Consider the following 53,401-nt stretch of genomic DNA (forward strand, 5'->3'; position numbering starts at 1 on the left):
GATTGGCCGCGATCCGGCCGTAGCATTTCACGGGAGGGGCAGCATGACATCGCAGATCGTATCGGCCTTCGGGGCGGTCATTGCCGGCGTGTTTGGCTGTGCGCTTTATTACTGGCTTTCCGACAAGCTGCTGCAGATCGCGCTTCCAGTGCGCTCGGGCGATGTGCAGCGGATTTCGGCCAATCTCAAGCGTCACGCAGCGATCCGGCCCTGGCTGTTCCTCGGCCCCGCTCTACTGCTGATGATCGTCTACCTCGTCTATCCCGTCATCGCGACCTTCATCCTTTCCTTCTATGACCGGTCGGGCGGTAATTTCGTCGGGCTTTCCAATTACTGGTGGGCCGCGACCGACGCGCAGTTTCGCCAGTCGATCTTCAACAACATCCTCTGGCTCGCGGTCGTGCCCGCCGCCTGCACCTTCTTCGGTCTCGTCATCGCGGTACTCACCGATCGCATCTGGTGGGGCAATATCGCCAAAAGCCTGATCTTCATGCCGATGGCGATCTCCTTCGTCGGCGCCTCCGTCATCTGGAAATTCATCTACGAATATCGCGGCGCCGACGGCACACAGATCGGCCTCCTCAACGCCATAGTGCAGTATTTCGGCGGCGATCCGCAGGTCTGGATCGCCATGCCGATCTGGAACAATTTCTTCCTGATGGTGATCCTGATCTGGATCCAGACGGGGTTTGCTATGGTCATCCTGTCGGCAGCCCTTCGCGGCATTCCCGAAGAAACGATCGAGGCGGCCGTCATCGATGGTGCCAATGGCTGGCAGATCTTCTGGAAAATCATGGTGCCGCAGATCTGGGGCACGATCGCCGTCGTCTGGACGACGATCACCATTCTCGTCCTCAAGGTGTTCGATATCGTGCTCACCATGACCAACGGTCAGTGGAACACGATGGTGCTGGCCAACCTGATGTTCGACTGGATGTTCCGCGGCGGGGGTGACTCAGGCCGCAGCGCCGTCATCGCGCTCGTCATCATGGCCGCGGTGACGCCGATCATGATCTGGAACATCCGCCAGGCCAGCGAAGACCGGGGAGGGCACTGATATGAACGCAGCGATCAATCTCCGCCGTATCGGCTTGCCCCGCCTCATCGTGCATTTCTCGGTTCTGGTCATCTGCATCCTCTGGCTCATCCCGACGATCGGCATCCTCGTCACGTCCCTGCGTGACCCCGGCCAGATCGCCTCCTCCGGCTGGTGGACTTCGTTCAGCGGCGCTGCCGAAACCAGTGCGGCACGATTGGGAGACCCGTCGACGGCAAGGCAGGACGGCCCGAACTATGTGATTTCCGGTTCGGTCTTCGATGGCACCGAGGGCGGAAATCCGGCAGGCGTCGTCCGTGCCTTCGGCACCAAGGTCGCCGCCCCTACGGAATTCACAGCCGGTGAGGCCGCCGATATCGGTGACGGCGAAAGGCTGACCGTCAACGAGGACGGTACCTACGTCTACTCGAAGAACGCGCCATTTGACGACAAACGCGGCAAACGCGTCTATCTCTCCGTCGCGCAACCGCCGTCCTTCACACTCGATAACTACCGCACGGTGCTGACCTCTCAGGGCATCGGTCAGGCCTTCATCAATTCGCTGACGGTTGCCATTCCGGCCACCATCATCCCGATCCTGATCTCGGCCTTTGCGGCCTATGCCCTGTCATGGATGCATTTTCCCGGTCGCGCGATCATCATCGCCGTCGTCGTCGGCCTGATCGTCGTGCCGCTGCAGATGTCGCTGATCCCGCTTCTGAAAATGTATAACGAGATCGGCGCCTTCTTCGGCATCGCGTCACGCAGCTATGTCGGCATCTGGCTGGCGCATGCGGCCTTCGGCATGCCGCTCGCCATCTATCTCTTGCGCAACTACATCGCCGGTCTGCCGAAAGAGGTGATCGAATCCGCCCGTGTCGATGGCGCCAGCGATTTCGAGATCTTTGTCCGCATCGTGCTGCCTCTGTCTTTCCCGGCGCTGGCATCCTTCTCCATCTTCCAGTTCCTCTGGACCTGGAACGACCTTCTCGTCGCCATGGTTTTCCTCGGTACCGGCAAGGACCAACTGGTGCTGACCGGCGCGCTCAATGCGCTGCTCGGCTCCATGGGCGGAAAGTGGGAAATCCTCACCGCATCCGCCTTCATCACCATCATCGTCCCGATTATCGTCTTTTTTGCCCTGCAGCGATACCTCGTCCGCGGCCTCCTCGCGGGCTCAGTCAAGGGCGGCTGATCCATTCGAACGAACAAGGATATTGAATGAGCATTTCCGCAGCAGCAGTCGCGACGCCTGACAACGGTTCTGATCAGGACTGGTGGCGTGGCGCTGTCATTTACCAGATCTACCCGCGCTCCTTTCAGGATTCCAACGGGGACGGCATCGGCGACTTGAAAGGCATTACCGCCCGCCTGCCGCATATCGCAGCGCTCGGCGCGGATGCCGTGTGGATTTCGCCCTTCTTCCCGTCGCCGATGAAGGATTTCGGCTACGACGTCTCGAATTATATCGATGTCGATCCGATGTTCGGCACGCTGTCCGATTTCGATGGCCTGATCGCGGAGGCCCATCGACTTGGCATTAAGGTCATGATCGACCTCGTGATGTCGCATTCCTCCGATCAGCATCCCTGGTTCATCGAAAGCCGGTCCTCCAGGTTTAACCCGAAGGCCGACTGGTATGTCTGGGCCGATGCCAAACCGGATGGCTCGCCGCCCAACAACTGGCTGTCGATCTTCGGCGGGTCCGCTTGGCACTGGGACCCGACACGCATGCAATATTACATGCACAACTTCCTCACCTCCCAGCCGGACCTGAACCTGCATAATGCCGAGGTGCAGGATGCGCTTCTCGATCTCACCCGCTTCTGGCTGAAGCGCGGCGTCGATGGTTTTCGCCTCGACACGATCAACTTCTATTTCCACGACAAGGAATTGCGCGACAACCCGGCGCTTGACCCTTCACGCCGTAACGCCGCCACGGCCCCGGCGGTAAACCCCTATAATTTCCAGGAGCATCTCTACGACAAGAGCCGCCCGGAAAACATCGACTTCCTCAAGCGTTTCCGCGCCGTGCTGAACGAGTTCCCGGCGATTGCCGCGGTCGGCGAGGTGGGCGACAGCCAGCGCGGGCTCGAAATCGTCGGCGAATACACATCCGGCGGCGACAAGATGCATATGTGCTACGCCTTCGAATTCCTGGCGCCCGATGCCCTGACGCCCGCGCGCGTGCAGGAAACTCAGCATGCCTTTGCCGCGGCGGCACCCGAAGGCTGGGTCTGCTGGGCCTTCTCCAACCACGACGTGGTGCGCCATGTCAGCCGCTGGGGCCAGGAGGTTCTTGATCGCGACGGCTACGCAAAAATGCTCTCCGCCATCCTTCTGTCGCAGCGCGGCTCGGTCTGCATCTATCAGGGCGAGGAATTGGGCCTGACGGAAGCCGATATCGCCTATGCCGACCTTCAGGACCCCTACGGCATTCAGTTCTGGCCGGAATTCAAGGGCCGCGACGGCTGCCGCACGCCGATGCCCTGGGATGCGCAGGCGCTGCAGGCCGGTTTTTCGACGGCAGAACGCACATGGCTGCCCATCCCGGTCGAACATCAGTTGAAGGCCGTCAGCGCCCAATATGGCGATCCGGCTTCGGTGCTCGAACAGTATCGCCGTTTCCTCGCCTTCAGAAAGGCAAATCCGGCCCTGTCGAAGGGCGAGATCTCGTTCCTGCCCACCGAGGAGCCGCTGCTTGCCTATGAAAGGCAATATGGCAACGAGACGATCCTGTGCATGTTCAACATGAGCCCTAATTCCTTGTCCGCAACCTTGCCGAACGGAAATTGGGAACTGCTGGAAGGGCATGGGTTCGAGGCGTCGCTGGAAGGCCGCACCATCGAACTGCCAGCCTGGGGCGGGTTCTTCGCCCGGCAGGTTTAAGAAAGAGAAATAGGGGAGGAGGGAAGATCATGACCGGCGTAACGCTCAAGGAAATCCGAAAATCCTATGGTCAGGTCAAGGTGCTGCACGGCATCGATCTGGAAATAGACCAGGGTGAGTTCATCGTCTTCGTCGGTCCGTCCGGCTGCGGAAAATCGACCCTGCTTCGAATGATCGCCGGGCTCGAAACCGTCACCTCCGGCGAAATGTCGATCGATGGCGAGGTGGTCAACGAAGTGCCCCCCTCGCGTCGCGGCATCGCCATGGTCTTCCAGTCTTATGCGCTCTATCCGCATATGACCGTCTACGACAACATGGCTTTCGGCATGCGGATCGCCCGCGAAAGCAAAACCGAGATCGACCGCCGTGTCCGCGCGGCGGCCGATACTCTCCAGCTCACGCCCTATCTCGAACGTCTGCCCAAGGCGCTTTCCGGCGGCCAGCGTCAGCGTGTCGCGATCGGTCGCGCCATCTGCCGCAATCCCAAGGTCTTCCTCTTCGACGAGCCTCTGTCCAACCTCGATGCGGCGCTGCGTGTTGCGACCCGCATCGAAATTGCCAAGCTCAAGGAAAAGCTGGCCGACACGACGATGATCTACGTCACCCACGATCAGGTGGAGGCGATGACGCTGGCCGACCGTATCGTCGTGCTGTCGGCGGGCAAGATCGAACAGGTCGGGCCGCCGCTCGAACTCTACGAGCGCCCGGCCAATCTTTTCGTCGCGCGTTTCATCGGCTCTCCGGCGATGAACATCCTGCCTGTCACGGTCAGTGAATCTGCCGCCAAGGCGACGGTCACGCTCAAGGGCGGCAGGGCCGTCAGCGTGCCGATCGCCGTGCCGCCTACTGACAAGGGCAAGCCTGCAAGCCTCGGTGTGCGTCCTGAAGATCTCGAGATTTCGACCAGTGACGATTATCTTCTTGAAGGTCGTGTCCTGCTGGTGGAAGCGCTCGGTGAAGTGACCTTGCTTTATCTCGAAGCGGGCAGCGGCGAAGAACCGGTCATCGTTAAATTGCCCGGCACATCGGACGTGTCCAAGGGCGATATCGTCCGCCTCAAGACCACGGCTGAAAAACTGCATCTGTTTAATGCCGAAGGCAGGACATATAGGGCCTGACCGGTAAGACTGAGTTCACCACATTTCACGAACCGGACTATCTGCCTGTGCACAAATGGGACGCGCCAACCGCTTGTTAAACTTCACGGCCTAGGCTTGATCCGCAAGTATAGGAGTATAGTCGTGGGTGCGGCGCCAATTAACAAAAACCATTATCTGAACAAGGAAGAGTCTTTTATGTATGACCGCGAACAGCGGTTCAAGATGGAAGACACGATGAATGCGGGTCGCATCGAATATACCGAAAAGGCCGTTCTCAACATGGCGCAGCGCCGCTGCGACGTCGTGCAGATCTCCCAGAGCGGCGCAGTCCTGAGCCTGCTGACCCAATATAATCTTCCTCAGCAATTCTATCTCGATATCCCGGATGCCCGCATCAACAAGGTCGGCTGTGTCCTTATGCGCGTCAACATGAACAACACGGCAGATGTTCGCTTCCTGCGCCTGCTGACCGACAAGGAACTGAACCGTATCTTTGTCTTCTCGACCCATCCGAGGCATCGCGACCACAAGATGGATATCCGGACCTGGTGACAGGCGGATAGGCAACAAAAAAGGCGGCCACTGAGCCGCCTTTTTGCTGTTTGATGCACTGCCTCAGGCAAATACGCTCGCGCCTTGGTCTGCCCGGCCGACATTGCGGCGGAAGGCGGAGAAGAGTTCGCGGCCCATCCCGAATTCGTTCTCGGAAAGATCGGCTTCTGCCGGTATGCGCGCATCGAATTCCGCAGCATCGACCAGCACTTCCAGCGTGCCCGAAACCGCGTCGAGGCGGATCATGTCGCCATCGCGGATCTTTGCGATTGCGCCGCCATCGGAGGCTTCCGGCGTCATGTGGATCGCTGCCGGTACCTTGCCGGATGCGCCAGACATGCGCCCGTCGGTGACCAGCGCCACCTTGAAGCCGCGGTCCTGCAGCACGCCGAGCGGCGGCGTCAGGCGGTGAAGTTCCGGCATGCCGTTCGCCTTCGGTCCCTGGAACCGGACGACGGCGATGAAGTCACGGTTCAACTCGCCGCGCTTGAATGCGTCCTGCAGTCCATGCTGGTCATGGAAGATGACAGCCGGTGCTTCGATGATGTGACGTTCCGGCTTGACGGCGGAAATCTTGATGACACCATGGCCGATATTGCCGGACAGCATCTTCAAACCGCCGGTCTTCTGGAACGGCTGATCGACCGTCGTCAGTACCTTCGGATCGCCGCTGACTTCAGGCACGCTTTCGCGCGTCACCTGTCCGTCGGCGCCAAGCTTGGCTTCCACCGTATAGGCTTCCAACCCGTGGCCGAAGACGGTGCGCACGTCGTCATGCACATAACCTTCTCGCAGCAACTGCTTGATCAGGAAACCCATGCCGCCGGCGGCATGGAAGTGGTTCACGTCGGCAAGCCCGTTCGGATAGACGCGGGCGAGAAGCGGCACGGCGTCCGAAAGCTCGGAAATATCCTGCCAGGTCAGATGAATGCCGGCAGCCCGCGCCATGGCGACCAGATGCATCGTGTGGTTGGTCGAACCGCCCGTCGCATGCAGGCCGACAACGCCGTTGACGATCGAGCGCTCGTCGATCATTTCGCCAGCCGGCGTGAATTCGTTGCCCATGGCGGTAATAGCCAGCGCGCGCTTGGCGGCCTCACGGGTCAGCGCTTCGCGCAGCGGCGTGCCGGGATTGACGAAGGATGCGCCGGGCATGTGGAAGCCCATGATCTCCATCAGCATCTGGTTGGAATTGGCCGTGCCGTAGAAGGTGCAGGTGCCCGGGCCATGATAGGACTTGGATTCGGCCTCCAGAAGTTCGGCACGACCGACCTTGCCTTCAGCATAAAGCTGACGGATACGCGACTTCTCGTCGTTGGGCAGGCCCGACGTCATTGGACCGGCGGGAATGAACACGGCCGGCAGGTGGCCGAAGGAAAGGGCGGCGATGACGAGGCCGGGCACGATCTTGTCGCAGATGCCGAGATAGACGGAGGCATCGAACATGTTGTGTGAGAGGCCGATCCCGGCAGACATCGCAATTGCGTCGCGCGAAAACAGTGACAGTTCCATGCCCGGCTGGCCCTGCGTGACGCCGTCGCACATGGCAGGCACTGCACCCGCTACCTGCGCAATGCCGCCTGCTTCCCGCGCAGCGTCACGGATGATCTGCGGAAACGTCTCGTAAGGCTGATGCGCCGAGAGCATGTCGTTATAGGCGGTGATGATGCCGAGGTTCGGAACGACGTCTCCGGAGAGCGCGTCCTTCTCGGCGGGGGAACAGACGGCAAATCCATGAGCCAGGTTCCCGCAGGAGAGGACGGCCCGGTGAGGCCCCTTGGCGACCGCCCGTTGCAATCGGTCGAGATAGGCCTCTCGATGCGGTTTGGATCGTTCGATGATCCTTGCCGTGATCGCCTGAATGCTGGAATGCGCCGCCATGTCAAAACCTCCTTCGGTCAATCCCGGCTTGGGAGAGGCCGAAGCCACCGGGATCCACAGGTATCTTAGAACTGTCGGTGTCCGTCGACTTTGATCGGACACCGTGAAGAGCGCCTCAGGGCGCCCAGTAGATTTCGAGCGGAGAGGCCGCTCTGTTGAGCACGGCGCGGATCGGCATGTCCGTTTCGTCCGAACCGGCCTGAGCCTTCGTCAGCACGTCTTTCTTTTCCTGGCCCTCGATATGCAGCACCAGCAGGCGCGCATCGGAAAGAGCCGAGAAGGTGAAGGTCAGTCGTTCTTCGCCTGCACCTTCCGCCGCCATGGTCATCACTCCGCGGGGCGTCGAAAGATCGAGCGCCCTGGCGAGGTGATTGCCCCGCGGAAAGAACGACGCAGTATGGCCGTCGCCGCCCATGCCGAGGATCGCGACATCGAACGGCTTGCCGATCGACGACGTTTCCTGTGTGGCGATTTCCGCGGCAGCGTCTATCGAGGCTGCCTGGTGGTAAAGGGGAATGAAGGTCGCAGCCGCAGCCTTGTCCTTCAACAAATGCGTCGCGACCAGAAGATGGTTTGAGCGCGGGTTGTCGGCCGGCACGAAACGCTCATCAACCAGCGTCACGGTGACCTTCGACCAGTCGATATCCTTGCCCGAAAGCGCCTCGAAGAAACGTTTTGGCGTCGACCCGCCGGAAACGGCGATGGACGCCGTTCCCTTGGTCGAAATTGCTGCGACAAGCTGCTTGGCAATCTTGTCGGCTAGCGCTGCGGCGAGATCCGCTCCATTGGCAAACTCGTGAAAAGTCGATGCCATGGTCTTCAGCCTTCGTGCCAGGTGCGGCCGTCACGCTCGATCAGGGCGATAGCCTGGCTCGGACCCCAGGTGCCGGCGGTGTAACCCTGCGCAACCTGTCCGGTCTCTTCCCAGCCCTTGAGGATCGGATCGACCCATTCCCACGCCGCTTCCACTTCGTCGCGGCGCATGAACAGCGTCTGGTTGGCGCGGATCGTGTCCATCAGCAGGCGCTCGTAAGCGTCCGGGCTGCGGGCATTGAAGGCTTCCGCAAAGCTCATGTCGAGCGAGACATTGCGCAAGCGCATGCCGCCCGGGCCCGGGTCCTTGATCATCAGCGACTGCTTGACGCCTTCATCAGGCTGCAGGCGGATGATTAGCTGGTTGGCCGAAATGCGACCCGCTGCCGTGTCGAAGATGTTGTGCGGCACCGGCTTGAAGGTGATGACGATTTCCGACATCCGCTCCGTCAGGCGCTTGCCCGTGCGAATGTAGAAGGGAACGCCTGCCCAGCGCCAGTTGCCGATCTCGGCCTTGATGGCGACGAAAGTCTCGGTGTTGGAAACGCCGCCTTCCAGCTCTTCGAGGTAACCCTTGACCGGGCCGCCAGCCGAAGCGCCGGCGCGGTACTGGCCGCGCACTGTCATCACTTCGCAATTGTCCGCCGTGATCGGCTTCAGCGCCCGCAGCACCTTCAGCTTTTCGTCACGCACCGCTTCGGAATTCATCGACGACGGGGTTTCCATCGCGACAAGGCAAAGCAGCTGCATGATGTGGTTCTGCACCATGTCGCGCAGCGCGCCAGCCGTATCGTAATAACCGGCGCGGCCTTCCAGACCCACGGCTTCCGCCACGGTGATCTGCACATGGTCGATGTAGTTGGCGTTCCACAGCGGCTCATAGAGCGCGTTGGCAAAACGCAGCGCCATCAGGTTCTGAACTGTCTCTTTGCCCAGATAATGGTCGATACGGTAGATCTGTTCTTCCTTGAACACCTTGCCGATCGTGTCGTTCAGTTCCAGCGCCGAGGCGAGGTCACGGCCGATCGGCTTCTCGACGACGATGCGCGTCTGCTTGGTGATCAGCTTGTGATCGCGGATCTTTTCCGAGATCGCGCCGAAAATTGCCGGGGCGACGGCCAGGTAGAAGGCGCGGATGCGATCCTTGCCGGTGCCTTCATCGAGGATCTTCTTCAGCTTGTCCCAGCCCTGATCGGACTTGGCGTCGACGGGAACGTAGAAAATGCGTTCGCAGAAGGTCTTGACCTGGGCTTCGTCATATTCGCCCTTCTTCAGATGCTCTTTGAGCGCATCCTCGGCGAACTTGCGGTATTCCTCGTTGGAAAGCGCGCTGCGGGACGCACCGATGATGCGCGTCGGCTCCGTGAACTGGCCTTCGATCTGCCGGTGATACAGCGCCGGAAGAAGCTTGCGCTCTGCAAGGTCGCCGGTCGCGCCGAAGACGATGCAATCGAATGGTTCCACTGGAATGATCTGGCTGCTCATCGCTCAACTTTCGTCGTATGTGGTTGGGGTGTGTCTTATGCTAATCGATTTAAAAAGGCTAGTCCGAATGTCGGCCTCAAATGCGGTCTCTTAGCGCAAACCAGGTTAATGCAAGGAAAAGCAGTGGTTTACGCATCGCATGTCCTCCGGGAAATGCTGGAATTTTGAGATCGGCAAGCACGTCAAGCTCACTCTTTCGCCCGGCGACCATTTCAGCATAAAGCTTGCCACAATAATTTGACAGCATCACGCCATGGCCGGAATATCCGCCGATGGAGGTAACACCCGGCATGACCTCGCGCACGAAGGGCCGGCGCGGCAGGGTGATCCCGACATTGCCGCCCCATGCATGGGTTATCCGCACGTTCTTCAAGGCCGGATAGGTGGTGACGATCTGCTGGCGTATCGCTTCTGCCGTATCGCTCGGATCTTTGGAACTATACACCTCGCGGCCGCCGAACAGCAGCCGGTTGTCCTTCGACTTGCGGAAATAGCGCACCACGAAGCGGCTGTCGCAGACTGCTTCCATGCCTGGAATGACATGCGGAAAGGCGTCGAGCGGCTCGGTCGCCGCGATGAATGAACCGATCGGCATCACATGCGCTGACGTGACCGGTTCCAGATCGCCGATATAGGCATTGGTGGCGATCAGTACCCGGTCGGATGTCAGCGTGCCTTTCGGCGTCTCGACCTTGATCTTGCCACCCTCGCGGCGGATCGCCGTCGCCTTGGTATTCTCGTAAATGCCGGCGCCTGCCGCCTTGGCCACCTTCGCCAGACCGATCAGGAATTTCAGCGGATGGATATGGCCGGTGCCGGTATCGCGCACGCCGCAATAATAATCCTTGGTGCCAACGCGCTCTTCCGTCTCCGCCTTGTCCATGAAAGTGACGTGCGGATAATTGTAGCGTTCTGCGGCGATCTCCGCATTAGCGCGATACTCGCGGTCATGTCCCGGTTTGTGTGACACGTTCAGTTGGCCCGGCATGTAGTCCATGTCTATGCCATGCATTGTCGCAAAATCGTGGAGATGCCGCTTGGCGTTTTCTGCCATGTCGAACAGAAGTTTGGAGCGCTCAAAGCCAAGCTCCTTCTCGGCATCCTCCGGCCACCAGCGCTGCCCGGTGCCGAGCTGCCCGCCATTGCGGCCTGAGCCGCCATCGCCAAAATGCCCGCCCTCGATCAGCGCCACCGAAACGCCGCTGACCGCAAGACTGCAGGCCGCCTGCAATCCGGTGTAACCACCTCCGATGATCGTCACGTCGACCGTCTGCGAGCCGTCGAGCGTCGGATAGGTGGGGCGTTCCTCGACGCTCGCCTGATACCAGGAAAGACCCGGCGCGATCGGGCTCTGCCATGTATCCATGCGGCTCACCTTATACGTTGAGAAGCAGGAACTCGCGCTCCCACGGGCTGATCACCTGCATGAATGTCTCGAACTCGCCGCGCTTGACGCCGGCATAGATGCCGATGAATTCCTTGCTGAACACCTCTGCCAGAGCTGGCTCCTCCTCCAGCAGCGAGACGGCCTTCAGGAGATCGCGCGGCAGGTCGATCGCACCTTCGTTGGCGGATTCGTCGGTCGGCGGCGTCGGGTCGATCTTGTTCATGATGCCGAGCAATCCGCAGCCGAGCGAAGCGGCAAGGGCGAGATAGGGATTGGCATCCGAACTCGGCAACCGGTTTTCGACACGTCGCGCGACCGGATCCGACACCGGCACGCGGAAAGCCGTCGTGCGGTTGTCGTAACCCCAGGCGGTGTTGACCGGTGCGGCCATGTCCGGCGTCAGGCGGCGGTAGGAATTCACGTAAGGCGCCATCATCACCAGCGCCTTCGGAATATAGGTCTGCATCCCGCCGATGAACTGGAAGAACTCTTTCGACGGCTTGCCGTCCTTCTGCGAAAAGACGTTCTTGCCCGTGTCGATATCGACGACCGACTGATGGATATGCATGGCCGAACCCGCCTGGCCCTGCATCGGCTTGGCCATGAAGGTGGCGTAGATGCCGTGTTTCAGCGCCGCTTCGCGGATCGTCCGCTTGAACATGAAGACCTGGTCGGCCAGTTCCACCGGATCGCCATGGCGAAGGTTGATCTCGAGCTGCGCCGGTCCTTCTTCATGGATCAGCGTATCGATCTCCAGTCCCTGCTTTTCGGAGAAGTGGTAGATGTCGTCGATCAATTCGTCGAATTCGTTGATGCCGGCAATCGAATAGCCCTGACCACCGAGAATGGCACGCCCCGAGCGGCCCTTCGGCGGATGCAGCGGATAATCCGGGTCATCGTTCTTGGCGACCAGATAGAATTCGATTTCGGGTGCCACCACCGGTTTCCATCCGCGCTCGTTGTAGAGCCTGACGACGTTTTTCAGCACGTTGCGCGGCGTATAGGCGACGGCCGTCCCTTCGGTATTGACGATATCGCAGATCACCTGCGCCGTCGGGTCGGTTTCCCAAGGAACGACGGAAAGGGTGGAGAGATCCGGAAGGAGCTTGAGATCGCTGTCGCGCGGCTCGTAACGGAAACTTTCAGTCTCTTCCGGGTACTCGCCGGAAATCGTGTGCCGGTAGAGGGCGGATGGCAGCGCCAGCGATGTGTTGGAGGTGAATTTCGACGACGGCATCATCTTGCCGCGCGGCACGCCGGCAAGGTCGGGCGTGATGCATTCGATATCCTCGATCCCGCGCGCGCGCAGCCATGCTGCGGCCTCCTGCCAGTCCGCCACGCCGCGAAGCGAGGTCAGCGTTGGTTGGGCGACGGCGGCCTTTGCGACCGTACCGACTTCAGCTGCAGCAGGATTGGCTTTCTTTGTTGGCATGACACACCGGGTAAGGTTGATCGAATGTTCCCATCATAGCCACCGATCGCCAATTGGCGAGGGGGAGGCGTTGACTTTGGGTGAACTATGGCGAACAGCGAAGGCGGCAACCACCAAGCAGCCCGAGGGAGTGATGATTGGCCCGTAAATTCGATGTGGTGATTTTGGGCGCAGGCGCGGCCGGCATGATGTGCGCCATCCGCGCCGGTGCGCGTGGCCGTTCCGTTCTGGTTCTCGACCATGCCAAGGCGCCGGGCGAAAAGATCCGCATCTCCGGCGGTGGCCGCTGCAACTTCACAAATATTCATGCGAGCCCGAAGAACTACCTCTCTTCCAATCCGCATTTCGTCAAATCCGCGCTCGCCCGCTATTCGGCGCAGGATTTCATCGATCTGGTGAACCGTCACGGCATCGCCTTCCACGAAAAGACGTTGGGTCAGCTTTTTTGCGATGACAGCGCCAAGGATATTATCCGCATGCTGCTCTCCGAGATGGAGAAAGCCGGCGCAAAGCTCGAACTGCAGAGCGGCGTCACCTCGGTCGAAAAATCCGCCGATGGTTTTCGGATTGGCACGTCCTCCAGCGAGACGATCGAGGCCCGCTCCGTCGTCGTCGCTACTGGTGGCAAGTCGATCCCGAAAATGGGCGCGACCGGTCTCGCCTATGACATCGCAAAACAGTTCGGCCTTAAGCTCGTCGAAACCCGCCCCGGTCTCGTGCCCCTGACGCTCGATCCGGGTCTTCTCGAAAAGCTTGCGCCGCTTTCGGGCATCGCCGCGCCTGCCGAAATCCGTCACGGCAAGACCGCTTTCCGCGAGGCACTGCTTTTCACTCACCGCGGCCTCAGCGGGCCCGCGATCCTGCAGATCTCATCCTATTGGCGAGAAGGTGACGAAATCGCCCTTGTCATAGAGCCGGACCGCAGGATTGCCGATGACCTGAAGGCCGCCCGAAAGGCAAATGGCAAGCAACTGGTGCAGACGGCGCTTTCCGAAATCCTGCCCAAGCGGCTGGCGCAGTTCTTTGCGGAAAAGCATCCGGCGGCAATGAAGCTTGCCGACTGTTCCGACAAGGTGTTCGAAGCGGTGGCAGCCTCTATCCAGGACTGGCGTATCCGCCCGGCCGGCTCCGAAGGTTATCGCACGGCAGAAGTCACGCTCGGTGGCATCGATACTTCGGAACTGGATTCAAAGACGATGCAGGCAAAGTCTGTTCCGGGCCTATACTTCATCGGTGAATGCGTCGACGTCACCGGCTGGCTCGGCGGCTACAATTTCCAATGGGCGTGGTCATCCGGCCATGTCTGCGGCGAGGCCCTCTGATCGGCAACCGCCGATCGGTTGTGTGGCCTTCGTTCAGCACTTCTTAATATAGCTGATCGATCCTGCCACATTACCAGCTTATTTCCGTGGTCAAAATTCAAATAGGCTGCCACTATAGGTTTGATTATCGTCTCGGAGTACCCATCCATGCCGAATGCTCGCCGTGCCCGCGCCATCGCAATTGCCAAGGCGGATGACCGCGCAAAACTCGTTCGCTATAGCCTGCTGATGATTGCCGTCGGCACCACGGCTGCACTTCTGGCCGTACCGGTTCTCTTTTAGGCGGTACGCTAAATTAGTCTGATTCAAGCGTGCCCCAAGGCGCGTTGTTTATGTTGCGCCGCAACTAAACTCTGGCTTTTGTCAAATTTAGCAAAAATTTCACTTATTTCGGCGATCAAGACTGGGAAATTTCCTCCCATAAGGGTTCGCCATGAAAAAGATCGCGCCTTCTTCGGTCGTTACTAAAATTGTATTCCTCTGCCTCTTTCTCATCGTAGTTGCAGTCTCTGCCGTTTCCGGCCTCGCCTACAACACGTTTCGTAAGGACATTATGGAAACGGCAGTTGAGGACACGCACAAGTCCGTAAGGACGATGGCGTTGATCTATGAGACGAGCCTCGCCGGTGCAAAGACGACGCTGGCCGAAGGCAAGCTGTCGAAGGTCACCGCAGGCGAGGGGGCGCTGCAGGGCCATGATCTCGTCGATCGTACCGCCGGTTCCATCGGCGGCGTCGCGACAGTGTTCGAAAAGCAGGGCAGCGACTATGTCCGCATTTCCACCAACGTGAAGAACGAGAAGGGCGAGCGCGCCGTAGGTACTAAGCTTGTTGCCAATCATCCGGCACAGGCAGCACTCGCCAAGGGTGAGGCCTATTACGGCCCCGCCGTTCTCTTCGGCCGTGATTTCATGACTGCCTATTACCCTGTCATGAACGCATCCGGTGCCGTCAGCGGCGTACTCTTCATCGGTATCCCGATGGAAGTCTACTTTGCCCATATCGCTTCTGCCGGCACGGCACTGATGATCTCCTCGCTGCTCGCGCTGCTTTTCATTGCCGTTGCCAGCTACTTCGTCATTCGCGCGCTTGTTCGCCCGCTCGGCGTGCTGACCGGCTCCGTGCGTGCAATTGCCGATGGCGACAACAAGTCCGACATTCCCTACACCGCACGGGGCGACGAGTTCGGCAACATTGCCCGCGCCCTGCAGGTCTTCCGCGACAACGCGCTCGAAAAACTGCGCATCGAGCACCAGAGCGCCATGGAACGCGCCGAGGCTGAAGCCGAGCGTGAACGCAACGACAGCGACAAGCGCATGGTCGATGGCCAGATCGATCAGGCCGTGGCCGCACTTGGCACGGCCCTGTCGCGCCTTTCCCAGGGTGATCTCTCGGTCACCATCGACCAGCCCTTCTCCGGCAAGCTCGAACCGCTGCGCACCGATTTCAACGGTTCGATCCTTAAGCTGCGCGACACGCTCTCGCATATTCGCCAGAGCACGATGGCGATCCAGCGCAGCAGCGCCGAGCTCAGCCATTCGTCGGCAGACCTGTCGCGTCGGACCGAAAGCCAGGCCGCCTCGCTGGAAGAGACTGCCGCAGCCGTTGAGGAAATCACGGCAACGGTACGGTCATCGGCCGACCGCGCCCGCGAAGCGAACGAGGCCGTCGGCCACACGAAGAAGAATGCCGACAATTCCGGCACCGTCGTCAAGAATGCCGTCGAGGCCATGGGGCGCATCGAGGACGCGTCGCAGAAGATAGAACTGATCATCGAGGTGATTGACGATATAGCCTTCCAGACCAACCTTCTCGCTCTGAATGCCGGTATCGAAGCCGCGCGCGCGGGCGAAGCCGGCAAGGGGTTTGCGGTCGTTGCGCAGGAGGTGCGTGAACTGGCGCAGCGCTCCGCCGATGCCGCCAAGGAAATCAAGGGATTGGTCAACCAGTCGACCCAGGAGGTTGATTCCGGTGTCTCGCTCGTCCAGCAGGCCGGCGAGGTTCTGGCCACGATCAGCAGCGAGATCGTCGTCATCAGCCAGCATGTGGAAACTATTGCCACCGCCAGCCGCGACCAGTCGGCAGCGCTGTCCAACATCAACCAGTCCGTCAATCAGATGGACCAGATGACCCAGCAGAACGGTGCCATGGTGGCCGAAACCAGCGATGCCAGCCGTCGTTTGGCCGACGAGACCGAAGCGCTCTTCGGCCTGCTGCAGCAGTTCCGCATCGATGCCGAAGCCGCGTCTGTGGCGCAACGCTACAACAAGGCCGCCTGACCGGCGCCTTCGAAAGACGAGCAATCAGATGTGAGAAAGGGCGGCTTCAGGCCGCCCTTTCTCGTGGCAGGGAGATGAAAAGGTATGGGTGGCCTAGGGGCTCCCGAAGGCTCCCCAAGGGCTCCATTGGCCCGGCTCTTGTCAGGCCGGTGTTTGAGGCAATTCCAGCACGAGTTCAAAAGCCTGGCTGCCGGATTTGCGACAAATTGCAGGACGGCGCGGTCTTCGCCCCGACAATTTCCCCGGTGCTATTGCAGCCGGTTGGTCATGACGACGGGAACCATCAGGTCGCCCCAGTGGCCGTCACCGCCATGATGCCGCGCCGAGCGGATCAGCTCGACCGATACGCCTGCTTCGACCGCCTTCATAACGGCATGGTTCAACCGGTGCAGATCGTTGGCCAGCGAGCGGATCGCAGCCTGCTGGTCGGCGGTCATGGCGCTTGCCTGCTCCTCCGCCCGTTCCTTGACATGGGTCTTGATGGGTGTCTGGATCGTCATTTGGGGTCTCCTTTCGTTGGTTTTGCGGTCTTTATATTTCGTTCGCTTACATGTTCACGGAATGAGAAGTCCCCCTCTGGCCTGCCGGCCATCTCCCCCACAAGGGGGGAGAAAATTCGCGGCAGCCGCCCATTTCACCTTCGAGCACTGGCCGTGAGGCTGGGTTAAGCCCTCCCCCTTGTGGGAGCCCGTAAGGACGGGTTGAGACCGGTGTCTCAACCCAGGCGTAGTGGGGAGGGGACTTTGCGGCTCACTCCGCCGCCGGCCGGAACTGCGCATGCTCGGTGGATTCTCCCATCGCGGTCGTCGATGACAGTCCGCCGGTGATCGCCATCGACACGGCATCGAAATAGCCGGTGCCGACTTCGCGCTGGTGCTTGGTCGCCGTATATCCGTTGATCTCGGAGGCGAATTCCGCTTCCTGCAGCTCCGAATAGGCGGCCATCTGCCGGTCCCTGTAGCCGCGGGCCAGCTCGAACATGCCGAAATTCAGCTGGTGGAAACCGGCCAGCGTGATGAACTGGAACTTGTAGCCCATCGCCCCCAGTTCCCGCTGGAACTTTGCGATCGTTGCGTCGTCGAGGTTCTTTTTCCAGTTGAACGACGGCGAGCAATTATAGGCCAGCATCTTGCCCGGATGGTCCCGATGCACGCCCTCGGCAAATTTGCGCGCCTGCTCCAGATCCGGCTTCGACGTTTCGCACCAGATGAGATCGCAATGCGGTGCATAGGCGACAGCGCGGGCAATACACGGCTCAAGCCCGTTCTTCACCCGATAGAAGCCTTCCGCAGTCCGACCTGCATCATAGTCAACAAATGGCCGGTCGCGCTCGTCGATATCGGACGTGAGCAGCTTTGCCGCTTCCGCATCCGTACGGGCAATCACCAGCGTCGGCACGCCCATGACATCGGCTGCAAGTCGCGCTGCCGTCAGGTTACGAATATGCGCCGCGGTCGGGATAAGCACCTTGCCGCCCAGATGGCCGCATTTCTTTTCGGACGCCAGCTGATCCTCGAAATGAACGCCCGCAGCACCCGCTTCGATAAACGCCTTCATGATCTCGAAAGCGTTGAGCGGCCCGCCGAAGCCTGCCTCCGCATCGGCAACGATCGGCGCAAACCATGTCTCGACCGAAAGTCCCTTGCCTTCGGACGTCTCGATCTGGTCGGCACGCTGCAGTGTCCGGTTGATCCGGCGAGCAAGTTCAGGCGCAGCATTGGCCGGATAAAGCGACTGGTCGGGATACATGGAGGATGCGGTATTGCTATCCGCCGCCACCTGCCAGCCGGAAAGATAGATGGCCTTCAGGCCCGCGCGCACCTGCTGCATCGCTTGGTTGCCGGTCATGGCGCCGAGCGCGTTGACGAAATCCTCGCTTCTCAACAGTTCCCACAGCCGGTTCGCACCCTTTTCCGCCAGCGAATAGCGGATCTCGATCGAGCCGCGCAGCCGCTGCACGTCCTCGGCCGAATAGGGGCGGGTGATCCCGTCGAACCGGCCTTCAGGCGCATTGGCAACGAGCTTGTAAAAATCCGTCATCTGTCTCTCTCCCACAAGATTTGAACTTCTGGATCTGGCCGAAAGTCCATGTGAAAGATTTACAGAATGACGAATGTTAATTCTATAAGTGTATGATATAAAAGAAGTTACGATGTCACGACTTACACAAACGCGAAGGTGATTTTGTAAAATTTGTAAAATAACGACTGCGTAAAACTTTGGCAGGAGGAGGTCTTGAGTGGAGCGTAAGGTATTTGCGGGAGGGCGTGTCCGCCGTGTCCGTCAGGGGCTGGGCCTCACCCAGACGGCAATGGCGGGCGCGTTGGAAATCTCGCCCTCCTATCTGAATCTCATAGAGCGCAACCAGCGGCCCCTGACCGTGCAGTTGCTGTTGAAACTCGCCTCCACCTACAAGGTCGATCTCGATGCGCTGCAGGGGGAAGGCGGCGGGCTTGCCGCGCAACTGCGCGAGGTCTTCGCTGATCCGCTTCTGGCTGGCGAAATCCCCGGCGATCAGGAGATCGTTGAAGTCGCGGAAGCGGCCCCCAATGCAGCACTCGCCGCCGTAAAACTCTACCGTGCCTATCGCGAACAGGCCGCCCGCCTGTCCGACCTCGCAACCCTGCTTGCCAGCGAAGGCCTTGAAATGGCGGCAACGGGCAGTCGCATGCCGATCGACGAGGTGCGTCAGTCTCTGGAGCGTCGCCCGAACTTTTTCGCCCGCATCGAGGATGCCGCCGAAGCACTGGCCAAGACATTTGCATCCGGCGACGATACCCCATCGGCCTTGCGCGGATGGTTGAAGACCGAACGCGGCATCACGGTGCGCACGCTTCCCACCCATGTCATGCCGGACCTGCGCCGCCGCTACGATCGCCACAGCATGCGCCTCTTCCTCTCGGAACGGCTTTCGCCCTTCGACCGCAACCGCGAACTCGCCATGGAAGTGGCACTTCTTTCGATGACCGCCGAAATCGATGCCGAACTGGATGATCTCGCCCTGCAGACGGCCGAAGCCCGCCGCATCGCCCGGTTCGAGCTTGCCCGTTACGCCGCCCATGCGCTGCTCATGCCCTATGGCGCATTTCTCGCGGCCGCATCCCGCGCCCGTTACGATATCGATATCCTGCGCTCGCGTTTCGATGTTTCTTTCGAACAGGCGGCCTCCCGCCTGACCTCGCTTTGTCGGCCGGAAGCCGCGGGCATTCCGTTTTTTCTCATGGAGATGGATCACGCCGGCAATGTCGTGCGCCGTGCAGGCGCGCAAGGCTTTCCGCAATCCCGTTTTGGTGGTCACTGTCCCAAGCTCGGCATCCATTCCGCCTTCGCTGAACCGGGTCGCATTCTGGTCGATCGTGTCGAACTGCCGGAAGGGGATGTCTTTCTCACCGTGTCGCGAACGCTGGAAGGCCCGCAGGCCGATTTCGGCGAGCGCATTCGCCGTACCGCGATCCTCATCGGCTGTGATGTCAGGTTTTCGGGAGATATCGCCTATGCCGCAGCTCTGCCTGAAGCAAGGTTCGCCGTCGCCGCCGGACCCGCCTGCCGCATCTGCGAACGCAAGGCCTGTCTCTCCCGCGCCGAGCCGCCGATCACCCGTCCGCTCGGGCTTGACGAAATGGTGACGGGCCTCAGCGCCTTTGACTTTCAGTAGGTTCTTGGACAGATTGCACAATAACCCTTGGGGGCAAGTTATTCCGCAGCGCACATTCCCACTTGTGGCTCGGAAAAATCCTTTCTACTCTGACTTCAAAATACAGAGGGAATTGCTGTGCTCTGTGGGGCGCAGAGAAAAAAAGAAACAGGAGAAATCATGAGAAACCATCTTCTTGGCATGGCAGTCGCACTTGCCGCGACCGCCCTCGGTTCCTCCGCTTTCGCGCAGGAAAAGGTCGTCCACGTCTACAACTGGTCGGACTATATCGACGAGAGCATTCTCGCAGATTTCACCAAGGAAACCGGCATCAAGGTCGTCTACGACGTCTTTGACAGCAACGACCTCGTCGAGACCAAGTTGCTTGCCGGCGGTTCCGGTTATGATGTCGTTGTCCCGACTGCGCCCTTCCTCGCCCGCCAGATCCAGGCCGGCGTGTTCCAGAAGCTCGACAAGTCGAAGCTGCCGAACATGACCAATCTCTGGCCGCTTGTCTCAGAGCGTCTTGCCAAGTACGACCCCGGCAACGAATACGCCATCAACTACATGTGGGGCACAACCGGCATCGGCTACAATGTCGACAAGGTGAAGGCAGCCCTCGGTGATGTGCCGGTCGATAGCTGGGATATTCTCTTCAAGCCGGAAAACGCTGAAAAGCTGAAGTCCTGCGGCATCAACATCCTCGATGCCTCTGATGAAACCTTCGCCATTGCCATGAACTATATCGGCAAGGACCCGGACAGCAAGGAAAGCGCCGATCTGGAAGCCGGTGGCGAGGTCTACAAGAAGATCCGTCCCTTCGTGAAGACGTTCAACGCATCGGCCTATATCGATGAACTCGCCAATGGCGACAGCTGCATCACCATCGGCTGGTCGGGCGACGTGCTGCAGGCCAAGTCGCGTGCCGAAGAGGCCGGCAATGGCGTCAACGTCGAGTTCGTCATCCCCAAGGAAGGCACTTATATGTGGTTCGACAACCTCGCCATCCCCGCGGATGCGAAGAATGTCGACGAAGCCCATGCCTTCATCAACTACCTGATGAAGCCGGAAGTCATCGCCAAGGCCTCCAACTACGTCCAGTATGCCAATGGCAATCTTGCCTCGCAGCAGTTCATCGACAAGGAAGTTCTGGACAACCCGTCCGTTTACCCGCCGGAAGAGGTCGTGAATAAGCTCTTCACAATCTCGCCTTATGGTCCGCGCGAACAGCGCGTGCTGAACCGGGTCTGGACACAGGTCAAGACCGGCAGCTGAGGCTGATATTTGAAGGGCGGGCTTCGACCCGCCCTTTTCATTTTAGGGATAATCTGGGGCAAGGTATCACGTATGGCGAAATCTCTCGGACCGGTTAAACGCAAATTCTCTCCCTGGACCGATCCGAATGCGGTCCCCTTCATCCGCTTCGAGAACATCACCAAACGCTTCGGCGATTTCGTCGCCGTCGATAATCTCACCCTCGATATCTACGAGCGCGAATTCTTCTCGCTGCTCGGTCCTTCCGGCTGCGGCAAGACCACGCTGATGCGCATGCTCGCCGGTTTCGAAGAGCCGACCGAAGGCCGCATCCTGCTGCAGGGGCAGGATATCAGCGGCGTGCCGCCCTATCGCCGCCCGACAAACATGATGTTCCAGTCCTATGCGCTTTTCCCGCATATGTCGGTGGAAAAGAACATCGCCTTCGGTCTGGAACAGGACAACATGCCGAAGGGCGAAATTACCGCCCGGGTTCAGGAAATGCTGAAACTCGTCAAGCTGGAACAGTTCGCCAAGCGCAAGCCGAACCAGTTGTCCGGCGGCCAGCGCCAGCGCGTTGCTCTCGCCCGTTCGCTTGCCAAGCGCCCCAAAGTTCTCCTCCTCGACGAACCGCTCGGCGCGCTCGACAAGAAGCTGCGCGAGGAAACCCAGTTCGAACTGATGGATCTGCAGCAGACGCTGGGCATGACCTTCCTCATCGTCACCCACGACCAGGAAGAGGCGATGACCGTCTCCGACCGTATCGCCGTCATGGACAAGGGCGTCATCATGCAGGTGGCGACACCGGCCGAGATCTACGAGGCGCCGAACAGCCGTTACGTCGCGGATTTCATCGGTGACATCAACATCATCGAAGGCAAGGTTGCCGATACGGCAAGCGCGCTCGGCGCACCGGGCGCGGTCAAGATCGAAACCGAAGGTCTTTCCATCACCGTCGATCAGGAATGTCAGGCCGTGAAGGGCGATCATGTCGCCTTCGCCATCCGCCCGGAAAAGGTCCGCATCTCGCCGGATGCCCCGGCCGATCCGTCGGTCAATGCGTTTTACGGCGAGGTCTGGGATATCGGTTATCTCGGCGATTTCTCGCTCTTCATCGTCCGCTCCGAAGATGGCCGCTTCATGCGCGCAGCGCAGGCAAATGTCTCGCGCCTCGTCGACCGGCCGATCACGTTCGAAGACAAGGTCTGGCTCACCTGGCCGCGCGATGCCGGCCTCGTTCTGACACGATAGGGAAGGGGAGAGCGAATATGGCAACTGTCGCTGAAACCAATCCTGCCCCCCATTCCGCCAAGGGTACCGGCGGTCATTCCTGGACCCGCTGGCTTGTGGTCGCGGTGCCCTATATCTGGCTGATCCTGTTCTTCGTCGCGCCGTTCCTGATCATCTTCAAGATCTCGCTGTCGGATACGGCAATCGCCATGCCGCCCTATCTGCCGACCTTCGATGGCTTCGGTTCGATCGGCGAATTCTTCTCCGAACTGGATTTCGAGAACTACATCTTCCTGACGGATGATCCGCTCTACATCATGTCCTATCTGTCGTCGCTCAGGATCGCGGCGATCTCGACCATCCTTCTGCTCTTGATCGGCTACCCGATGGCGCTCGCCATGGCCCGCGCCCCGACCTCGATCCGCCCGACGCTGGTCATGCTGGTCATCCTGCCTTTCTGGACGTCCTTCCTCATCCGCGTCTACGCCTGGATCGGCATCCTGAAGCCCGATGGCCTGCTGACGCTGGCGCTGCAGACGATCGGTCTGATGGGTGAGGGCGAGCAGGTGCAGATCTTCCGCACCGACTATGCCGTCTTCATCGGCATCGTCTATTCCTATCTGCCTTTCATGGTTCTGCCGCTTTATGCCGCGCTGGAGAAGATGGACAATACGCTTCTGGAAGCAGCAAGCGATCTCGGCTGCCCGCCCTGGAAAGCCTTCTGGAAGATCACTTTCCCGCTGTCGCTTCCGGGCGTCATCGCCGGCTCGATGATCTGCTTCATCCCGATCACCGGCGAATTCGTCATCCCCGATCTTCTGGGCGGCGCCGACACGCTGATGATCGGCAAGACGCTCTGGACCGAATTCTTCGGCAACCGCGACTGGCCGCTCGCTTCCGCCGTTGCCGTCATCCTTCTGGTCATGCTGGTCGTGCCGATCATGATCTTCCAGAACCAGCAGAAGAAGGTGGTGTGATGAGATCTCCCCGTTTCGACACTACCGTCCTGACCCTCGGTTTTGCGTTTCTCTACATTCCGATCATCATCCTGGTCGTTTATTCCTTCAACGCCTCGCGCCTCGTCACGGTCTGGGGCGGGTTCTCGCTGCATTGGTATTCGGCCATGTGGTCGAACCAGGGCCTGATGGATGCCGCATGGGTGACAGCCCGCGTCGGCGTGCTCAGCGCCACGCTTGGCACCATCTTGGGCACGCTGGCGGCCCTCGCGCTCACGCGATTTGCCCGCTTCCCCGGCCGCATGGCCTTTTCCGGCATGATCTATGCCCCGCTCGTCATGCCCGAAGTCATCACCGGCCTGTCGCTGCTATTGCTCTTCGTCGCCATGGGCGTCGATCGCGGCTTCTGGACCGTCACCATCGCCCATACGACCTTCACCATGTGCTATGTGGCGATCGTCGTGCAGTCGCGGCTGTTGACCTTCGACCGCAGCCTTGAGGAAGCGGCACTCGATCTTGGCTGCCCGCCGGTCAAAACCTTCTTCAAGATCACCCTGCCGCTGATTTTCCCGGCCGTCATCGCCGGCTGGATGCTCGCCTTCACCCTGTCGCTGGATGATCTGGTGATTGCCAGCTTCAACACCGGCCCGGGCGCCACCACGCTGCCGATCAAGATCTATTCGCAGGTCCGCCTCGGCGTGACGCCGGAAATCAACGCCATCTGCACTATCCTGATCGGCCTCGTGACTATCGGTGTCATCGCCTCATCGCTCACCACCAAACGAGCTGAAATTCGCCGAATTCGCGACGAGCACCTCGCCATCCGCAACGCAGCGTCCTGATTATTCGCCGGGTTTGGCTATCGGCACGTTCATCGGCCAGAAGATAGGTGTAGGCCACGCTCCGCCGATGAAGAAGTTCAGCTTTTGGCTTGTGTCCTTCGGAGTGATTGTGGCGGAAAGCGCGAGGCTGCTGTTTGCAAGCGGCACTGCTCCGGTCAGCGCGATCGTCTCGTTGCGTCCGGCAATCTCGGTATCTTGAAGATCGGCGATCCCGTTGCGGATCGTGGCGGTCGCCTTGATGCTGTCGAACTCGACCGATCCGGTCGCCGTATCGCTCAAGGTGAAATAGGGTTTTTGCGTCGCCAGTTGGCGAATGGCCTGCATGTCTATGCCATTCAGCTTTCCGGATCCCGTCTGGAAGTTGATCGTGCCGACCGCTGCATTCCAGGCGTCCTGATTGATGGGGCGCGGCACATCAATCAGGAGGTCCAGCGAACCCTGCGCTGCCGGTATCGGGCCTTTGAGCTGCAGTTGTTGTGCAATCGCGGCGAAATCGACGCCGCGGATGGCTGCGCGAAAGGCAACGTTCTGTACGTCATTTTGTGTGCCGGTACTTGCCTTGAGCGTGCTGATCCGGCCCGTCATGCGTCCCGGCTGCAGGTCGCTGTCCAGAATGTCGAGGCGGAACTGCTGGGCCGAACTCATCAGCCCCAGAGCGACGTCGTAAAGCTGCAGGCCGCCCAGTGACGCGACCTGTGAAGACAGTCTGATGTCGAGATCCAGATTGCTCACCAGCGAGGGCAGGGCGTGTTGATCCCTGCTGATCGCCGGCTCAAGCGCGATCAGCAGGCGGCGAAGATCGATATGGTCGAAGGCCAGCGTGCCTGAGAGCTTGGAGGGGCCGGGAACAGGTGTATCAAGCTCCAGCAGGCCGCTTGCATGTTCGTTGTTCAATCCGAGCGAAAGCTCCTCGAACCGCAGTTCCTGGCGGTCGGCAATCAGCCGGGCTGAAACGGACGCCGATTGCAGCCCGTCGACAAGCCGAGGATCGGCCCCGAACCAGCGCAATGCAGCGGGCATGTCCGACGCGCGCAGTTCGGCATTGCCGGAATAATAGCCTTTGGGCGTAAGGCTCGCCAGACCGTCGAACTTGGCAAATCCGATATCAGCGCTGACCGTGCCTTCAAAATCGCCGCTCCTGCCATCAAGCAGAAGCAACGGCTGGGTGCTGCGAATATCGACGCCGATCTTCTTGCCGCGGACAACTGCCTCGCCCCGGATCGTCGCCGTGTCGGAAAGCTGAGGCCAGTCCATCACGCCGTTGATCGCCTCGAAACGGACGGTGCCTCCGTCCGTCTCTCCGGTGATCTCAACGACACCGTTCTGGACCTGCACCTCTCCGATTGGCGCGTCGAGCGCCTGATCGAGCCTCTGCCGATCGCCATTGGCGGCCGCCTTGGCCATGGCATCGGAAAGTCGCCCGCCATTGGCCCAGTGCACCCGTCCATCCTTGTCGCGGCTCATGAACACATGCGGTTCTGTAAGACGGAAATCCTCGAAGACCGGCTGACCGAGCAAGGCTTCCATCAGGTCGAAGGACGCGGACAACTCACTGATCGTCGCGAGTGTCTTGTGCTCACCTTGGGCGTCGCTGTGAATGGTAATGTCGGTGAGCGTAACTTCCGGCTCCGGCCAGAACCTGATCGTGGAAACGCCGCCGATCGTCGCATTATGGCCGGTCCATTGTTCGACGGATTGCTCGATGCTTTCCCGCACGACATTGGTGGAAATCAGGAACGGCGTGACAACCCTGAAAACAACGGCTACCGCGATGACCATCGCAAGCGCGATCAGCACCGTGCGACCGACTGGCCGGCGGGCATGCCTGCGGAATGTCTGAACGGCTTTTGTGAACATGCAAGGCGCATATAGGAAACGGCGGCAGGGCGCAATTCGGCTGCTGGCGCGCCAACGCGATGTATGTCGTTTCCATGCAACAAGTTGTGCATCTCGGCCGGGCGTGGACCGGTCGTCAGTTTGAGTTGGCTAAAGCAATCGAAAGCCGCCGGCTCGAAGCGCTGGAGATGTTCCCCAATCCCGATTAGCCGAAACCTTGCCGATAACTCGCAGCGTCCGATACATGATCTTGCTGCGGCGCAGCAATACAATCCGATGATCCGGATCGGGACAGATTTAAGGTCTTGTTGAGTGACGTTCCTCAATTCTGGCGCAAACTGTCTCGTTTGGGTCTATAAAGCTGACACACGATGAGATTTTGAGGCGCGACGTCTTTTGCGCTCCTATCGTCGTTGAACAGCACAATCACTCAAGGGCAGCCATGGCTGCCCCTTTTTTAAAGACACCTACACGCATACCGCGAATATATGAGTTTGTGTCGTATTTTGCGAGTGAGGTTTTCGTTGGCACCCGGAAGCTGAGGCGCGCAAGCCGAGGCTGGCAACAGCCTCCTGCTCATCATTTCAACCCAATTCCAGCAGCAAAACCGGCGCCCGCTTTTGCCGGAATTGTTTTAGCTCGCCAGTACCCGCTGTGAAGGGAAGGTGATTTCCACCAGCGTTCCCTCGTTCGGTGCGGAGGTGATGGCGAAATTCGCCCGGTTGGCATCCACCATCGCCTTGGTCAGCGGCAGTCCCAGCCCCGTTCCGTCGCCCCGCTTGCGAGATGCGCCTGCCACCTGCCGGAACGGCTTCATCGCCAGTTCCAGCTCTGGGCGCGTCATGCCGATGCCGGTATCGCGGATTCTCAACACCACGCTGCCATTCGCCTCATAGGCGGTGGAAACGACAATCTGCCCGCCCGACGGCGTAAACCGGATCGCGTTGGAAAGAATGTTGAGCACGATCTGCTTGATCGAGCGAAGATCGGCCACCACCTGCGGCACGGATTGCGACAGCGCCGTGCGGATGATCACCCGCTGGCCGTTTGCCTGCGGCTGCACCAGCGACACCGCCTCGGATACCGTTTCGTTCAAGCCCACCGCGATGAAATCGAGATCCAGCTCACCGGCCTCGATCTTGGAAATGTCGAGCAGGTCGTTGACGATATCCAGAACATGCCGGCCCGAGCGGCCGATATCGTTCGAATATTCGATATAGCGGGGATGGCCGACCGGTCCGAGCCGCTCCGATGCCATCATGTCGGCAAAGCCGATAATGGCATTGAGCGGCGTGCGGATCTCATGGCTCACATGCGCCAGGAACTCGCTCTTGTGCGCATTGGCGGTTTCGGCCGCGCGTTTCGCTGTTCTCAGTTCGTCTTCCGTCCGCTTCCACTGGGTAATGTCGCGGATGACGGCGCAATAGCCGTTGGACGAGGTCAGCCGGCCGATCGTCATGAACAGCGGAAGGAAACCGCCCGATGCCTCGCGGCCGATCACTTCGCGTCCGTCATTCAGCACGCTTGCCACGCCATAACCCGAAAGCCCGGAAAGATAGTCGAGGATTGCCCGCTGGCTTTCATGCGCAAACAGCGTGACGAAAGGCTTGCCGTTGATATCCTCGCCATCGAAATTGAACAGCGCGCTCGCCGCCCGGTTCATCGACCGTACTTCCCTGTCCGAGCCGATGATGACGACGCCATCCGTGGCCGTCTCCAGAATGGCGCGCAACTCCTCCACTTCGACCTGCAGCTTGGCCAGCTGGTCGGCGCTGCGGATCGGGCGAAGCGGCAGCACTTCGGCCGTTGTGCTCTCTGGCGGTTCCACCTCGGCGGCAACCGGCATCAGCGCCAGCATAAGAGCCGATGTGTCATTGAAGCGGATCGACTGCAGCCGTGCCGTGACGGGCACGATCACGTCGTCGGCGCGCACCACTACCATGCCGCCGGCATGCGTCGTCTTGTCTTCCAGTTCCTGCCGCTGCAAAAGCGCATCCAGCCCGCCGACATCGCCAAGCGCTTCAAGCGAGGAATAGCCCGTCAGCTTCAGGAATTCGCCATTCGCATGGATCAGCGTGTCGCCGGCATGCACCAGCAATGCGACCGGCATCTGGTCGACGATCTCTTCGGAAAGCCCGGTACGATCCCGGCCGGGCAGCATCGCGGCAAGCGCTGCGGCATCGACCGGCTCATGAGTTTCGTCTTCAGCCTCGTCCTCGAAGACCTCATCGGATGTTTCCGCCGCTTTTTCATCAAACAGCGAAACGACGGTATCATCCGAAGCCTCTACCGAATGGGCTGCCTCAGGCTCATCGCCCTCTTGGGAGGCCTGCAACTCTTCCGGCTGCTCCCCGTCGAGTGTCTGCGGCTCCTCTTCGTCACTCGACATCGAGGGCTCAACCACCTCATCCGTCTCGGGGATGAGGTCTTCATTCCCGTCGAATTCCGTCTCGCGAGAACGGATATCGTCTTCCGATGCAGTGGAGGCTGCCGCGTCCACGATGGCGTCTTCATCACCGGCAACTTCGTCGGTTTCTGCCTTCGAGCGATCCGTCCATTTCACGAACCGATCCAGCCGCCTTGCAATTTCCTGAAAATTCGCCTGCTCACCGGCGCTGAGGCGCGAGCGCCGCTCCTCGAGCTGGACAACCTTGTCGGAATGTCTCCTGCCGGGAGTGTCGGCCAGCGTCAGGGCAGGGGGCTCGCCTTCCGGCCAGTCAGCGGCGTTCTGCTGGTTTTCAGTCTCTGCAAGCTTGGCCTCATCATCGGAGATTTCTTCGCTCCGATCGTCGCCATCAACGACAGGAGCAACAGAATCAGTCTCCGCGGCCAATTCATCAACCGGCTCATCGCCCGCGCCTTCATCGCCGACATTCTCATCGATCGCTTCGGCATCTGTCTGCCAAATCTCGTCCGTTATCTCGTCGGCGGTCTCGGCAGTTTCATTGTCTTCCGGCAGTAGCGCCACGTTCTCTGATAGAGTTGTGTCGTCGTCAGCCGGCGGATTGTCCTGCTCGATAATGACAGGTTCGGCGATAAAATCCTCTTGCGCCGCGCCGAACGAAAGGCCGGCGGCATGCGGGTCTTCCGCGGCATCGCCCATCCGCACGATGCCGAACCCGCGAAAACCGTCGAATTCGCGCGAGCGTGTATAGGTTGGAAGTGCAGCCAGATCGACCGGCACGATCTTCGACGTGCCTTCTACCGGCCACCAGATCGTCTTGCCCGACCATGTGTCGCGGCGGCTGAGCAGCTCGGCGATCTTGCCTTCCGGGTCCAGATTGAACAGAGCGGCAAGATCGGCAAAGGCCATGCCGGAAATGTCGGCCGCATGCGGTCCGACAGCCTCGGCGAACTCCTTGGAAACCTCGCTGAATCGGCCGTTTTCATCGATCTTCCAGACGAAGCGGACAGTGCCCGACCGCCGCACGGGCGCGACAACAGGTTCCGGCTTCAGGTCCGGTGCCAAGTCGGTTTCGCCGTCTGGCAACGCGACCACACTAGCCGGCTCGCCCGTCTCTACGGCGGTGGCAATCTCTGCGGAGGAAACCTGGTTATCACCGTCCTCAACCGCGACATCGTCCTCGACGGTCTCGTCGTTACGCTCGTCGACAAAATACCTGTCCTGATCGGCAGAAATCTCCTGCATATCGGTCTCGGTGTCATTCTCTTCGGCAACGTCCCACAGCGTCGCGTTTTCCTCGGATGGCTCCTTGACGGAAACCTCTGCAAGCTCGCTCTCGGTCACTTCGGCATCTTCGAAGAAAGGCAGAGCCGTTTCCTCGACCACAGCGTCATCGTCGGCAATCTCGTCATCGGCCAGCGAGACCGAGGGTGCGTCGATATCCGCGGCCGCCGGCACTTCCGTCTCTTCAGCCTCGGTTTCAATCTCCAACGAAGACGTTGCCTCCGATGCGGTTTGGTCGGTGGCAATAAGATCCGCAGCATCCATTTCGGCCGCGTCTTCGAGCGAGATCTCCTCCTCGAGATCGGGATTTTCCTCAATCGCTGCCACGGCGCTCAGGGCATCGTCATAATCCGGCACGTCAACGACATCCGTCCTGTCGATGTCTGCCTCCGATGTGTCTGCTTCCTCGGTTCCCTGCACAGCAGGAATGATTGCGCTCTGCGTCTTGGCGGCTCCAACGACGAACAGCAGATTGAGCGCCGGCTCTTCCGAAACCTGACCGATTGCAGCGGGCAGATATCCGCCCGAGGTGGCGATCGGGCGCTTGATCAGCCGGTGACGATCGTTGCCGACCATCGATACCAGCATTCGAGTCGTCTGGATGGAGATGCTGAGCGCCGAAAACTGGCCGGATGCGGCAAGGATGTTGCCCTCGGCATCGAGCACGGCCATATGCGTTTCGGGATCGTCGAACCCTTCGATCAGGCGCGCCGCACAGTCCCTCAGTGACAGGTTCTGGTTATCGACCGGCACGGACAAGAGGATGCACGGCTTGTTCTGCACCCGGATCATTTCGCAGCGAGCCTGCACCGCCACGCGAAGGAAGCCGGAAGCGATGCGAATGGTAAACGTACGGCGGTCGCCGATGGAGTGTAGCGAACGGGCGATCGGCTCTACCTGGCGGAACATCAATTCGCCACGGTCCAGTCCCTGGTCGAGAAAATCATAGATCGAACCGAAACCGAAAAGCGCCGCACCCCGGCCATTTGCCCAGGAGACGGATCGCAGATCCGCCGAGAACAGAACAACCGCCATACCCGCGGCAAAGGCCTCGCTGACACGGTCGTGTACGGCGACGTCGATGAATGGGTATTGCACGTCCGACATGGGCAAGCCTGTAAAATTACGGGTCGGCCTATAAGGCCATGGAATTAACCTCTTGTTAATATCCCCACCCCCTTGCAGGGTCCACAGAGGAGAGAAGGAACGCGCAAACAGGGTTAACGTCGGTCGGTTGTGCTGCGCCGCAAATATTGCAATGCACAATGGCATCGGCTATATATTTACGGCAGAACAGGTTCGGCATTGCCTGTTTTTTCGCCGGACCGGATCTTTTTGGAGGAAAAGGTTGTGGCTTATACTGACGATATCTTCTCGTTTTCGGCATTCGATCCGGCAAAGCTGACGCAAAGCTGGCGCGAATTTGCAGAACAAGGCACGACCCATTCCCGTGACGCCTACGGTAAGATGAAAACGGCCGCGGAGGAAGCCTCCCGCACGGTTGAATCCACAATACATTCTGCCCAGACAGGCACGATGGAATTCGGCCTGAAGGCGATTGACGCGCTGCGCGCCAATACGGAAATGTCGTTTTCTCATATGGAAAGGCTCATGGGAGCCAAGTCGTTTTCGGAAGTGCTCGAACTTCAGGCGGCTTTCGTTCGCAAACAGGCCGAATTTACGGTAGAACAGGCAAAGACGATGCAGGAGGCCGCGCAGAAGATGGCTGACGAAGTCGCAATGCCCGGCAGACAGGCCGCCGAAAAGGCCATGGATGCTTTCAAGCCATCCTGATCACCTGTTCTCGGGATGTCTTGTCCACATGCTCTGGGCAGACTTGATCGTCAGGATCGAATTTGTCCGATTGAAAGGACTTGCAATCTTCATTCGATGGCCGTATGTGACCGGTCAACATCGCTTCGGCGATCTATGCGGTTGTAGCTCAGTTGGTTAGAGCGCAGGTTTGTGGCACCTGAGGTCGGTGGTTCGACCCCACTCAACCGTACCATTCCCCTCTCCCGATAAGTCTTTACGTCACTAGGACTTCCCGGGAGAGGGGAAATTTTCCTTCCGAAATTCTTCGCTAAAATCGCCCCACGGGGATTGCGCGCGGGCCGGTGTTCGTGACACCCGACTTTCAGGATTTCCAGAGACCTGGCGTTGTCCTCGCGCATCCATGGCGTGGCTGAGCACAGGCACGCGCTGCGCTTCAAATTGTCTCTGCGAGTTATCTGAAAGTGTCATCGCGGTTGCAGCAATCGATCCTGTGGTCGGAGCCCCATCAAAATCGTGGGCTTGCCCGCCGAATGTCACACACGCCGCGGGAAGCGAGTTTCCAGTTCCGTCGTCTCATCGCAGCTGAGCGGCCGGCTTTGTTGGCCTTGCAGCATGGGGAGAGCTTGGCCGTCTCCTCCAGCTCTTCGATGGCATAAACCGCGTCGCTCAGATCCGCGCCTGCAACAACAGGTCCGTGATTGGCCAAAAGGACGGCATGGATTTCGGAAACCATGGTCGTCCCGTCCTTGAAATGCTCACGCACGCCGATGTCAGGGTCTGCCTTTTCGAAGTCATTGATCATTTCGACCACGACGTCGCGGTTTGGCGTCTGGTGGTGCCAGAACTCGAGGGTGACTCGGCCGCTTAAGCGGACGTTGCCGCAAGCAAGCCCGACATGATGCCGATAGAAGCGAAGAAGCTGGGCATTGGATCTTCCGTGTGGTTTCAGTGCGCGTGTCCAATTACGGCCGAATGTAACAGGCGTGTGAATGCTTGATCTTCTTTCGATCATAGCTTCAATCGCATTCGCGGGAGATCTTCACGCCATCCAGCCGACCGAGAGCACGCCACGGTGGCTAAACGCCAGCTACGCTGATCGATGAGCATATCGATGGATTTGTTGGGGATCCGGGGCCTGGCAGACCCTTCAAGAAGACCTATAGTCGCTCCATGTCAGAGCAGTTTGACGACGGCCTCGGCTGTTGCCTCATCCGTAAACGACCAAACAGGCTGCGCCCGTATTGTGCGCAGCCACGCCTCCGGATTTCGGTCTTCAGCTTTGGCAGAGTGCCCTGATGTTGAGCAGTCCCCAGCCAAACACCGCATCTTTGCCCGGTTCGCCCATGTCGCTCGCCATCTGGGTCATTTCTTCCGCAACCTCTTTCGGGAGCATCTGTGGGTTGGCGCCAAGCATGAGAGATGCAGCGGCGGTAACGAAGGGGGCTGCAAAGGATGTGCCGCTCTTTTGTCGGCCGCCGGAAATGGAGGCCGCCGTCCAGACGCCTACCCCCGGAGCGGCAATGTCGATATGGTCGCCCCGCACCGCGCGACGATAGGGTTTCATCTGCCGGTCGACGGCAGTCACAGCAATGACGTCCGCATAGGCGGCCGGATAAACCGGTTTTGCTTTGGGACCTTCGTTGCCGGCCGCAGCAATCAGGATTGTGCCCTTGTCGATCGCCGCCCCTACAGCCTTCTCGAAAAGAAGGTTATGCGGTCCGCTGAGGCTCATATTGACTATTCTGATACCGCGCTCCGCCATCAGGTCGAGCGATCTGATCAGATCATAGACATCCGCAATGTCGGCAGCTTTGCGATAGCGTTGGAAGGCATCGATGGCCACCAGTTGCGCAGTGGGAACAAGACCCGGCGCACGGCTGCCGACCGCTCCGACAAGCAGGGCTGCCACGGCCGTTCCGTGCTGTTCTGCCGATTGTGGTGCCTTATCGCTCGAAAGCCGGATCACGTTGATCCCGGCATCCGCCAGAGAAGAGTGTCTCTCGTTGATGGCCGTATCGATCAGCCCGATCGGGGCTGGTGCCGCGCAGCTCGTCATCTCGGCTGTTGTCGCCTGCAACGGCCAGCCCGCTATGTGGCGGATCAGCGTACAGCCGTTGCCGGTGCAGATCGGGGCTTCCTGTTGCTCCGGCTGATAGAAATGGTTGAAATCCACCGAAGCCGAAGGGGCGGCATCTGCCACCGCCTGCCGCGCGGTGACGAGCGTCATGCCCGGCGGGATCGTCAATCTGACCAGTTCACCACCGGTCAGCGCGATCGGTTGCCGGCCGTCCACCGCAAAGCCGTCCTGCGTCAGGTCGGTGATTGATGCCTCGCTGAGACCGATGGCGACGATCTCGTTCGGCGCGCGATCCGGTATGATCGGCGCCTGCCGTCGCGGCTGGTTTCGTTCAGCGCGCTGGAAGGGCCAGCGGAAGAGTGAACGCAGGTCACCGCGAGGGCGATCGTCATCGTCCCGGTCGCCGCCGCTGTTTCCGCCACCGTCGCCAAAGCCGCCTCTACCACCGCCGTCGTCGTCTCCGCCGTCATCATCATCGTCGGCGAAAGCAAACGCCATGCCCGGCAACAGGCCGGCCGACTGGATGATAGGCTGACCCACCACCCCGCCCCAGGCGATTGCGAATACGAGCAAAACTTGCAAGGCAGAATGTGTGAGCTTGAGCAATTTTCTATCTCCGGTAGAAAATATGGCCGTGTGTTATCGATATTACCTGATATCGTTACCCTGGGTAGACGTTTGAGTGGACAGATTATTCCAAGCCGTGCCAGACAAATTGCATGACGAATGAAACGCCGACTGTTCCACAGCGATTGATCGCCTTTCTGCCCAACCTGCGGCGGTTTGCGATCTCTCTCTGCCATTCGCGCGAACTTGCGGATGATCTGGTTCAGGCCGCCTGCGAACGGGCGATCATTGCCGCTGAAAGCTTCGCTCCTGATACCCGTTTCGATGCTTGGATGTTTCGTATCCTCAGAAACCTATGGATCGACCATCTTCGCCGTGTGAGAACAGCCGGCCCGCAGGACGAGCTGGAAAAGGCCCACGACGTCTCCATTCCATCGGGCGAGGCTGCGGCCCATGCCCGTATGGAGCTCATGGAAGTCACGGCTGCGCTGCAGAAATTACCTGATGAGCAACGGGAAGTGCTCATCCTGGTCTGTGTCGAGGAACTGAGCTATCGCGATGCTGCGGAGGTTCTCTCCATCCCCATCGGCACGGTGATGAGCCGCCTGGCTCGGGCGCGAAAGAATTTGGCCGAGTTGACGGGAATAAGTCTCGGCGAAAAACGTTCGTCCGATACGAAAGGCGGCGTTGCATGAACATCGAACATTTTGACGACGAAACCCTGATGGCATTTGCCGATGGCGAACTCGACGATGTGACCAGCCTCAGGGTCGAGGCGGCGCTCGAACATGACGAGGTTCTGGCCGCGCGGCTTGCCGTCTTCCTCGACACGCGGCTGGCCGTCGCGTCCGCAGTCAAGCCGCTGATCGACGAGCCGGTTCCCGAGGCGCTTGCCGCCTCTGTGCGCCGCATGGCGCAGGATGCCGAAGCATCGAAAGCTATAACCGACGAAAAGAATGTTCTGGCTTTCTCTGCCCATAAAAAGCGCCCGCAAGGCGAACGCAGCCAATGGTTGATGCCGATTGCGGCCTCGATTCTTGCCGTTGTCACCGGCGTCGGCGGTTTCATGGCCGGTAGAAGTGGCGAGCAGCCGCGCGGCGCTTTTGAAACGGCGCTTTCGACCGCCCTCGATGCACAACCCTCCGGCAGTGAAGTTGCGCTGGGGAACACTGAGACACTGCACATCGTCGCGACATTCCTCGATGGGCGTGGCGATCTCTGCCGGGAATATGATCTGCGACGGGCCGAGGAAAACACGACAACCGTCGCCTGCCGCGCCAACGGTGCCTGGGTCACGCGCCTCGCGCTCACATCACCCCGTGTTGAAGGTTATGTCCCTGCGTCCTCGCAGGATATGGTCGATGCCTATCTGACCTCGATCGACGCCGGCGAACCGCTTGCCTCCGACGCGGAAAAAAATGCCCTCGCAAAGGCCGAATGAATTTTTCGGCACGCGGCGGGAATAAGTTCTCTGCCGCATCGTTCTTCCCTGCATGAGCCGCGAGGAGAACGATTATGGCACTGTCGCTTCTGAGGAAACCCGAACCCAAACTGACCTTCCTCTGCCGCAAGGAAGATGAAGGCATTATCCCGGCGCCGGTGCGCGCCAAGACTGCCCTGCCGGAATGGTTCCGCAAACTGCCTCCGGTCACGGAATCGCGTGTTTCCGCCAATGACAGCGGACTGACCGTCAAGCGCTGCATGCCCTTCCTCGATGCCATGACCACCGGCTGGGTGATCGGCCTGGCTGCTACGGTGCGCATGGAGATTTCCGACGAGGGTCGCACGGTGGATTGCGGTTGGGATTTCGACCGTACGCTGGTCAGCAACCACGCCAGCCACCAGGTGGCCGGCAATCCGCGTGATCCGATGCCGCCCTGCAAGTTCCACAATTATTGGACCATCGTCACTCCGCCGGGCTGGAGCTGCCTGTTTGTACCACCGCTCAACAGGCCGAATGGCGCCTTCGAGATCGTCTCTGGGGTTGTCGACACCGATACCTATCAGTCGGAAATCCACTTCCCGTTCTTTGCTACCGGCGAGGATGGGCTGCATGTGCTGGAGCGGGGCACGCCGATCGTCCAGGTCATCCCGTTCCGGCGCGAAACCTCCGATCTTGCAGCCGATATTCGATCCGAAAGCGAGGAGGAGGCAACGACGCGCAAGACGATCCTGCGCAAGACCCAGGCGTCTGCCGGCTGGTACAGGAAATTTGCCCGCGCCCAGCGTTGAACCGAAAAGACCGCTGTCATGCGTCGATATCCGGCCCTCCGCCGGGTGTCGGCGCATGTCTTTGTTTTTTGTTTAACTCTATGAAATTATTTTATTTTTTTCTCGGAATAAACTGCGGGCCGCACCGTTTCTCCCATGCAGTCGGGAAGACTGCGTGATCTCTAGGAGAAACACCATGAAGAAAATTCTAGCCGTACTCAGCACAATTCTCGCAGCCGGCATCTCCGCGCCTGCTCCGGCAGTTGCCGATGATCCGTTGACGCGCTTCCTCGACAAGACATTCAAGAATGACAGAGCAAGCTACAGTTCACGCCGCGACCGCGACAATGACCGGCGCGGCTGGTCAAGTTCGAACTCGAACCGGAACAGTTCGTCCAACTCGTCGCGGAATTCCAGCTCCAACGGCAATTCGAATTCCAGCTCCAACAGTTCCTCGAACTCTTCAAGCAACTCGAATTCGAATAGCAACTCGAACAGCAGTTCGAACTCTTCTTCGAATTCGTCATCCAACTCGTCCTCGAATTCCTCCTCGAATTCGTCCAGTAACTCCTCGTCCAATTCCTCCGACGATGATTGAGCCATCTGCTGTCTGGTCAAATAAACAGCCCGGCCGGGATAAACCCGGCCGGGCTGACGTCTGCTGACTTGTGATTGCCGACCCTAGTTGATCGACCATTTCCAGTCGCGGATCTCCGGCATGTCCTCGCCATATTCGCGCACATGCGCATGGTGCAGGGCAAGCTTGCCGTTCAGCATCTCGATCACATGCGGAACCTTTGCCTTCAGCTCCGGCACCCGTTCGATGGCCTCAAGCGCAAGATGGTAGCGATCGAGCTGGTTCAATACCGTCATGTCGAAAGGCGTCGTGGTCGTGCCTTCCTCGATGAAGCCGCGCACATGCATGTTGCTGTGGTTCTTGCGCTTGTAGCTCAGCCGATGGATCAGGTACGGATAACCGTGATAGGCGAAGATGACCGGCCGCCCCGTGGTGAACAGCGCGTCGAACTCCTCATCGGTCAATCCGTGTGGATGTTCCTCCTTCGATTGCAGCGTCATCAGGTCGACGACGTTGACGACACGGATCTTCAGGTCCGGGATCGCCTCGCGCAGGATCATCACGGCGGCAAGCGTTTCCATTGTCGGCACGTCGCCGGCGCAGGCCATCACGACATCCGGTGCAATGGCGCCATCTTCATTGCTGGCCCAGTGCCAGGTGCCGATTCCCTTTTCGCAATGCTTGGCCGCATCCTTGATCGAAAGCCATTGCGGCTCCGGCTGCTTGCCGGCCACGATCACGTTGATCCGGTCCCAGGTATTGAGGCAATGGTCGGCCACCCAAAGCAGGGTATTGGCATCCGGCGGCAGATAGATGCGCACCACGTCTGCCTTCTTGTTGGCGATCAGGTCGACGAAGCCGGGATCCTGGTGGGAGAAACCGTTATGGTCCTGCCGCCACACATGCGAGGTGAGCAGGTAGTTGAGTGAGGCGATCGGCTTTCTCCACTCCAGATCACGCGTCACCTTCAGCCATTTGGCATGCTGGTTGACCATACTGTCGATGATGTGGATGAAGGCTTCGTAGCAGGAGAAGAAGCCGTGACGACCGGTCAGCAGGTAACCTTCCAGCCACCCCTGGCATAGATGCTCGGACAGTACCTCCATCACCCTTCCATCGGGCGCAAGATGCACGTCATAGGGCTCGATCTTTTCCATCCAGACGCGGTCGGTTTGTTCGAACACCGCACCCAGCCGGTTGGAATCGGTCTCGTCCGGCCCGAAGATGCGGAAATTCTGTTCCGCGTCATTGAGCTTCAGTACGTCGCGCAGATACTTGCCGAGCACTTCCGTCGTCTGGACGATCTTTTCGCCCGGCACCGTCACGTCGACGGCATAGTCGGCGATCGGCGGGCATTTCAGGTCCTTGCGCAAAATGCCGCCATTGGTATGCGGATTTGCCCCCATGCGACGATTGCCGGTCGGAGCAAGCGCTTTCAGTTCCGGCTTCAGGCTTCCGTCGGCCTCGAACAGGTCTTCGGGATTGTAGCTCTGCATCCAGTCTTCGAGAACCTTGCGGTGACTGTCATTTTCGCGGCAAGTGGCAACCGGAACCTGGTGCGCACGCCAGAAATCCTCAACCTTCTTGCCGTCGACTTCCTTCGGCCCCGTCCAGCCCTTCGGGCTGCGCAGGATGATCATCGGCCAGCGCGGGGCTTGGGTGGAGGGAGCGCCGGAGCGGGCCTTTTCCTGGATCGAGCGGATCATGTCGGTTGCCAGATCCATTGCATCGGCCATCAGCCGGTGCATCGCTTCCGGCTCATGTCCCTCGACGAAGATCGGCGCGTAGCCATGGCCTTCGAAGAGCTTCTTCAGGTCATCATGGGGAATGCGCGAAAGCACCGTAGGGTTGGCGATCTTGTAGCCGTTCAGATGCAGGATCGGCAGAACCGCGCCGTCGCGCACCGGGCTCAGGAACTTGTTGGACTGCCAGCTGGCTGCCAGCGGCCCGGTTTCGGCCTCGCCGTCACCCACCACGCAGGCGACGATCAGGTCGGGATTGTCGAAAGCTGCGCCGAAGGCATGCACCAGCGCATAACCCAGTTCGCCGCCTTCATGAATGGAGCCGGGGGTTTCCGGCGCCACATGGCTCGGCACGCCGCCGGGGAAGGAGAACTGCCGGAACAGCTTGCGCATGCCCTCTTCGTTTTCCGCAATATCCGGATAGATCTCGCTATAGATGCCTTCCATCCAAGTGTTTGCGACCATGCCCGGTCCGCCATGGCCCGGCCCGCATATATAGATGACGTCGAGATCGCGGTTTTTGATCACACGGTTAAGATGCGTATAGATAAAATTGAGGCCGGGGGTCGTGCCCCAGTGGCCGAGGAGTCGCGGTTTGATATGCAGCGGCTGAAGCGGCTCACGCAGGAGCGGATTTTCGAGAAGATAGATCTGTCCGACCGAAAGATAATTGGCTGCCCGCCAATACCGGTTCATCAGCGTCACTTCGTCTTGTGAAAGCTCGGTGCGCGGACGTGTGGGATCAAAATACTCTGCTTGGGAAAATGTGCTGTCCTTCTGGACGATATGTTGCTGCATTGAAAACTCCTCTTTTTTCCTCATCTCCGATACTAATCGATTTAGATGGCCTGCTTCATGACATGGATCATGGACTTGGCGATTGTCCGTCTTCCAGGAGGCGTCGCGCTTTCGGCAGTGTGGATGTTTTATGTGACAATCAGTCAATTATTGCGCGATCGCCGTCAGAATAGGGCAGGGGCTGATGATTGCCAGCTTTAAGGCCGATATTTCTGGCCTCCTCTGCCTGCCGTCGCAGATCGGGCATGACGGTTCGCCGCACCGGGACACCATGCGATACGCGGTCGCACGCTTTGATGCGGCTCAACGCGCTTCCGTTCTTTCTGTACTGTTCGCCATGCAAGGCGCTGCGGCGTGCTGTGTCTCTTGGCCCGGCGCCGGGTTGTTGGCTGGTGAAACGGCGCTTTCGTCGGAGTGCTGATCGGCCGTACGCATCCACTTCTCGCTCGCATGGACGAGCATATCTTCAAGAAGGCGCCGACACTTCGGGTACTGAAATCCTGGTAGCTTCCTGACCTGAAACGCGAAGACCCGGCCCATGAATATTGGGCCGGGTCCCTCCTGGACGACACGGCCTCCGTCGTGTCGTCCCAGCCCACCGTTCAGGCAAATGTGGAGAAACCCGCCACCGTCCGGCTCCGATGGAACCGTTTTGAGCCGCTCGAATATATCCTTGATATCGTCGAGCGGGGCTTGCGTATTTCAGACTGCACCATGCCTTCGGCGGCAAACACGATGCTTGCGCTATGCAGCGCACATCGCTCTCAACCTCCGTGATCTGGACGTTACACGGATCACGGGCGTCTTCATTGACTCAGCGCAACGCTCGGCTGAACGCCGTCTTATGCATCATGGATCGGCTTGTGTTCGGCGATATCGGCCGCATGCCCGAATATTCGCACCAGCCTGGTCCGATCCTCTCCATGCCGCATCAGCGCACGATCGAGCCTGCGGATCTGACCGGGGTCAGGTCGCCAGCGTCCGTCGCTCGGCTTTTGCGTGGTTGTCGCGGGCGCGAACGACATGCGTGGACCGATATTGTCCTGAAACTGCGCAAGCGTCATGCCGGCCTTGACCAGCAGGGCGCGCACGCCGGACCGGCTCTCCGTCGCAATCACCACCCGGAAAGCATTGATCAGGCTTCCCTTGGAAGCGGGAAGCTCGCATGTGTCGTAAAGATCGCTGCCGGTTTCATGCTCGCGAAGATACATCAGATACAAATCTACGAGATGATGCGCGGCCTGCAGCAACTGTGCGTCGCTCCCGATTTCGCGATAATTCCCATACGTCGATTTTGGCGAGACTGAATAAGGCATGATCCTGTCCTCTATTGCCTTGTAAACGCGCAGGATCTGCTTTGGTTCTGCCGTATTTTTAATCGCCGAAAATACGGAGGTGCCGCCGTCTTTTCCCGTCTGATGTTGTGCAATGCAACATCGCCACTTGCACAAACCGGATTATGGCCTATGTTTGTCCTGCGACCGCGTGTCGCATCATGGGTCATTTGACCCCCTTCACCCGCCGAAAATGCCGGGTTTTTTCAAGAAGGATGAAACCATGACAGTCTCAATTAGCAACATTAAGGCATCCCAGAGCGGCGCTGTTCTTTCGGGTCAAGTGGCACGAGCCGTTGCCGAAGCGCGTCTCGCCGCCGGCTACAGCATAGATGACCTTTCTTTGACCACCGGCCTCGTGCACGACGAAATCGTCGGCGTCGAGGAAGGCCTCAATGCCGATCCGGCCAAGTTGAAACGCATTGCCGTGGCGCTGAAATTGCCCCCGTCAGCGCTTCTCGTCGCCTGATTGAAAAGGCACATGAAAGCCCGGCTCAGGCCGGGCTTATTCATTTTGTGGCGAAGCGTTTCTGATACCTCGCCTGGTGGCTCTAAACGCAAGCCCTTAGTCAGTTATATGAGTACCCGATGAACCTGATCGCTCATGTTGAGATACCGGTTACCGATCTTGAGAGAGCGATGCACTTCTATCATGCCGTGTTCGGCGTGACTTTTGGCGATGTCGTGACCATACATGGCAGCAGGATGGCTTACTTCCCCTTCGAGGAAGGGAAAGACGGCGCCAGCGGAGCACTCGCGCAAGGCGACATTTACGTGCCCTCCCGAGAAGGGGCGGTCGTTTATTTAAGCGTCGAAGATATCGACGATGTTCTCGCCAAGGCCGCCGCGCAGGGAAGCGAGATCCTTTTTGCCAAGACGGCGATCAATGACACCAGCTTTGTCGCAGAGATTGCCGATAGCGAAGGCAACCGCATCGCCATCCAATCACTCTGACCGAACGCAGGCCGGTATCTGCTAGGATGGTTCGGCGACGAAGATATGGCTTTCCGCGGTCACCAGTTCGCGAATGTAGTCGACCACGATCCGAAGCCTTGCAAGGTCGCGCGATGTCTCGTGATAGGTCGTCCAATAGGATCGCCTCAGCGTCACCTCGGGCAACAACCTGACGAGCTCGGGATACTGCCGCGCCACATAGTCATGCAATATGCCGATACCCGCTCCAGCCTTGACCGCCTCGGTCTGGCCGATCGCGCTCGAAATCTCGAAGCCGGCATCCCAGTCGCGCATGATCTCGCCGGTAAAATTCAGCGAGGGCGAAAAGATCAGGTCTTCGACATAGCCCACCCGCGCATGTCGTCTCAGGTCCTCGGCCGTCTTCGGTTCGCCCGCCGCGTCGAGATAGGCCCGCGAGGCATAAAGCCCGAGCGTGTAATCGGTCAGCCGGGAAGAGACGAGCCGCCCCTGTTCCGGCTGCTCGATCGTGATCGCAATATCCGCCTCACGCTGCGACAGCGAGAAATGCCGCGGCACCGGCACCAGCTGGATTTTCAGTTCCGGATGACGGCGGGTGAGGTGGCCCATCCGTGATGCGAGAAACGACACGCCGAAACCGTCCGGCGCACCGATCCGCACCGTTCCGGCAATCACCGTGTCGGTACTGGCCGTGCGCGCCTGCGCCGAAAGCATCTCGGTTTCCATCTTTTCGGCCGCGGCCAGCAACACTTCGCCTTCCGCCGTCAGCGTGCAGCCATTGGTTCGCCGGACGAGAAGCCGCGTCTGCAGCGCATCCTCCAGCGCCGTCATCCGCCGCCCGAGCGTCGCATGGTTGATGCCGAGCCGCCGCGAGGCGGAAAGAAGTTGGCCGGTGCGCGCCACCGCCAGAAACATCCGCACATCATCCCAGTCCACGGACGCTACCCTCTGATGTCGAAATTTGCACAACAGTTGCGTAAACTATCGCGTTGAATTGCGCAATTTCGAGTGACATTCTGCCTGCCATAGAAACTAGGAGGAACCCATGCAGGAAATCGGTCATTTCATCGGCGGCAAGCATGTCGCCGGAACCAGCGGTCGCACCGCCGACGTCTTCAATCCGGCAACCGGCGAAGTGCAGGCCAAGGTCGCGCTCGCAAGCGCGTCCGAAATCCGTGCAGCGGTGGAAAATGCCAAGGCCGCGCAGCCGGCATGGGCGGCCACCAATCCCCAGCGTCGCGCCCGCGTCTTCATGAAGTTCGTCGATCTGCTCAATCAGAACATGGATGAGCTTGCCGTCATGCTGTCGAAGGAACACGGCAAGACGGTCGAGGATAGTAAGGGTGATATCGTCCGCGGCCTGGAAGTCTGCGAATTCGTCATCGGCATTCCGCATCTCTCCAAGGGCGAGTTCACCGAAGGGGCCGGTCCTGCGATCGACATGTATTCGATCCGCCAGCCGGTCGGCATCGGCGCCGGCATCACGCCGTTCAATTTCCCCGGCATGATCCCGATGTGGATGTTCGCGCCGGCCATCGCCTGCGGCAACGCCTTCATCCTCAAGCCGTCCGAGCGTGATCCGTCCGTTCCGCTTCGCCTCGCCGAACTGATGATCGAGGCCGGTCTTCCGGCAGGCATCCTAAATGTCATCAATGGCGACAAGGCCGCCGTCGACGCGATTCTCACGGATCCCGATATCGGCGCCGTCTCCTTCGTCGGCTCCACCCCGATTGCCCGTTATGTCTACGGAACGGCAGCGATGAACGGCAAGCGTGCCCAGTGCTTCGGCGGCGCCAAGAACCACATGATCATCATGCCGGATGCCGATCTCGATCAGGCCGTCAACGCGCTGATGGGTGCAGGTTACGGTTCGGCCGGCGAGCGCTGCATGGCCGTCTCTGTCGCTGTCCCGGTTGGCGCTGAAACTGCCGACAGGCTGGTCGAAAAGCTGATCCCGAAGATCGAGAGCCTGCGCATCGGCCCCTATACGGATGACAAGGCCGACATGGGACCGGTCGTCACCAAGGCGGCGCAGGAGCGTATCAATGGCCTGATCGACAAGGGTGTCGAAGAGGGCGCAAAACTTCTCGTCGATGGCCGCGGTTTCAAGCTGCAGGGCTATGAAGACGGCTATTTCGTCGGCGGCTCGCTGTTCGATAACGTCACGCCGGACATGGAAATCTACAAGCAGGAAATCTTCGGCCCTGTTCTTTCCGTCGTCCGCGCGACGAATTACGAGGAAGCGCTGTCGCTGCCGATGAAGCACGAATATGGCAATGGCGTCGCGATCTACACCCGTGATGGCGATGCCGCCCGCGATTTCGCGTCCCGCATCAATATTGGCATGATCGGCATCAACGTGCCGATCCCGGTTCCGCTCGCCTATCACTCCTTCGGCGGCTGGAAGGCCTCGTCCTTCGGCGATCTGAACCAGCATGGCACGGATTCGATCAAGTTCTGGACCAAGACCAAGACGATCACCGCCCGTTGGCCTTCCGGCATCAAGGACGGCGCAGAGTTCGTCATGCCGGTTATGAAGTAGCGGAAATACAGTTGATGGCGGGTGCTGCCGTACCCGCCATCGAATCCTCTCATGTAAACTATCCCTCACGAAAGATTGACGTGACCGTCAGTTGCCCTAAATTGGAGCGGGTAGGAGTGGGAGTTATGTCATGGTTTACGAGTGGGACGAAAAGCGTGCCCGTCGCACGCATCTGGCGCGTATTGGCCTCAGCATCCTTGCAGCCGCAATAACTTTGGGCGTATCCGCCGCGATTGCCATCGCCATGTCGATCGGCTGAGAAATAACCGGAATTAGCATTCTTTCTGCGGTCCGAGGCCGGTTCTTCGGCTCGAACCAGCCAGCCTCGACCTCTTCCCGAGGCAAGTATGGCGGCTGAGCGAGCCTATTGTCACAGCTTTAGCGAATATGACTTTTATCAAGGAGCTGCTGCCGGTGACGGTGTAAGCAGGATCGATCGTTGCAGGGCAAACTGCACTCATCGGTTGCTTTATGTTGATTTTTGCATTCAGGATTTGCTTTTTTGTGCATTCGGTGAATTAGTGCACTTGAAAACAAGCTTCCGATTTCCCTATTTTGGAATTGTTCAAAACTAGGGAAGCGTCTATATAGAGCTCTCTCGAGTCTTCGGAGACCATCATGCGCCTGACAAAACAGACCAATTATGCCGTAAGAATGCTGATGTATTGCGCAGCCAATGACGGGCATCTCAGCCGCATTCCGGAGATTGCCAAGGCCTATGGTGTGTCCGAGCTCTTCCTGTTCAAGATCCTTCAGCCGCTCAACAAGGCCGGGCTTGTCGAGACCGTGCGTGGCCGCAATGGCGGCGTCAAGCTCGGTCGCGCTGCCGACAAGATTACCCTGTTCGATGTCGTGCGCGTCACGGAAGACAGTTTCGCCATGGCGGAATGCTTCGAGGATGACGGTGCGATCGAATGTCCGCTGGTCGATAGCTGCGGCCTCAACTCCGCGCTTCGCAAGGCGCTGAACGCCTTCTTCGACGTTCTGGCCGAATACACGATCGATGATTTGGTCAAGGCGCGTCCGCAGATCAACTTCCTCCTCGGCCTCGATGCGGTCGATATGAAGAAGGTTGTGGCTCCCGCCGCCTGATAAGTAGCGCTCTGTATTTGATGGAAACGCCGGTCACTCCGGCGTTTTTGTTTATCTGGGCTGACTTCGGTTGACCTTCCTGCTCCTGCGGCTAGAACGGATCCTGCCTTGCCATGCCGGCAGCCTGCCGCCTTGGCAGCCTGTTGCACAGACAGGTGTCAGGACCGGTTTTTATGAATTTTCCAGAATTACGTCAGTTTTTGCTAACGTCCATTATTGGAACAGCCGGTGCGCTTGTTGCCATCGCCATCGGGTTTCCGGCGCCTTATCTGATCGGCCCGGCGGTCGCCGTCACTTTCGCGGGGCTTGCCGGACTTCACCTCGGCGTGCCGCATCTCATTCGCAATGCCTGTTTCATCGTCATCGGCATATCGATGGGCTCCACCGTCACGCCGGAGATCTTTGTCGCCGCACGCACCTGGCCGCTCAGCTTCATCATGGTCTTTGTGGCGGTCTTCATTCTGCTGTTCTCCGCCGCCTGGGTGCTGCAAAAGCTGTTCCGCTACGATCGCACGACAGCACTTCTCGCAGCCTCGCCGGGCCACCTCAGTTACGTTCTCAGCCTCGCCGCCGAAATGCGCTGCGATCTTCGCGCGGTCAGCATTTCCCAAAGCGTGCGCGTGCTGGCGCTGACGATCAGCGTGCCGTTGATCGTCGAAATCTTCGATCTCGCTGAAAATGACGTGATCGTCCTGCCCCAATCGATGAGCATGCCGGTCTTTGTGGTCATGGTTATTGCCTCGGCCGGGTTCGGCCTGCTTTTCCGGCGCTGGAAGTTTCCGGCAGCCCTTCTGGTTGGCGGTGTCTTCGTCTCCATCTCCACCCATGTAACCGGTTTCGTCTCAGGCGCCGTTCCCAACTGGCTGCTGATCCCGATCTATGTTCTGCTCGGCTCGCTGATCGGTTCGCGTTTTTCCGGCCTGTCCTTTGCCGATCTGCGCGTCGCGATCGTTTCCGGCCTGGTCGTCACTGTCGTCGTCATGGCGCTTGCCGGGGGCATCGCTGTGACGGTTTCCTATTTTGCCGATGTGCCGCTCGATGCGGCGCTGATCGCCTTTTCTCCCGGCGGGCTGGAAACCATGGCGGCCATGGCCGTCATGCTCCATGCCGATCCCACCTATGTCGGCGCTCACCATGTTTTGAGGTTGATGTTCCTGTCTGTGTTGATGCCGCTCGTCATCGGCCGGGATGCGAGGTTGAAATAGAATTCGTCACGCGATATGCGCAGATGACATGCAGGGAGAAGAACAAATGACCAAGGCAATCATCGTCATGGGCGTCAGCGGCGCCGGGAAAACCTCGATCGCTGATATGATGGCCAAGCGACTTGGCTGCAAGTTTGTCGAAGGCGACCAGCTGCATCCGGCATCGAACGTCAAGAAGATGGCAGATGGAACGCCTTTGACCGACGAGGATCGCTGGCCCTGGCTGGAAATCATCGGCAACGAACTCAAGGCCTCACGTTCCGCCGGCGAAGATATTATCGTGACGTGCTCCGCCTTGAAGAAGATCTACCGCGAAAAGCTACGTTCTGCTGGCGGCGAGCCGCTTTACATCGTCTTCCTCAAGGGATCCCCGGAACTGCTGGCCTCCCGCATGGGCGCACGTAAGGGCCATTTCATGCCGGCCTCGCTGCTGCAGAGCCAGCTTGCAACGCTGGAAAGCCCTGAAGGCGAGACGAATGTGGTGACGGTCGATATCGACGCAACGGTGCCCGAGATCGTTGAGGATGCAATCGCCCGGCTGGAGAAACTTTGGCGGGAAAATATTTGAGAAATAGATCGCGCCGATCGGAAATTCTTGGTGAATTAAACTTTTATTCACATTTTTTGCTCGGTCAGGTGATCTGAACCTGCCTTTTTTACGTATAACGCTCAATTAGCGTTTCCGGTTTAGCTGGTGACGCATGGTCTAATGAGCGTTGTTGGGAAAAGGGATCGCATGCAGGAGTCGAGTCAGGGCGCGGGACGTGCCGCGCTTCGCCGGGTGCCGAAACAGGAAAGAAGTCGTGAGCGTATCGGCGAGATCCTGAAGGTTGCGAAGGAACTGATCGGTCAGAAGGGCATCGATGCCGTGACCATGAAGGAAATCGCGGCTCTTTCCGGTGGCCCGATCGCTTCGGTCTACCAGTATTTCCCCAACAAGTCGGCCATCATCGCCATGCTCTACGAGCTTTATGTGGAAGAGGTGCGCGAACTGATCGCCGGCCACGTTTCACGCATCGAGACAGCCGATGATGCTCTCAAGGCGACCGACGATCTGTTCGACATCTATTACGAGCGCATGCGTCAGGAACCGTCCACTCAGGATCTCCTGAATGCGATCCAGGCCGACAAGGCGCTGGCCGACCTCGATATCGCCGAAACGCGGGCTCAGGCGGAAGTTTTCTATCAACTCACCCAGCATTTCGTCGCCGAACCACTGCGTGAAAACTATGCGCAGACCTTGTTCGTCATGTTCCACATGGCGGGTGCAACGCTACGCCTCGCACTGATGGTTCCGGCGGAAGCTGCGCAGATCTCGGCACAGTTCAAGTCGATCGTGCGCACCCACGCGACCTACTTCCTCAAGGGGCATTTCCCCGCCACCGCATAGGTGTTTGGGCGTTATCAGACGCCCAATTTATCCCTGATCCCGTAATACCATGCACCGAGTGCCGTCAGCGGCACCCGGAACATGCGCCCGCCGGGGAAGGGCAGGTTGGGCAGTGATGCCCAGACATCGAACCGCTCGGCATGACCGGCCACGGCCTCGCCGAGGATTTTTCCTAAGAGATGCGTCGTCGTCACCCCATGGCCGCTGTCGCCATGAGAAAAATAGACCTTGTCCGACAGCTTCCCCATATGCGGAATGCGGGTCAGCGTCAGCGCGAAATTGCCGCTCCAGGCATAATCGATCTTGGTGTCCTTAAGCTGCGGAAACGTTTTGAGCATGTTGGGACGGATCACGCCGGTCAGGTTTTTCGGATCATTGCCGCCATAGCCGATACCGCCGCCATAAAGCAGCCGGTTGTCTGCAGTGCGGCGATAGTAGTCGAGAATGTAATTGGCATCCTCGACGCAGTAATTCGCCGGCAGCAGCTCCTCGATCATTGAGGCCTCGAGCGGTTCCGTTACCATCACTTGGCTCGATACCGGCATCATCCGGCCATGCACCTGCGGGAAAAGCGGCGCCAGATAGGCATTGCCGCAGATCAGCACATAAGACGCCGTCACCGAACCCGCTCCCGTGCTGACGACCGGTCGTGCCTTGTCTGTATCGACCGCAATCACCCGCGAGCCTTCGAAAATCTTCGCGCCAAAATTTTCCGCCGCGCGCGTCTCGCCAAGCACGAGGTTGAGCGGATGGATATGCCCACCGAGCTTGTCGATCATCCCGCCGGCATAGCGGTCGGTCTTCACATATTGTCCGACATCCGCCTTCGACACCATCTCAAGACCATGATGCCCATGCCGTTCCCAGTCGGCCTTGTGATGCTCCATCTCGCGGATCTGCTTGTCGGTAAAAGCGGCAAAGAAACCGCCATGTTCGAGGTCGCAGTCGATCGCATATTTGGCCACCCGCTCGCGGATGATGTTGCCGCCTTCGAGCGACATTTTTCCAAGTTCGATCGCCTTGTCCTTGCCGTAGCGCCCGGCGATCGTCTCCAGGTCACGGCTGTAGCCGTTGACGATCTGCCCGCCATTACGCCCGGATGCGCCGAAACCGATCCTTGTCGCCTCCAGCACCACGACCGAAAACCCGCGTTCGACAAGCTCCAGCGCCGCAGATATGCCGGTAAACCCGGCACCGATGATGCAGACATCGGTCTCGATATCGCCGGCAAGGGCAGGGCGCACACGCTTGTCATTGGCGCTTGCCGCATACCAGGAGCCGGTATGGCCGGGATTGGTGGCGCTGTCTCGAAACGTCATCTCATACCGTCCTTATATAGGCGTCATATTCCACGTCGGTGACGCGTAGCGAAAACTCGGCCAGTTCCTGTGCCTTGCAGGCACTATAAAGCGACCGGTATTTCGGGCCGAGTGTGGCATAGGCGAAAGTGGATCGGGCAAACTGCCGCAGCGCATAGTCCCAGTTGGTCGGCAGCGGATCATGGTTGATCGCGTGCTCGTCGCCGGTAATCGCACCGCCCGGGTTGCGCTTCTCCTTGATGCCGGAGAGGGCGGCATTGAGGATCATCGCGAGCGCCAGATAGGGGTTCACGTCGGCACCGGCTACCCGGTGTTCGATCCGCGTTGCCGGCTTCGAAGCGGTGATCACCCGCACCGCCGCCGAGCGATTGTCGAACCCCCAGGACGCATAGGTCGGCGCATGTTCGGATGGCCGAAGCCGCCGGTAGGAATTGGCATGCGGCGCAAACACCGCCATGCTCTCCCCCATATTCTCCAAAAGTCCGCCGACCGAATGGAACAGCATTTCCGAAGGCCCGTCCTCACCGGCATAGACATTGCGCCCGGCCTCGTCGATCAGCGAGAAATGCACATGCATGCCGCTGCCAGCCTGCATGCCATAGGGTTTCGCCATGAATGTCGCGTCGAGGTCATTGGCGCGCGCCACGCCCTTGACGATCCGCTTCAAAAGCACCGCATAATCGGCCGCCCTCAGCGCATCCGGCACATGGTTGAGATTGATCTCATATTGGCCGGGACCGTTTTCGCGCACCACCATGTCGGCCGGTATCCCTTGCGCCCTTGCGGCACTGGCGATGCCGTGAAAGACCTCTTCGAAATCCTGAAGTTCGGAGATCGAAAGCACCTGCGTCTGGCCCGTATGCCAGCGCCCCTCGCGCGAATTCGGCGGCCGCACAGGATCGAGTGCCGAGCGCAACGGGTCGATCAGGTAGAATTCCAGCTCCGTCGCCACGACGGGTGTCAGCCCGATCTTCGAAAACCCTTTCAGCACATTGGCCAGCACCTGCCGTGGATCGCCGTAGAAGCCGGACCCGTCCGGATCGCGCATGCCGAGCAGCACCTGCGCCGTCGGCCGGGTGAGCCAGTTGATCCGCGACAGCGTGCCGGGGATCGGAAAACACAAGCCGTCCGGATCACCGGTTCCCTGCGCCAGCCCGGCGGCATTCACATCGCGGCCCCAGACATCGAGCGCATAGACCGAGCGCGGCATCGCCATGCCCTTTTCCAGCACATCGAGCGCCCGTTCGCGCGGTATCCACTTTCCGCGCGGAACACCATTCGCGTCGATCACGAAGGCTTCGAGAACCTCGATATCGGGATTGGCATCGAAAAAGCTTTTGGCATTGGCAACATCATTCATGAAACACCAGAAAATCAACTCGAACCCAAGGCGGAAAACGCCCGCTCACGCCTGCAATGAGGCGCGCTAACGGTCGAGAAATCTGGCGTCGTAGATGAGATAACGTGCCATTGCCATGTCGTCCCGGCAGATCAGGGCGATCATCCGGGCATCGTTCCCTTTGATTGTTCCTTAAAGCCTAACCCGGCTTTTTGCCAAAAACCAGCCCGGCCGAGGCGATCGTCATTCAGGCGAAAAACACTAAGCGTTGAACCGCTCCGGCCGGTAGGCCGAAATGTCGATCAGCGTCTTTTCGCCCAAAATCGCCTCGGCGATCACCTGGCCGGTCACCGGTCCGAGTGTCAGCCCGTGATGCGCATGGCCGAAAGCGAACCACAGGCCGTCATGCCGCGGCGCCTTGCCGATCACCGGCATCATGTCCGGCGTGCAGGGCCGCGCACCCATCCACGGTTCCTTGTCCAGCTTCTCGCCAAGCGGAAAGACTTGCCCCGCCACCGCTTCCGCGCGGGCCAACTGCACCGGCGTCTTCGGCGCATCGCGGTGGGCAAATTCCGCCCCGGTCGTCAGCCTGATCCCCTGGTTCATCGGCGCCAGAAGATAACCGCACTCCGCATCCAGCAGCCAGCCGTTGAGCGTTGCATCGCCCTTTGGCGCGTAATGCATGTGATAGCCGCGCTTCACCCCGACAAGGAAATTGTAGCCGAGCGGTTTCGTCACCACATCCGACCACGGCCCGAGCGCCACCACCACGTCCTTCGCTTCCACCGTGCCGTCCCCGGCAACGACCCGCCACCCGCTCGTGGTCTTCGAAAGGCTGCGCGCATCGCCTTTCAGCACCTTGCCGCCGAGCTTCTCGAACAGCCGCACATAGGCCTGGCTGAGCGCCAGCGGGTCCTTTACCGACCACGGATCTTCCCAGCGCAAGGCACCGGCGAAACCTTGCGAAAGATGCGGCTCCCGCGCCGCCAGATCCTTCGGCGAAAGCGCCTCGAACGCCACGCCGTATTCTCGCCTCAGCCTTTCGGCCTCGCGAAGCTCGCCATCCCGTTTGGCCGCTGTGCGAAAAAGCTCCGTCCAGCCATCCTTGGCGATCAGCGCCTGCGCGCCGGCTTCCTCGATCAGCTCGTTATGGGTGGAAATCGAATGCTCGATCAGCGGCGCATAGGCGCGGGCGATGAGTTGATGGCGGGAAAGGTTCGAGTGCCACCAATATTTCGCCAGGAAGGAAGAAACGGAAGGAAGCGCCCGCCAATGAAAATGCGAGTCAATCCGGTTGTTCATGGCATTGCGCAATATCTGGCCGAACTGCTGCGGAAAGCCGTAGGGCACGACCCCCTCGCGCTGGATCAGCCCGGCATTGCCATAGGATGTCTCGCGCCCCGGCTCGCCCCGATCGACGAGAACCACAGCCTTGCCGCGCCGGGCAAGCTGCAGGGCCGTCGAAATGCCGACAATGCCGGCCCCAAGTACGATGACATCCGCAGCCGTCATGATCTTTCGTCTCCACACGCATCCGATCACCGGAACATGCCGCCCCGGTGATCGCCGCGCAAACGAAAAATAGTGAAGTCGCGGTGGTTTAGCCCTTCAGCGCCTCGGCCGAAATCCAGAACACGGCATCCTGAGATTCCGCCGTTTCCAGCCAGAGGAATTCCAGATGCGGATATTCCTCTTCGAGGATTTCGCGGCCAGAGCCGATCTCGCAGATCATCCCGCCTTCAGGGTTCAGATAGTCGCCGGCCTGTTCAAGGATCTGCCGCACCAGATCAAGCCCGTCCTCGCCGCCGTCATGCGCCATCGCCGGTTCCGCCTGATGCTCGGCCGGAAAGCCGGCCATCGAGGCATGGTCCACATAGGGCGGGTTGGTGATGATCAGGTCATAGGTCTTGCCCTTCAACGGGCCGAACAGATCGCCCTGATAAAGCGAGACCTGCTCTTGAACTTCATGTTCGGCCACATTGATCTTCGCCACGTCCAGCGCATCGGCCGAAAGATCGACTGCATCGATCGCCGCATTGGGGAAGAATTTTGCCGCAAGCACCGCAAGGCAGCCCGAACCGGTGCAGATATCGACGGCACTTTCCACCATGAAAGGATCCGGCAGATAGGCCGAACCCTGCTCGCCCAGATATTCCGAAAACAGGATCTCGCCGATATGCGACCGCGGCACGATCACCCGCTCGTCGACATGGAAGCGCACGCCCTGGATATAGGAGTGTCCGGTAATATAGGACGAAGGCTTGCGCGTCGTCACCCGCGTCTCGATCCGCTCGGCCAAAAGCTTGCGTTCGGAGGGCAGAAGCCGCGCATCGAGAAACGGATCGAGCGCATCGATCGGCAGGTTCAAACTGTCGAGCAGCAGAAAAGCCGCATCGTCGCCTGCCGTCGTCGTGCCATGGCCGTAACCAAGCTCCGCCGCACTGAAACGGGAAATCGCATAACGCCAGTAATCGCGCAGCGTCACGAGGTCTGTCGTAATGTTATCCTGGCTCACCGGCGTCTCTCTTCGTCACAACTGGGTTTTCATCATGTCCACACCATATAGGGCTGGACGAAGCCGGGCATAGAATGGCAAGGGCGGATGGGTCAACAGGTAGCGCTATGCAATTACCCCTCCAAACCCTCCCCACAAGGGGGAGGGCTAAGCAAGCCGCTCCGTGGAGGCCCAGATTGAGGCTGGCGGTTGCTGCAGATTTTTTCCCCACCTGTGGGGGAGATGGCCGGCAGGCCAGAGGGCGCGCCGCAAACTCAAAGTCGAGCGAAGGCGCGGTGGCCTGCACAGGAATCGTATGAAATGAACGAAAAAATCCGACGCCCCAAACCGACGCCGAACCGCAGGCCCGCCGCCGCCCTGCCATCCGCC

46 protein-coding genes and 1 tRNA gene are annotated in these 53,401 nt (G+C 59.5%); 28 read left to right on the forward strand and 19 right to left on the reverse strand.

Annotated features, from left to right (window positions below; all coding sequences use genetic code 11):
* Positions 1 to 43 precede the first annotated feature (43 nt).
* The 5 genes from JNB91_RS27700 to JNB91_RS27720 all read left to right on the forward strand — a co-directional run bounded on the left by JNB91_RS27700 (position 44) and on the right by JNB91_RS27720 (position 5,577).
* A complete protein-coding gene (locus JNB91_RS27700; RefSeq protein WP_220328724.1) occupies positions 44 to 1,057 on the forward strand; it encodes a carbohydrate ABC transporter permease in 1,014 nt (337 codons plus the stop codon).
* A gap of 1 nt (position 1,058) precedes the next feature.
* Positions 1,059 to 2,231, forward strand: a complete 1,173-nt coding sequence (locus JNB91_RS27705; RefSeq protein ID WP_220328686.1) for a carbohydrate ABC transporter permease — start codon at positions 1,059 to 1,061, stop codon at positions 2,229 to 2,231.
* 26 nt (positions 2,232 to 2,257) lie between these two features.
* The gene (bglA, locus tag JNB91_RS27710; protein WP_220328687.1) at positions 2,258 to 3,925 is read left to right on the forward strand and encodes a beta-galactosidase BglA; all 1,668 of its coding nucleotides are present in this window, start codon (positions 2,258 to 2,260) and stop codon (positions 3,923 to 3,925) included.
* A gap of 29 nt (positions 3,926 to 3,954) precedes the next feature.
* Positions 3,955 to 5,043 carry an ABC transporter ATP-binding protein gene (locus JNB91_RS27715; RefSeq protein ID WP_220328688.1) on the forward strand — a complete coding sequence of 363 codons (1,089 nt, stop codon included), beginning with the start codon at positions 3,955 to 3,957 and terminating at the stop codon, positions 5,041 to 5,043.
* A gap of 177 nt (positions 5,044 to 5,220) precedes the next feature.
* Positions 5,221 to 5,577 (forward strand): hypothetical protein, encoded by a 357-nt coding sequence (locus tag JNB91_RS27720; protein ID WP_220328689.1) that lies wholly within the window; start codon positions 5,221 to 5,223, stop codon positions 5,575 to 5,577.
* Positions 5,578 to 5,640: 63 nt separating this feature from the next.
* Here JNB91_RS27720 and edd read toward each other — a convergent pair whose 3' ends face one another.
* From edd to JNB91_RS27745, 5 genes are all read right to left on the reverse strand, one after another.
* Positions 5,641 to 7,458 (reverse strand): phosphogluconate dehydratase, encoded by a 1,818-nt coding sequence (gene edd, locus JNB91_RS27725; RefSeq protein ID WP_220328690.1) that lies wholly within the window; start codon positions 7,456 to 7,458, stop codon positions 5,641 to 5,643.
* A gap of 115 nt (positions 7,459 to 7,573) precedes the next feature.
* A complete protein-coding gene (pgl, locus tag JNB91_RS27730; protein WP_220328691.1) occupies positions 7,574 to 8,272 on the reverse strand; it encodes a 6-phosphogluconolactonase in 699 nt (232 codons plus the stop codon).
* Between the two features lie 5 nt (positions 8,273 to 8,277).
* Positions 8,278 to 9,756 (reverse strand): glucose-6-phosphate dehydrogenase, encoded by a 1,479-nt coding sequence (gene zwf / locus JNB91_RS27735; protein ID WP_220328692.1) that lies wholly within the window; start codon positions 9,754 to 9,756, stop codon positions 8,278 to 8,280.
* Positions 9,757 to 9,832: 76 nt separating this feature from the next.
* The gene (locus tag JNB91_RS27740) at positions 9,833 to 11,122 is read right to left on the reverse strand and encodes an NAD(P)/FAD-dependent oxidoreductase (protein ID WP_222857648.1); all 1,290 of its coding nucleotides are present in this window, start codon (positions 11,120 to 11,122) and stop codon (positions 9,833 to 9,835) included.
* Between the two features lie 10 nt (positions 11,123 to 11,132).
* Positions 11,133 to 12,575 (reverse strand): glutamine synthetase family protein, encoded by a 1,443-nt coding sequence (locus tag JNB91_RS27745; RefSeq protein WP_220328694.1) that lies wholly within the window; start codon positions 12,573 to 12,575, stop codon positions 11,133 to 11,135.
* Between the two features lie 137 nt (positions 12,576 to 12,712).
* On the opposite strand from JNB91_RS27745, the gene JNB91_RS27750 reads away from it, so the two are divergent.
* The 3 genes from JNB91_RS27750 (at position 12,713) to JNB91_RS27755 (ending at position 16,175) form a co-directional block, all read left to right on the forward strand.
* A complete protein-coding gene (locus JNB91_RS27750) occupies positions 12,713 to 13,897 on the forward strand; it encodes a BaiN/RdsA family NAD(P)/FAD-dependent oxidoreductase (protein ID WP_220328695.1) in 1,185 nt (394 codons plus the stop codon).
* Positions 13,898 to 14,044: 147 nt separating this feature from the next.
* Complete coding sequence (locus JNB91_RS31270) at positions 14,045 to 14,179, forward strand: hypothetical protein (RefSeq protein ID WP_262928038.1); 135 nt, start codon at positions 14,045 to 14,047, stop codon at positions 14,177 to 14,179.
* Positions 14,180 to 14,330: 151 nt separating this feature from the next.
* A complete protein-coding gene (locus tag JNB91_RS27755) occupies positions 14,331 to 16,175 on the forward strand; it encodes a methyl-accepting chemotaxis protein (RefSeq protein WP_220328696.1) in 1,845 nt (614 codons plus the stop codon).
* 248 nt (positions 16,176 to 16,423) lie between these two features.
* On the opposite strand, the gene JNB91_RS27760 is transcribed toward JNB91_RS27755, so the two are convergent.
* Complete coding sequence (locus JNB91_RS27760) at positions 16,424 to 16,675, reverse strand: SMc00767 family acetate metabolism repressor (protein WP_112510623.1); 252 nt, start codon at positions 16,673 to 16,675, stop codon at positions 16,424 to 16,426.
* 250 nt (positions 16,676 to 16,925) lie between these two features.
* Positions 16,926 to 18,215 (reverse strand): isocitrate lyase, encoded by a 1,290-nt coding sequence (gene aceA, locus JNB91_RS27765; RefSeq protein WP_220328697.1) that lies wholly within the window; start codon positions 18,213 to 18,215, stop codon positions 16,926 to 16,928.
* Between the two features lie 199 nt (positions 18,216 to 18,414).
* Here aceA and JNB91_RS27770 point away from each other — a divergent pair, with 199 nt between their 5' ends.
* The 5 genes from JNB91_RS27770 (at position 18,415) to JNB91_RS27790 (ending at position 24,091) form a co-directional block, all read left to right on the forward strand.
* The gene (locus tag JNB91_RS27770; RefSeq protein ID WP_346269411.1) at positions 18,415 to 19,830 is read left to right on the forward strand and encodes a helix-turn-helix domain-containing protein; all 1,416 of its coding nucleotides are present in this window, start codon (positions 18,415 to 18,417) and stop codon (positions 19,828 to 19,830) included.
* A gap of 159 nt (positions 19,831 to 19,989) precedes the next feature.
* Positions 19,990 to 21,084 (forward strand): polyamine ABC transporter substrate-binding protein, encoded by a 1,095-nt coding sequence (locus JNB91_RS27775; protein WP_220328698.1) that lies wholly within the window; start codon positions 19,990 to 19,992, stop codon positions 21,082 to 21,084.
* Between the two features lie 72 nt (positions 21,085 to 21,156).
* Positions 21,157 to 22,314: an ABC transporter ATP-binding protein gene (locus JNB91_RS27780; protein WP_220328699.1), complete on the forward strand. Its 1,158-nt coding sequence runs from the start codon at positions 21,157 to 21,159 to the stop codon at positions 22,312 to 22,314.
* A gap of 17 nt (positions 22,315 to 22,331) precedes the next feature.
* Positions 22,332 to 23,270: an ABC transporter permease subunit gene (locus JNB91_RS27785; RefSeq protein WP_220328700.1), complete on the forward strand. Its 939-nt coding sequence runs from the start codon at positions 22,332 to 22,334 to the stop codon at positions 23,268 to 23,270.
* Positions 23,270 to 24,091, forward strand: a complete 822-nt coding sequence (locus JNB91_RS27790) for an ABC transporter permease (RefSeq protein ID WP_220328701.1) — start codon at positions 23,270 to 23,272, stop codon at positions 24,089 to 24,091. Before JNB91_RS27785 ends, JNB91_RS27790 begins: the two co-directional genes overlap by 1 nt.
* Here JNB91_RS27790 and JNB91_RS27795 read toward each other — a convergent pair whose 3' ends face one another.
* On the reverse strand, positions 24,092 to 25,948 hold the full coding sequence (locus JNB91_RS27795) for an AsmA family protein (protein ID WP_220328702.1): 1,857 nt from the start codon (positions 25,946 to 25,948) through the stop codon (positions 24,092 to 24,094).
* A 59-nt stretch (positions 25,949 to 26,007) separates the two neighbouring features.
* On the opposite strand from JNB91_RS27795, the gene JNB91_RS31275 reads away from it, so the two are divergent.
* A complete protein-coding gene (locus JNB91_RS31275; RefSeq protein ID WP_262928039.1) occupies positions 26,008 to 26,136 on the forward strand; it encodes a hypothetical protein in 129 nt (42 codons plus the stop codon).
* Positions 26,137 to 26,561: 425 nt separating this feature from the next.
* On the opposite strand, the gene JNB91_RS27800 is transcribed toward JNB91_RS31275, so the two are convergent.
* The gene (locus tag JNB91_RS27800; protein ID WP_220328703.1) at positions 26,562 to 30,722 is read right to left on the reverse strand and encodes an ATP-binding protein; all 4,161 of its coding nucleotides are present in this window, start codon (positions 30,720 to 30,722) and stop codon (positions 26,562 to 26,564) included.
* A 243-nt stretch (positions 30,723 to 30,965) separates the two neighbouring features.
* Between JNB91_RS27800 and JNB91_RS27805 the strand changes: the two genes are divergently transcribed.
* Positions 30,966 to 31,409, forward strand: a complete 444-nt coding sequence (locus tag JNB91_RS27805; RefSeq protein ID WP_220328704.1) for a phasin — start codon at positions 30,966 to 30,968, stop codon at positions 31,407 to 31,409.
* A gap of 137 nt (positions 31,410 to 31,546) precedes the next feature.
* A tRNA-His gene (locus tag JNB91_RS27810) sits at positions 31,547 to 31,623 on the forward strand.
* 273 nt (positions 31,624 to 31,896) lie between these two features.
* Here JNB91_RS27810 and JNB91_RS31800 read toward each other — a convergent pair.
* Positions 31,897 to 32,193: a class II aldolase/adducin family protein gene (locus JNB91_RS31800; RefSeq protein WP_430736372.1), complete on the reverse strand. Its 297-nt coding sequence runs from the start codon at positions 32,191 to 32,193 to the stop codon at positions 31,897 to 31,899.
* A gap of 471 nt (positions 32,194 to 32,664) precedes the next feature.
* The gene (locus JNB91_RS27820; RefSeq protein WP_223218427.1) at positions 32,665 to 34,050 is read right to left on the reverse strand and encodes a S8 family serine peptidase; all 1,386 of its coding nucleotides are present in this window, start codon (positions 34,048 to 34,050) and stop codon (positions 32,665 to 32,667) included.
* Positions 34,051 to 34,187: 137 nt separating this feature from the next.
* On the opposite strand from JNB91_RS27820, the gene JNB91_RS27825 reads away from it, so the two are divergent.
* The 3 genes from JNB91_RS27825 to JNB91_RS27835 all read left to right on the forward strand — a co-directional run bounded on the left by JNB91_RS27825 (position 34,188) and on the right by JNB91_RS27835 (position 36,267).
* Entirely contained in the window at positions 34,188 to 34,730 is a 543-nt protein-coding gene (locus JNB91_RS27825; protein WP_220328705.1) for an RNA polymerase sigma factor, read from the forward strand.
* Complete coding sequence (locus JNB91_RS27830; protein ID WP_220328706.1) at positions 34,727 to 35,476, forward strand: anti-sigma factor family protein; 750 nt, start codon at positions 34,727 to 34,729, stop codon at positions 35,474 to 35,476. The genes JNB91_RS27825 and JNB91_RS27830 overlap by 4 nt, the downstream gene beginning before the upstream one ends.
* 74 nt (positions 35,477 to 35,550) lie before the next feature.
* Positions 35,551 to 36,267: a DUF6065 family protein gene (locus tag JNB91_RS27835; protein WP_220328707.1), complete on the forward strand. Its 717-nt coding sequence runs from the start codon at positions 35,551 to 35,553 to the stop codon at positions 36,265 to 36,267.
* Positions 36,268 to 36,567: 300 nt separating this feature from the next.
* Here the strand turns inward: JNB91_RS27835 and JNB91_RS27840 are convergent, their stop codons facing one another.
* Entirely contained in the window at positions 36,568 to 36,849 is a 282-nt protein-coding gene (locus JNB91_RS27840; protein ID WP_220328708.1) for a hypothetical protein, read from the reverse strand.
* A 78-nt stretch (positions 36,850 to 36,927) separates the two neighbouring features.
* Entirely contained in the window at positions 36,928 to 39,363 is a 2,436-nt protein-coding gene (locus JNB91_RS27845; RefSeq protein WP_220328709.1) for a phosphoketolase family protein, read from the reverse strand.
* Positions 39,364 to 39,547: 184 nt separating this feature from the next.
* Between JNB91_RS27845 and JNB91_RS27850 the strand changes: the two genes are divergently transcribed.
* Positions 39,548 to 39,784: a hypothetical protein gene (locus tag JNB91_RS27850; protein WP_220328710.1), complete on the forward strand. Its 237-nt coding sequence runs from the start codon at positions 39,548 to 39,550 to the stop codon at positions 39,782 to 39,784.
* A 421-nt stretch (positions 39,785 to 40,205) separates the two neighbouring features.
* On the opposite strand, the gene JNB91_RS27855 is transcribed toward JNB91_RS27850, so the two are convergent.
* Positions 40,206 to 40,679 (reverse strand): hypothetical protein, encoded by a 474-nt coding sequence (locus JNB91_RS27855; RefSeq protein WP_220328711.1) that lies wholly within the window; start codon positions 40,677 to 40,679, stop codon positions 40,206 to 40,208.
* Positions 40,680 to 40,920: 241 nt separating this feature from the next.
* Here JNB91_RS27855 and JNB91_RS27860 point away from each other — a divergent pair, with 241 nt between their 5' ends.
* Positions 40,921 to 41,166: a helix-turn-helix domain-containing protein gene (locus JNB91_RS27860; protein ID WP_220328712.1), complete on the forward strand. Its 246-nt coding sequence runs from the start codon at positions 40,921 to 40,923 to the stop codon at positions 41,164 to 41,166.
* Between the two features lie 119 nt (positions 41,167 to 41,285).
* Entirely contained in the window at positions 41,286 to 41,651 is a 366-nt protein-coding gene (locus JNB91_RS27865) for a VOC family protein (protein WP_220328713.1), read from the forward strand.
* A gap of 21 nt (positions 41,652 to 41,672) precedes the next feature.
* Here JNB91_RS27865 and JNB91_RS27870 read toward each other — a convergent pair whose 3' ends face one another.
* Positions 41,673 to 42,566, reverse strand: a complete 894-nt coding sequence (locus JNB91_RS27870; protein WP_220328714.1) for a LysR family transcriptional regulator — start codon at positions 42,564 to 42,566, stop codon at positions 41,673 to 41,675.
* Positions 42,567 to 42,675: 109 nt separating this feature from the next.
* Between JNB91_RS27870 and JNB91_RS27875 the strand changes: the two genes are divergently transcribed.
* The 6 genes from JNB91_RS27875 to JNB91_RS27895 all read left to right on the forward strand — a co-directional run bounded on the left by JNB91_RS27875 (position 42,676) and on the right by JNB91_RS27895 (position 47,859).
* Complete coding sequence (locus JNB91_RS27875; protein WP_220328715.1) at positions 42,676 to 44,172, forward strand: CoA-acylating methylmalonate-semialdehyde dehydrogenase; 1,497 nt, start codon at positions 42,676 to 42,678, stop codon at positions 44,170 to 44,172.
* A 130-nt stretch (positions 44,173 to 44,302) separates the two neighbouring features.
* Positions 44,303 to 44,431 carry a hypothetical protein gene (locus tag JNB91_RS31285; protein WP_262928040.1) on the forward strand — a complete coding sequence of 43 codons (129 nt, stop codon included), beginning with the start codon at positions 44,303 to 44,305 and terminating at the stop codon, positions 44,429 to 44,431.
* 359 nt (positions 44,432 to 44,790) lie between these two features.
* Entirely contained in the window at positions 44,791 to 45,264 is a 474-nt protein-coding gene (rirA, locus tag JNB91_RS27880; protein ID WP_220328716.1) for an iron-responsive transcriptional regulator RirA, read from the forward strand.
* Positions 45,265 to 45,437: 173 nt separating this feature from the next.
* Positions 45,438 to 46,469 carry an AbrB family transcriptional regulator gene (locus JNB91_RS27885; RefSeq protein WP_220328717.1) on the forward strand — a complete coding sequence of 344 codons (1,032 nt, stop codon included), beginning with the start codon at positions 45,438 to 45,440 and terminating at the stop codon, positions 46,467 to 46,469.
* Between the two features lie 46 nt (positions 46,470 to 46,515).
* The gene (locus tag JNB91_RS27890; RefSeq protein WP_220328718.1) at positions 46,516 to 47,037 is read left to right on the forward strand and encodes a gluconokinase; all 522 of its coding nucleotides are present in this window, start codon (positions 46,516 to 46,518) and stop codon (positions 47,035 to 47,037) included.
* A 168-nt stretch (positions 47,038 to 47,205) separates the two neighbouring features.
* Complete coding sequence (locus JNB91_RS27895; RefSeq protein ID WP_220328719.1) at positions 47,206 to 47,859, forward strand: TetR/AcrR family transcriptional regulator; 654 nt, start codon at positions 47,206 to 47,208, stop codon at positions 47,857 to 47,859.
* Between the two features lie 14 nt (positions 47,860 to 47,873).
* Here the strand turns inward: JNB91_RS27895 and JNB91_RS27900 are convergent, their stop codons facing one another.
* From JNB91_RS27900 to prmB, 4 genes are all read right to left on the reverse strand, one after another.
* Positions 47,874 to 49,178, reverse strand: a complete 1,305-nt coding sequence (locus JNB91_RS27900) for an NAD(P)/FAD-dependent oxidoreductase (RefSeq protein WP_220328720.1) — start codon at positions 49,176 to 49,178, stop codon at positions 47,874 to 47,876.
* A 1-nt stretch (position 49,179) separates the two neighbouring features.
* Positions 49,180 to 50,538, reverse strand: coding sequence for a glutamine synthetase family protein (locus JNB91_RS27905; RefSeq protein WP_220328721.1), 1,359 nt, complete (start codon positions 50,536 to 50,538; stop codon positions 49,180 to 49,182).
* 240 nt (positions 50,539 to 50,778) lie between these two features.
* Positions 50,779 to 52,029, reverse strand: coding sequence for an NAD(P)/FAD-dependent oxidoreductase (locus JNB91_RS27910; RefSeq protein WP_220328722.1), 1,251 nt, complete (start codon positions 52,027 to 52,029; stop codon positions 50,779 to 50,781).
* A gap of 88 nt (positions 52,030 to 52,117) precedes the next feature.
* A complete protein-coding gene (prmB, locus tag JNB91_RS27915; RefSeq protein ID WP_220328723.1) occupies positions 52,118 to 53,032 on the reverse strand; it encodes a 50S ribosomal protein L3 N(5)-glutamine methyltransferase in 915 nt (304 codons plus the stop codon).
* Between the last annotated feature and the right edge of the window lie 369 nt (positions 53,033 to 53,401).

Source organism: Aliirhizobium wenxiniae (genome assembly GCF_019511445.1).
Lineage (GTDB): Bacteria > Pseudomonadota > Alphaproteobacteria > Rhizobiales > Rhizobiaceae > Neorhizobium > Neorhizobium wenxiniae_A.

Coding starts and splice junctions, on each gene's coding strand:
- JNB91_RS27830 (WP_220328706.1), top strand. CDS start 34,727: ATGAACATCGAACATTTTGACGACGAAACCCTGATGGCATTTGCCGAT.
- JNB91_RS27745 (WP_220328694.1), bottom strand. CDS start 12,575: ATGCCAACAAAGAAAGCCAATCCTGCTGCAGCTGAAGTCGGTACGGTC.
- JNB91_RS31275 (WP_262928039.1), top strand. CDS start 26,008: ATGTATGTCGTTTCCATGCAACAAGTTGTGCATCTCGGCCGGGCGTGG.
- JNB91_RS27780 (WP_220328699.1), top strand. CDS start 21,157: ATGGCGAAATCTCTCGGACCGGTTAAACGCAAATTCTCTCCCTGGACC.
- JNB91_RS27720 (WP_220328689.1), top strand. CDS start 5,221: ATGTATGACCGCGAACAGCGGTTCAAGATGGAAGACACGATGAATGCG.
- JNB91_RS27860 (WP_220328712.1), top strand. CDS start 40,921: ATGACAGTCTCAATTAGCAACATTAAGGCATCCCAGAGCGGCGCTGTT.
- pgl (WP_220328691.1), bottom strand. CDS start 8,272: ATGGCATCGACTTTTCACGAGTTTGCCAATGGAGCGGATCTCGCCGCA.
- JNB91_RS27885 (WP_220328717.1), top strand. CDS start 45,438: ATGAATTTTCCAGAATTACGTCAGTTTTTGCTAACGTCCATTATTGGA.
- JNB91_RS27905 (WP_220328721.1), bottom strand. CDS start 50,538: ATGAATGATGTTGCCAATGCCAAAAGCTTTTTCGATGCCAATCCCGAT.
- bglA (WP_220328687.1), top strand. CDS start 2,258: ATGAGCATTTCCGCAGCAGCAGTCGCGACGCCTGACAACGGTTCTGAT.
- aceA (WP_220328697.1), bottom strand. CDS start 18,215: ATGACGGATTTTTACAAGCTCGTTGCCAATGCGCCTGAAGGCCGGTTC.
- JNB91_RS31800 (WP_430736372.1), bottom strand. CDS start 32,193: ATGATCAATGACTTCGAAAAGGCAGACCCTGACATCGGCGTGCGTGAG.
- JNB91_RS27910 (WP_220328722.1), bottom strand. CDS start 52,029: ATGACGGCTGCGGATGTCATCGTACTTGGGGCCGGCATTGTCGGCATT.
- JNB91_RS27785 (WP_220328700.1), top strand. CDS start 22,332: ATGGCAACTGTCGCTGAAACCAATCCTGCCCCCCATTCCGCCAAGGGT.
- JNB91_RS27700 (WP_220328724.1), top strand. CDS start 44: ATGACATCGCAGATCGTATCGGCCTTCGGGGCGGTCATTGCCGGCGTG.
- JNB91_RS27795 (WP_220328702.1), bottom strand. CDS start 25,948: ATGTTCACAAAAGCCGTTCAGACATTCCGCAGGCATGCCCGCCGGCCA.
- JNB91_RS27840 (WP_220328708.1), bottom strand. CDS start 36,849: ATGGCTCAATCATCGTCGGAGGAATTGGACGAGGAGTTACTGGACGAA.
- JNB91_RS27825 (WP_220328705.1), top strand. CDS start 34,188: ATGACGAATGAAACGCCGACTGTTCCACAGCGATTGATCGCCTTTCTG.
- JNB91_RS27890 (WP_220328718.1), top strand. CDS start 46,516: ATGACCAAGGCAATCATCGTCATGGGCGTCAGCGGCGCCGGGAAAACC.
- JNB91_RS27875 (WP_220328715.1), top strand. CDS start 42,676: ATGCAGGAAATCGGTCATTTCATCGGCGGCAAGCATGTCGCCGGAACC.
- JNB91_RS27755 (WP_220328696.1), top strand. CDS start 14,331: ATGAAAAAGATCGCGCCTTCTTCGGTCGTTACTAAAATTGTATTCCTC.
- edd (WP_220328690.1), bottom strand. CDS start 7,458: ATGGCGGCGCATTCCAGCATTCAGGCGATCACGGCAAGGATCATCGAA.
- JNB91_RS27800 (WP_220328703.1), bottom strand. CDS start 30,722: ATGTCGGACGTGCAATACCCATTCATCGACGTCGCCGTACACGACCGT.
- JNB91_RS27845 (WP_220328709.1), bottom strand. CDS start 39,363: ATGCAGCAACATATCGTCCAGAAGGACAGCACATTTTCCCAAGCAGAG.
- JNB91_RS27715 (WP_220328688.1), top strand. CDS start 3,955: ATGACCGGCGTAACGCTCAAGGAAATCCGAAAATCCTATGGTCAGGTC.
- JNB91_RS27705 (WP_220328686.1), top strand. CDS start 1,059: ATGAACGCAGCGATCAATCTCCGCCGTATCGGCTTGCCCCGCCTCATC.
- JNB91_RS31285 (WP_262928040.1), top strand. CDS start 44,303: ATGGTTTACGAGTGGGACGAAAAGCGTGCCCGTCGCACGCATCTGGCG.
- JNB91_RS27895 (WP_220328719.1), top strand. CDS start 47,206: ATGCAGGAGTCGAGTCAGGGCGCGGGACGTGCCGCGCTTCGCCGGGTG.
- JNB91_RS27835 (WP_220328707.1), top strand. CDS start 35,551: ATGGCACTGTCGCTTCTGAGGAAACCCGAACCCAAACTGACCTTCCTC.
- JNB91_RS27850 (WP_220328710.1), top strand. CDS start 39,548: ATGATTGCCAGCTTTAAGGCCGATATTTCTGGCCTCCTCTGCCTGCCG.
- zwf (WP_220328692.1), bottom strand. CDS start 9,756: ATGAGCAGCCAGATCATTCCAGTGGAACCATTCGATTGCATCGTCTTC.
- JNB91_RS27775 (WP_220328698.1), top strand. CDS start 19,990: ATGAGAAACCATCTTCTTGGCATGGCAGTCGCACTTGCCGCGACCGCC.
- JNB91_RS27900 (WP_220328720.1), bottom strand. CDS start 49,178: ATGACGTTTCGAGACAGCGCCACCAATCCCGGCCATACCGGCTCCTGG.
- JNB91_RS31270 (WP_262928038.1), top strand. CDS start 14,045: ATGCCGAATGCTCGCCGTGCCCGCGCCATCGCAATTGCCAAGGCGGAT.
- JNB91_RS27740 (WP_222857648.1), bottom strand. CDS start 11,122: ATGGATACATGGCAGAGCCCGATCGCGCCGGGTCTTTCCTGGTATCAG.
- rirA (WP_220328716.1), top strand. CDS start 44,791: ATGCGCCTGACAAAACAGACCAATTATGCCGTAAGAATGCTGATGTAT.
- JNB91_RS27855 (WP_220328711.1), bottom strand. CDS start 40,679: ATGCCTTATTCAGTCTCGCCAAAATCGACGTATGGGAATTATCGCGAA.
- JNB91_RS27790 (WP_220328701.1), top strand. CDS start 23,270: ATGAGATCTCCCCGTTTCGACACTACCGTCCTGACCCTCGGTTTTGCG.
- JNB91_RS27760 (WP_112510623.1), bottom strand. CDS start 16,675: ATGACGATCCAGACACCCATCAAGACCCATGTCAAGGAACGGGCGGAG.
- JNB91_RS27865 (WP_220328713.1), top strand. CDS start 41,286: ATGAACCTGATCGCTCATGTTGAGATACCGGTTACCGATCTTGAGAGA.